The organism is Rummeliibacillus sp. NPDC094406 (assembly GCF_044763875.1).
In the GTDB taxonomy this organism is placed as follows: Bacteria; Bacillota; Bacilli; order Bacillales_A; family Planococcaceae; genus Rummeliibacillus.
In genome coordinates, this window is record NZ_JBIWGZ010000003.1 from 271,534 (window position 1) to 329,204 (window position 57,671).

Annotated in this window: 57 protein-coding genes, 1 other RNA gene and 1 other annotated feature (1 of these 59 running past the window's edge); of the genes, 5 read left to right on the forward strand and 53 right to left on the reverse strand. The window is 36.0% G+C overall.

The window, feature by feature from the left end; all coding sequences use genetic code 11:
• Positions 1–712 precede the first annotated feature (712 nt).
• The 5 genes from ACIQ4I_RS09725 to gpr form a co-directional block, all read right to left on the reverse strand.
• Positions 713–943: a hypothetical protein gene (locus ACIQ4I_RS09725; protein ID WP_403095727.1), complete on the reverse strand. Its 231-nt coding sequence runs from the start codon at positions 941–943 to the stop codon at positions 713–715.
• Between the two features lie 142 nt (positions 944–1,085).
• On the reverse strand, positions 1,086–1,226 hold the full coding sequence (locus ACIQ4I_RS09730) for a hypothetical protein (protein ID WP_403095728.1): 141 nt from the start codon (positions 1,224–1,226) through the stop codon (positions 1,086–1,088).
• Between the two features lie 166 nt (positions 1,227–1,392).
• Positions 1,393–3,228: a translation elongation factor 4 gene (lepA, locus tag ACIQ4I_RS09735; protein WP_403095730.1), complete on the reverse strand. Its 1,836-nt coding sequence runs from the start codon at positions 3,226–3,228 to the stop codon at positions 1,393–1,395.
• 60 nt (positions 3,229–3,288) lie between these two features.
• The gene (gene spoIIP / locus ACIQ4I_RS09740) at positions 3,289–4,122 is read right to left on the reverse strand and encodes a stage II sporulation protein P (protein ID WP_403095732.1); all 834 of its coding nucleotides are present in this window, start codon (positions 4,120–4,122) and stop codon (positions 3,289–3,291) included.
• A gap of 52 nt (positions 4,123–4,174) precedes the next feature.
• Positions 4,175–5,182, reverse strand: a complete 1,008-nt coding sequence (gpr, locus tag ACIQ4I_RS09745; RefSeq protein ID WP_403095734.1) for a GPR endopeptidase — start codon at positions 5,180–5,182, stop codon at positions 4,175–4,177.
• Positions 5,183–5,345: 163 nt separating this feature from the next.
• Here gpr and rpsT point away from each other — a divergent pair, with 163 nt between their 5' ends.
• On the forward strand, positions 5,346–5,594 hold the full coding sequence (rpsT, locus tag ACIQ4I_RS09750; RefSeq protein WP_403095736.1) for a 30S ribosomal protein S20: 249 nt from the start codon (positions 5,346–5,348) through the stop codon (positions 5,592–5,594).
• A gap of 215 nt (positions 5,595–5,809) precedes the next feature.
• On the opposite strand, the gene holA is transcribed toward rpsT, so the two are convergent.
• The gene (gene holA / locus ACIQ4I_RS09755; protein ID WP_403095738.1) at positions 5,810–6,820 is read right to left on the reverse strand and encodes a DNA polymerase III subunit delta; all 1,011 of its coding nucleotides are present in this window, start codon (positions 6,818–6,820) and stop codon (positions 5,810–5,812) included.
• 165 nt (positions 6,821–6,985) lie between these two features.
• Here holA and ACIQ4I_RS09760 point away from each other — a divergent pair, with 165 nt between their 5' ends.
• Entirely contained in the window at positions 6,986–7,120 is a 135-nt protein-coding gene (locus ACIQ4I_RS09760; protein WP_397539384.1) for a YqzM family protein, read from the forward strand.
• Between the two features lie 22 nt (positions 7,121–7,142).
• On the opposite strand, the gene ACIQ4I_RS09765 is transcribed toward ACIQ4I_RS09760, so the two are convergent.
• From ACIQ4I_RS09765 to ACIQ4I_RS09820, 12 genes are all read right to left on the reverse strand, one after another.
• Positions 7,143–9,323 carry a DNA internalization-related competence protein ComEC/Rec2 gene (locus ACIQ4I_RS09765; RefSeq protein WP_403095740.1) on the reverse strand — a complete coding sequence of 727 codons (2,181 nt, stop codon included), beginning with the start codon at positions 9,321–9,323 and terminating at the stop codon, positions 7,143–7,145.
• Positions 9,324–9,439: 116 nt separating this feature from the next.
• A complete protein-coding gene (locus tag ACIQ4I_RS09770) occupies positions 9,440–10,021 on the reverse strand; it encodes a ComE operon protein 2 (protein ID WP_403095742.1) in 582 nt (193 codons plus the stop codon).
• Between the two features lie 89 nt (positions 10,022–10,110).
• Complete coding sequence (locus ACIQ4I_RS09775; protein ID WP_403095744.1) at positions 10,111–10,815, reverse strand: helix-hairpin-helix domain-containing protein; 705 nt, start codon at positions 10,813–10,815, stop codon at positions 10,111–10,113.
• 70 nt (positions 10,816–10,885) lie between these two features.
• Positions 10,886–11,623 carry a class I SAM-dependent DNA methyltransferase gene (locus tag ACIQ4I_RS09780; protein WP_403095746.1) on the reverse strand — a complete coding sequence of 246 codons (738 nt, stop codon included), beginning with the start codon at positions 11,621–11,623 and terminating at the stop codon, positions 10,886–10,888.
• The gene (gene rsfS / locus ACIQ4I_RS09785; RefSeq protein WP_397539389.1) at positions 11,620–11,970 is read right to left on the reverse strand and encodes a ribosome silencing factor; all 351 of its coding nucleotides are present in this window, start codon (positions 11,968–11,970) and stop codon (positions 11,620–11,622) included. Before rsfS ends, ACIQ4I_RS09780 begins: the two co-directional genes overlap by 4 nt.
• On the reverse strand, positions 11,967–12,548 hold the full coding sequence (yqeK, locus tag ACIQ4I_RS09790; RefSeq protein WP_403095747.1) for a bis(5'-nucleosyl)-tetraphosphatase (symmetrical) YqeK: 582 nt from the start codon (positions 12,546–12,548) through the stop codon (positions 11,967–11,969). Before yqeK ends, rsfS begins: the two co-directional genes overlap by 4 nt.
• Positions 12,535–13,107 carry a nicotinate-nucleotide adenylyltransferase gene (locus tag ACIQ4I_RS09795; protein ID WP_403095749.1) on the reverse strand — a complete coding sequence of 191 codons (573 nt, stop codon included), beginning with the start codon at positions 13,105–13,107 and terminating at the stop codon, positions 12,535–12,537. Before ACIQ4I_RS09795 ends, yqeK begins: the two co-directional genes overlap by 14 nt.
• A 12-nt stretch (positions 13,108–13,119) precedes the next feature.
• Positions 13,120–13,425 (reverse strand): ribosome assembly RNA-binding protein YhbY, encoded by a 306-nt coding sequence (yhbY, locus tag ACIQ4I_RS09800; protein WP_403095751.1) that lies wholly within the window; start codon positions 13,423–13,425, stop codon positions 13,120–13,122.
• A 4-nt stretch (positions 13,426–13,429) separates the two neighbouring features.
• The gene (gene aroE / locus ACIQ4I_RS09805) at positions 13,430–14,263 is read right to left on the reverse strand and encodes a shikimate dehydrogenase (RefSeq protein ID WP_403095753.1); all 834 of its coding nucleotides are present in this window, start codon (positions 14,261–14,263) and stop codon (positions 13,430–13,432) included.
• 11 nt (positions 14,264–14,274) lie between these two features.
• Positions 14,275–15,378, reverse strand: a complete 1,104-nt coding sequence (gene yqeH / locus ACIQ4I_RS09810) for a ribosome biogenesis GTPase YqeH (protein WP_403095755.1) — start codon at positions 15,376–15,378, stop codon at positions 14,275–14,277.
• Complete coding sequence (locus ACIQ4I_RS09815; protein ID WP_403096127.1) at positions 15,378–15,881, reverse strand: YqeG family HAD IIIA-type phosphatase; 504 nt, start codon at positions 15,879–15,881, stop codon at positions 15,378–15,380. The genes yqeH and ACIQ4I_RS09815 overlap by 1 nt, the downstream gene beginning before the upstream one ends.
• A gap of 76 nt (positions 15,882–15,957) precedes the next feature.
• Complete coding sequence (locus tag ACIQ4I_RS09820; RefSeq protein WP_403096128.1) at positions 15,958–16,740, reverse strand: phosphatidylserine decarboxylase; 783 nt, start codon at positions 16,738–16,740, stop codon at positions 15,958–15,960.
• A 91-nt stretch (positions 16,741–16,831) separates the two neighbouring features.
• On the opposite strand from ACIQ4I_RS09820, the gene pssA reads away from it, so the two are divergent.
• Positions 16,832–17,371 carry a CDP-diacylglycerol--serine O-phosphatidyltransferase gene (pssA, locus tag ACIQ4I_RS09825; RefSeq protein ID WP_403095757.1) on the forward strand — a complete coding sequence of 180 codons (540 nt, stop codon included), beginning with the start codon at positions 16,832–16,834 and terminating at the stop codon, positions 17,369–17,371.
• 103 nt (positions 17,372–17,474) lie between these two features.
• A complete protein-coding gene (gene sigK / locus ACIQ4I_RS09830; protein WP_403096129.1) occupies positions 17,475–18,173 on the forward strand; it encodes an RNA polymerase sporulation sigma factor SigK in 699 nt (232 codons plus the stop codon).
• A 439-nt stretch (positions 18,174–18,612) separates the two neighbouring features.
• Here the strand turns inward: sigK and mtnN are convergent, their stop codons facing one another.
• The 19 genes from mtnN to cymR form a co-directional block, all read right to left on the reverse strand.
• Positions 18,613–19,305: a 5'-methylthioadenosine/S-adenosylhomocysteine nucleosidase gene (gene mtnN, locus ACIQ4I_RS09835; protein ID WP_403095759.1), complete on the reverse strand. Its 693-nt coding sequence runs from the start codon at positions 19,303–19,305 to the stop codon at positions 18,613–18,615.
• 86 nt (positions 19,306–19,391) lie between these two features.
• Positions 19,392–20,216: a YrrS family protein gene (locus tag ACIQ4I_RS09840; protein WP_403095761.1), complete on the reverse strand. Its 825-nt coding sequence runs from the start codon at positions 20,214–20,216 to the stop codon at positions 19,392–19,394.
• 204 nt (positions 20,217–20,420) lie between these two features.
• On the reverse strand, positions 20,421–20,897 hold the full coding sequence (greA, locus tag ACIQ4I_RS09845; RefSeq protein ID WP_403095763.1) for a transcription elongation factor GreA: 477 nt from the start codon (positions 20,895–20,897) through the stop codon (positions 20,421–20,423).
• Positions 20,898–20,922: 25 nt separating this feature from the next.
• On the reverse strand, positions 20,923–21,129 hold the full coding sequence (locus ACIQ4I_RS09850) for a hypothetical protein (RefSeq protein ID WP_403095765.1): 207 nt from the start codon (positions 21,127–21,129) through the stop codon (positions 20,923–20,925).
• A gap of 53 nt (positions 21,130–21,182) precedes the next feature.
• On the reverse strand, positions 21,183–21,821 hold the full coding sequence (gene udk / locus ACIQ4I_RS09855) for a uridine kinase (protein ID WP_397539399.1): 639 nt from the start codon (positions 21,819–21,821) through the stop codon (positions 21,183–21,185).
• On the reverse strand, positions 21,821–23,086 hold the full coding sequence (locus tag ACIQ4I_RS09860) for a peptidase U32 family protein (protein WP_403096130.1): 1,266 nt from the start codon (positions 23,084–23,086) through the stop codon (positions 21,821–21,823). The genes udk and ACIQ4I_RS09860 overlap by 1 nt, the downstream gene beginning before the upstream one ends.
• 24 nt (positions 23,087–23,110) lie before the next feature.
• On the reverse strand, positions 23,111–24,040 hold the full coding sequence (locus ACIQ4I_RS09865; protein ID WP_403095767.1) for a peptidase U32 family protein: 930 nt from the start codon (positions 24,038–24,040) through the stop codon (positions 23,111–23,113).
• Positions 24,041–24,046: 6 nt separating this feature from the next.
• Entirely contained in the window at positions 24,047–24,679 is a 633-nt protein-coding gene (locus tag ACIQ4I_RS09870; RefSeq protein WP_403095769.1) for an O-methyltransferase, read from the reverse strand.
• Positions 24,680–24,953: 274 nt separating this feature from the next.
• Positions 24,954–26,072: an endolytic transglycosylase MltG gene (gene mltG, locus ACIQ4I_RS09875; RefSeq protein WP_403095771.1), complete on the reverse strand. Its 1,119-nt coding sequence runs from the start codon at positions 26,070–26,072 to the stop codon at positions 24,954–24,956.
• Between the two features lie 141 nt (positions 26,073–26,213).
• Complete coding sequence (locus ACIQ4I_RS09880) at positions 26,214–26,507, reverse strand: DUF1292 domain-containing protein (protein WP_403095773.1); 294 nt, start codon at positions 26,505–26,507, stop codon at positions 26,214–26,216.
• Positions 26,508–26,540: 33 nt separating this feature from the next.
• Positions 26,541–26,831, reverse strand: coding sequence for a DUF1292 domain-containing protein (locus tag ACIQ4I_RS09885; protein ID WP_403095775.1), 291 nt, complete (start codon positions 26,829–26,831; stop codon positions 26,541–26,543).
• Positions 26,832–26,840: 9 nt separating this feature from the next.
• Entirely contained in the window at positions 26,841–27,260 is a 420-nt protein-coding gene (ruvX, locus tag ACIQ4I_RS09890) for a Holliday junction resolvase RuvX (protein WP_403095777.1), read from the reverse strand.
• Positions 27,260–27,529 carry an IreB family regulatory phosphoprotein gene (locus tag ACIQ4I_RS09895; protein ID WP_102691244.1) on the reverse strand — a complete coding sequence of 90 codons (270 nt, stop codon included), beginning with the start codon at positions 27,527–27,529 and terminating at the stop codon, positions 27,260–27,262. The genes ruvX and ACIQ4I_RS09895 overlap by 1 nt, the downstream gene beginning before the upstream one ends.
• Positions 27,530–27,603: 74 nt before the next feature.
• Positions 27,604–30,267 carry an alanine--tRNA ligase gene (alaS, locus tag ACIQ4I_RS09900; RefSeq protein ID WP_403095779.1) on the reverse strand — a complete coding sequence of 888 codons (2,664 nt, stop codon included), beginning with the start codon at positions 30,265–30,267 and terminating at the stop codon, positions 27,604–27,606.
• A 239-nt stretch (positions 30,268–30,506) separates the two neighbouring features.
• Positions 30,507–30,712 (reverse strand) — a binding site (T-box leader).
• Positions 30,713–30,800: 88 nt separating this feature from the next.
• Positions 30,801–33,278, reverse strand: a complete 2,478-nt coding sequence (gene recD2, locus ACIQ4I_RS09905) for an SF1B family DNA helicase RecD2 (RefSeq protein WP_403095780.1) — start codon at positions 33,276–33,278, stop codon at positions 30,801–30,803.
• Positions 33,279–33,297: 19 nt separating this feature from the next.
• Complete coding sequence (locus ACIQ4I_RS09910) at positions 33,298–33,957, reverse strand: tetratricopeptide repeat protein (RefSeq protein WP_403095781.1); 660 nt, start codon at positions 33,955–33,957, stop codon at positions 33,298–33,300.
• A 14-nt stretch (positions 33,958–33,971) separates the two neighbouring features.
• Positions 33,972–35,093 (reverse strand): tRNA 2-thiouridine(34) synthase MnmA, encoded by a 1,122-nt coding sequence (gene mnmA, locus ACIQ4I_RS09915; protein WP_403095783.1) that lies wholly within the window; start codon positions 35,091–35,093, stop codon positions 33,972–33,974.
• Between the two features lie 19 nt (positions 35,094–35,112).
• The gene (locus tag ACIQ4I_RS09920; protein WP_403095785.1) at positions 35,113–36,255 is read right to left on the reverse strand and encodes a cysteine desulfurase family protein; all 1,143 of its coding nucleotides are present in this window, start codon (positions 36,253–36,255) and stop codon (positions 35,113–35,115) included.
• A 14-nt stretch (positions 36,256–36,269) separates the two neighbouring features.
• Positions 36,270–36,689: a cysteine metabolism transcriptional regulator CymR gene (gene cymR / locus ACIQ4I_RS09925; protein WP_403095787.1), complete on the reverse strand. Its 420-nt coding sequence runs from the start codon at positions 36,687–36,689 to the stop codon at positions 36,270–36,272.
• A 147-nt stretch (positions 36,690–36,836) separates the two neighbouring features.
• On the opposite strand from cymR, the gene ACIQ4I_RS09930 reads away from it, so the two are divergent.
• Positions 36,837–38,129 (forward strand): replication-associated recombination protein A, encoded by a 1,293-nt coding sequence (locus ACIQ4I_RS09930; protein ID WP_403095789.1) that lies wholly within the window; start codon positions 36,837–36,839, stop codon positions 38,127–38,129.
• A 312-nt stretch (positions 38,130–38,441) separates the two neighbouring features.
• Here ACIQ4I_RS09930 and ACIQ4I_RS09935 read toward each other — a convergent pair whose 3' ends face one another.
• From ACIQ4I_RS09935 to aspS, 16 genes are all read right to left on the reverse strand, one after another.
• Positions 38,442–39,680, reverse strand: coding sequence for an ABC transporter permease (locus ACIQ4I_RS09935; RefSeq protein WP_403095793.1), 1,239 nt, complete (start codon positions 39,678–39,680; stop codon positions 38,442–38,444).
• Complete coding sequence (locus ACIQ4I_RS09940) at positions 39,673–40,572, reverse strand: ABC transporter ATP-binding protein (protein WP_403095802.1); 900 nt, start codon at positions 40,570–40,572, stop codon at positions 39,673–39,675. The genes ACIQ4I_RS09935 and ACIQ4I_RS09940 overlap by 8 nt, the downstream gene beginning before the upstream one ends.
• Positions 40,573–40,729: 157 nt before the next feature.
• A complete protein-coding gene (locus ACIQ4I_RS09945; RefSeq protein ID WP_403095808.1) occupies positions 40,730–41,491 on the reverse strand; it encodes a tRNA threonylcarbamoyladenosine dehydratase in 762 nt (253 codons plus the stop codon).
• A gap of 262 nt (positions 41,492–41,753) precedes the next feature.
• Positions 41,754–42,599 carry a MurR/RpiR family transcriptional regulator gene (locus ACIQ4I_RS09950; protein WP_403095811.1) on the reverse strand — a complete coding sequence of 282 codons (846 nt, stop codon included), beginning with the start codon at positions 42,597–42,599 and terminating at the stop codon, positions 41,754–41,756.
• A gap of 154 nt (positions 42,600–42,753) precedes the next feature.
• Positions 42,754–44,223, reverse strand: coding sequence for a PTS transporter subunit EIIC (locus tag ACIQ4I_RS09955; RefSeq protein WP_403095813.1), 1,470 nt, complete (start codon positions 44,221–44,223; stop codon positions 42,754–42,756).
• A gap of 13 nt (positions 44,224–44,236) precedes the next feature.
• On the reverse strand, positions 44,237–45,124 hold the full coding sequence (gene murQ / locus ACIQ4I_RS09960) for an N-acetylmuramic acid 6-phosphate etherase (RefSeq protein ID WP_403095815.1): 888 nt from the start codon (positions 45,122–45,124) through the stop codon (positions 44,237–44,239).
• Positions 45,121–46,179, reverse strand: a complete 1,059-nt coding sequence (locus ACIQ4I_RS09965) for a MupG family TIM beta-alpha barrel fold protein (protein WP_403095817.1) — start codon at positions 46,177–46,179, stop codon at positions 45,121–45,123. Before ACIQ4I_RS09965 ends, murQ begins: the two co-directional genes overlap by 4 nt.
• 768 nt (positions 46,180–46,947) lie before the next feature.
• Entirely contained in the window at positions 46,948–48,741 is a 1,794-nt protein-coding gene (locus ACIQ4I_RS09970) for a S9 family peptidase (RefSeq protein ID WP_403095819.1), read from the reverse strand.
• A 275-nt stretch (positions 48,742–49,016) separates the two neighbouring features.
• A complete protein-coding gene (locus ACIQ4I_RS09975; RefSeq protein ID WP_403095821.1) occupies positions 49,017–49,712 on the reverse strand; it encodes a glucosamine-6-phosphate deaminase in 696 nt (231 codons plus the stop codon).
• 234 nt (positions 49,713–49,946) lie between these two features.
• Positions 49,947–51,674: a phosphoenolpyruvate--protein phosphotransferase gene (gene ptsP / locus ACIQ4I_RS09980; RefSeq protein WP_403095823.1), complete on the reverse strand. Its 1,728-nt coding sequence runs from the start codon at positions 51,672–51,674 to the stop codon at positions 49,947–49,949.
• On the reverse strand, positions 51,668–51,937 hold the full coding sequence (locus ACIQ4I_RS09985) for an HPr family phosphocarrier protein (RefSeq protein ID WP_403095825.1): 270 nt from the start codon (positions 51,935–51,937) through the stop codon (positions 51,668–51,670). Before ACIQ4I_RS09985 ends, ptsP begins: the two co-directional genes overlap by 7 nt.
• A 294-nt stretch (positions 51,938–52,231) precedes the next feature.
• Complete coding sequence (locus ACIQ4I_RS09990) at positions 52,232–52,954, reverse strand: GntR family transcriptional regulator (RefSeq protein ID WP_403095827.1); 723 nt, start codon at positions 52,952–52,954, stop codon at positions 52,232–52,234.
• Positions 52,955–52,986: 32 nt separating this feature from the next.
• Positions 52,987–54,144, reverse strand: a complete 1,158-nt coding sequence (nagA, locus tag ACIQ4I_RS09995; RefSeq protein WP_403095829.1) for an N-acetylglucosamine-6-phosphate deacetylase — start codon at positions 54,142–54,144, stop codon at positions 52,987–52,989.
• A gap of 88 nt (positions 54,145–54,232) precedes the next feature.
• The gene (gene nagE, locus ACIQ4I_RS10000) at positions 54,233–56,170 is read right to left on the reverse strand and encodes an N-acetylglucosamine-specific PTS transporter subunit IIBC (protein ID WP_403095831.1); all 1,938 of its coding nucleotides are present in this window, start codon (positions 56,168–56,170) and stop codon (positions 54,233–54,235) included.
• A 280-nt stretch (positions 56,171–56,450) separates the two neighbouring features.
• Positions 56,451–56,636, reverse strand: a non-coding RNA gene (ssrS, locus tag ACIQ4I_RS10005) — 6S RNA.
• Positions 56,637–57,030: 394 nt separating this feature from the next.
• Positions 57,031–57,671 carry the final stretch of an aspartate--tRNA ligase gene (aspS, locus tag ACIQ4I_RS10010; RefSeq protein ID WP_403095833.1) on the reverse strand. It continues 1,138 nt past the right edge of the window, so only the last 641 of its 1,779 coding nucleotides appear in the window; its start codon lies beyond the right edge, outside the window; the stop codon is at positions 57,031–57,033.

The window sequence follows — 57,671 nt, forward strand, 5'->3', positions numbered from 1 at the left end:
CGATCTTACTGCCCGTTAATGCGGGATAAAGTGAAACTCCATCAGTGGGGTTTTCTTTTTCCCCACTGATGGTTAGTTGAACCAATCGGGCTTTTACGGGCAGTTATCTCCTCCTTCCTTCTTCGCTTCTCTCTCAATTTTGAAGTAGGAATCTTACTGCCCGTTAATGCGGGATAAAGTGAAACTCCATCAGTGGGGTTTTCTTTTTCCCCACTGATGGTTAGTTGAACCAATCGGGCTTTTACGGGCAGTTATCTCCTCCTTCCTTCTTCGCTTCTCTCTCAATTTTGAAGTAGGAATCTTACTGCCCGTTAATGCGGGATAAAGTGAAACTCCATCAGTGGGGTTTTCTTTTTCCCCACTGATGGTTAGTTGAACCAATCGGGCTTTTACGGGCAGTTATCTCCTCCTTCCTTCTTCGCTTCTCTCTCAATTTTGAAGTAGGAATCTTACTGCCCGTTAATGCGGGATAATTTCATACAAATTAACATTAGTAACATTAGATATAGTTTAATGTATTTCTCTCTATTATCAAAATGTCATGAATTATTCTATATGATAAAGAACTATCAAGCCCTTAAAAGTATGGAATGTATCCAATTGAAAACGACTCATAAGTTCTTTTCAAAGCTACTAAAATAACGTTTAGGTCCGGATTCCTTAGTTGGATTAAAAAAACCGTATGCTTTATTACATACGGCTTTGGACATTACTATTTTGAATATGTAAATCGATTTAAGTTAAAGCACTCATCACAAGCTACTTCAATTTCCATTACATCTTTTGATGTAAATATAAGTTTTGCAATATTACCTTCCATTTCACGTGCCGCATTTACTGTATGTGGTGTGATTGGTGGATTGAAATAAACAGCTTTCCATTCAAATTCATGACCACAATTAAAACATTGATGCGTGTTTTTTATCTTTTCAAGATTTTTCATGGGTATCGCCTCCATATCTATTATTTCATATTCAAAATTGAGATAACAGTAGATAAAGTGTCTATTTATGGAAACTTTTTGTCATCGGGGTTGTTCTGCTTTTAAATAAAAAAGGAAACGTAATAATACGCTTCCTTTCCCTCTATTTATATAAAAGTTTTTGCTGTTTTAGTTCTTCTATTTTATTTTGCATATGAGTGATGTGGCATTCAAAAGCCCAAAGCTTAACTTCGATTGATTTCATCAATCGTTCTAGACATTCAATATCTTCTTTAATAACCACAATATCACTCCTTCCTAAATGTCAATAATCACTATTCTAATAAAGAATAACTACCATGGTAAATAAAATATACTTTATATTCAATGTAACTATAAAATTCGACAAAGTTAGAATTACCCAAAAGAAAAAGAAGAGCCAATTCAGCTCTTCTTTCGATTAGAATATTTTATTTTTTAGGTTGATCGTCATCCATTTTCAATACTGCCATAAAGGCTTCTTGTGGAACTTCAACGGAACCTACTTGTTTCATACGTTTTTTACCTTCTTTTTGTTTTTCAAGAAGTTTTCGTTTACGAGAGATATCCCCACCATAACATTTTGCAAGTACGTTTTTACGCATTGCTTTAATGGTTGATCTTGCAACAATTTTCTGACCGATTGCAGCTTGTACTGGTACTTCGAACTGTTGACGTGGGATTAACTCTTTTAGTTTCTCTACAATTACTTTACCGCGTTCATATGCAAAGTCTTTGTGTACGATAAAGCTCAATGCATCCACTTGTTCGGCGTTTAGTAAAATATCCATTTTCACTAATTTTGATGGTTTATAACCAATCAATTCATAGTCAAATGATGCGTAGCCTTTGGTGCTAGATTTAAGTTGGTCAAAGAAATCATAGACGATTTCTGATAATGGAATTTCATAGAAAATATTCACACGTATTGTATCAATATAGTCCATTGTTAAGAAATTACCACGTTTTCGTTGACAGATTTCCATTACCGCTCCAACATAATCATTTGGCACCATAATGTTCGCTTTTACATAAGGCTCTTCAATACGATCGATTTTTTGAGGATCCGGCATCATAGATGGGTTGTCCACTTTTATTTCTTCACCATCTGTCATGTGCACATGGTAAATAACGCTTGGCGCTGTGGTGATTAAATCGATATTAAATTCACGTTCTATACGTTCTTGAATAATTTCCATATGAAGTAGACCTAAGAATCCACAGCGGAAACCAAATCCAAGTGCTTGTGAAGTCTCTGGTTCATATTGTAATGCAGAGTCATTTAACTCTAACTTTTCCAATGCTTCACGCAAATCATTATATCTAGCAGTATCGATTGGATATAAACCGCAATATACCATCGGATTCAATTTGCGATAACCAGGCAATGCTTCTGACGCTGGGTTATTTGCAAATGTAATGGTATCCCCTACACGAGTATCACCTACATTTTTGATGGAAGCAGTTAAATACCCAACATCTCCAACTGTTAAAAACTTAGTAGGTGTAATTTTCGGTGTATGTACACCGACTTCGATTACTTCGAATTCAGCACCTGTTGCCATCATACGAATCTTATCCCCAGGCTTAACAGTACCTTCTACAATTCGAATAGAAGTAATGACACCACGATATGCATCATAAACAGAGTCAAAAATAAGTGCTTGTAGAGGTGCTCCTGGATCTCCAAGTGGTGCTGGTACTTTTTCTACGATTTGTTCTAGAATATCTTCAATACCAATACCAGCTTTTGCTGAAGCTAAGACCGCTTCTGAAGCATCTAAACCAATTACATCTTCTATTTCTCCTCGAACACGTTCTGGATCAGCTGAAGGAAGGTCAATTTTATTGATGACTGGTAATATTTCAAGGTCATTATCTAAAGCAAGGTAAACGTTTGCTAAGGTCTGTGCCTCAATCCCTTGCGCAGCGTCAACAACTAAAATTGCCCCTTCACAAGCAGCTAAGCTTCTTGAAACTTCATATGTGAAATCGACATGTCCTGGAGTATCAATTAGATGTAAGATATAAGTTTCTCCATTTTTTGCTGTGTATTGTAATTGTACAGCATTTAATTTAATCGTAATTCCACGTTCTCTTTCTAGATCCATTGAATCTAGAAGCTGTTCTTTCATTTCACGTGCAGTTAATGCGTTTGTTTTCTCTAATATACGGTCTGCTAATGTTGATTTTCCGTGGTCAATATGAGCGATAATAGAGAAATTTCGTATATGTTCTTGACGTTTGATTAATTCTTCTCGATTCATGCGTTCCACTCCTAATTAAACTACTAGAATTATAGCAGTGATTCGCATTATATTGCAATGTTAGGATGATGTAGGTTCTACAAATGCTTCTTCAATAGCTCTTGCTAAAATCGCGATTGAACGGTTTAATTCTTCTTCGTTATTTTCAATACCACCAAGCTCAATCAAAATAACTTGTTTTGATAAGTCTTGGTTATAAATACCATTGACACCTGCGCCAGATTTCCTAATTACACCTCTTGATATCCCTGGAACTAGACTATTTAACTTTTTGGATAACTGTTCAGCATATGCTTCGTTTGCTTGGTATTGCTTGTTTTTGGCTCCGATGACAAATGCCATTCGAGCATACGCCATTCCTTTATAAGTAGTTGTAGTCGTTTTTCTTCCTGCAGAATCTCTATGAATATCCATGATTAAATTATAATCTTCTTTTTCAATCTGTTTCTTTACATAGGGACGGACTGCATCATATGCCTGGTAAAATACCATTTGCTGTTGTTTCATCACTTTCATAGTATCGACATTTAGAATGTCCGCATCAATATTGTTTTGTTTGAAGTGATTAACAAATGTTTCACTTAGAGTTTGGACATTCGTCGAGTCATTATTTACTGTGATGGCTTGCTGTCGTTTTTTTAGCATAGGATAATATGCTTCATGTGAGTGTGTAAAATAAATCAAGGTTTTAAAAGAAGTAGTTGGTTTTTGCTCCGAAACTTTTGTGGCGATTGTTTTGTTTGCTGCATATGCAATTTTGGTATCCTGCTTTGACGTTTCAATAACTGGTTTCTCTTCTGCCCAAAGCGGGATTTTCGCTGCAATGATAGGTAGTGAAAAAAAGATTGCTAAGAATAAAATACTAAATTTCCATCGTCGTTGCCGTCTTTGCATCCTATATCCCTCCTCCTGTTACTCTATGGAGAAGGGATCTTATTTAGAACCTCTAAGCGGCACTCAACCATCTTGTACAAACTTTTGCAAGCATGTTAACGTAGGCAGAAACCCAGTCATCAATATTTTTTGGAGTAACAAAAAGACGTTGTTGTCCAGTTAAAACTTCTTGGAAAAGTTGAAGGCGTTCATCTTTCTCCCACTTCACCCATTCGCCAAAAATCGGCAATAATGCATCTGTTGATATTGGTGTATTTTCATCTACCGAATAGGATGAAACGGATAAAGCAGATGAAGGTCTCTTTCCTTCTGATATTTTTGCTGAAATATATTTAAATAAAGATTCTACCGCATCTGTTATTAACACTGGACCATCTACTACTGTTGGTAATCCAATTGCTATTACAGGACATCCCATTGTTTCTTCAGAAATCTCTTTTCTTGCATTTCCTACTCCAGCGCCTGGTTGAATTCCGGTATTCGTAATTTGTACTGTCTTGCACAATCTATCACTAGAATTCGTCGCTAGCGCATCAATGACCACGATTAGGGATGGTTTAATATTTTCAGCAAGAGCCCTTACAAATTCACTTGTTTCGTATCCTGTTTGTGCTGTGACACCGGGAGCATAAATAATGCAATTCTCTTGAATCATAATATCTTGGTTATGCAATTGTTCAATGGTCAAGGGTCCTATAGCATCTGGTGTAATCGTACGATTTCCAAGGCCGATAATAAGCACTTTTTTTAGTTGCTCCTTGGTATGCAATTTTTGAAGCACTTTAATAATATTTTCTTCAAAAATTTCAAGTCCCTCTTGATCGTATGCTTCTAATGATGGAACTGATAATGTGACATAAGTTCCTTCTTTTTTTCCTATATGCTCTTCTCCTTCTTTTGAAACGGTCACTTGTGTTATTTTTACGATTTCCTCCCAATTTTCTTGTATGTCTATACCATTAGATTCCCTTAATGTTGCACGTTCTTCTTCTGTTTTATGTTTAATATATGCTTCAGTTTCATCTACTAGGTCTGTTGTTGACCATTGGAAATTTTCCATAATCTCACCTCATTCCTAGTGTGTACATTGTGTCAAGTAAATATTCTTTGCATTTCTCTCTTGATTTTTCTACTCGGATTTTGCTATAATGATGCTTGTTGTATAGACACATGAAACAGTTGAGAATTTACTCATCTCGATCCTTTTTAGGAGGTGAACATTAATGCCAAACATTAAATCTGCAATCAAACGCGTTAAAACTAACGCTACTGCTAACACACAAAACGCACAAGTAAAATCTGCTATGCGTACTGCTGTGAAAAAAGCGGATGCTGCATTAGTTGCAAAAGATGAAAACGCAAAAGAACTTTTAAGTGTTGCTGTTAAATCATTAGATAAAGCAGCTTCTAAAGGCTTAATCCACAAAAACGCAGCTTCTCGTCAAAAAGCTCGTTTAATGAAAAAAGCTTAATCCAATATGGATTCAAAAAGACTAGAGAATTTCTCTAGTCTTTTTTTGTGTACAAGCGTCAGCTATATAGATTTCTTTGATATGAGCTATGTTAAAATTTTATTTTATGAGCCCGCATGCTAAGTATTCCTTTCTAATAGCAACATTCAAATTTATAGTTCTTAGATATAAAAAAGAGCTAGCTCATCACTAGCTCTCACCATTATATGTAACTTCTATAATGGCTTCATCAAGAATAATTCTAAAAATCTTTCCCGTTTACCTCCCATAGATTTCAATTGTAAATCAACTTCACTTAGCCCGTATAATGCTTTTAACAACGATTCATCTGATACGCTGCGTCGATCCTCCACAATTCTTTTCACACGGTAAGGGTTTACTTTTAGCTGTTTTGAAATTTGTTGGGGATGATATCCTTTTGTTAGTAAATAATAGACATTAGACATTAAACGAACTTGAGAGGCTAACAGTGCAACAAGCATAATAGGCTCTTGCTTTTGACGTATCAAATCATGATAGATTGATAATGCTTCCGACACATCATGGCGCATATAAGCATTAAGCATTTTAAAAGCATCTTGTTCTAATGTTTTGGCCACTAATTCCTCTACCAAAGAGTAGGAGATATTTGCATCTTCACCAAGATATAAACAAATTTTCTCAATTTCAGATCGCAAATGTAACATATCCATCCCAACCATTTCTATTAGTTTGGATGTAGCTTCATCATTAATGGCCTTTCCTTGAGCTGATACCTCATTTTGCACCCAAACGCTTAAATCCTGCTCTTTTGGCGTTTCTGCCAGCATATACACAGCATGTTCTTTCATTTGTTTAGTAACCTTTTTGCGCTCATCAAGCTTTTCATATGGGGCAACGAAAATAGTAACAGATGTATCTGAAGGAAATTCAAGCCACTTTGCAAGTCTTGTTAAATCATGATTTATCTTTTCTTTTGTCTTGTCTGTTGCCTTCAAAAATGAGGCATTCTTTGCAATAATTAATTTCTTACTAGAGAAAAAAGGAATTGTATCCGACTCATCAATCACAAAATCTACAGGCTTTTCATCAAGATCAATGGTAATCGTTTCGATTTCTCCTTCTTCCTCAAGTTTTATTTTAATACGTCGAATGGTCTCATCTATAAAATAGGATTCAAGTCCAGCTAATAAATAAACTGGTGCTATTCTCCCCTTTTGAATATCATTCCATAATTTTGAAAACATTTTTGTCCTCCTAGCACTTCACTAGTTCTAGTATACATTCATTTTTTATAATCTGCGAGTATGGACAAATTGTGTCAAATTCTGCCTAATGTCTTAAAATTTCCATTCAATATAGCTTTTTTGTAGGCGTTACCGTATAATAAAAACGAATTAGGAGGGATATCAATGAATCCATTTGAAAAAGATGTACAATGCAAAAGAAACGATGCTCTTGATTCAGGCGTAGGCTTTGGCGTATCATTCGTATTCTTCGCACTTATGTTCATTATTGCAACTGTAATTGACTACGTGAATTTGTAAGAGTCTACCCGAAAAAGCTTTGTCACTTGGACAAAGCTTTTTTCTTTTCTATTAATTGAGCTGTCGTCATAATATCCCACCTATTTTTGGTCACATTCATCTCTATAGTCCCGACTTCTGCTGTATTTAGTGTGGGTAATTCCAGACGATTGTACCGCTCAACTACTTCTTTACTAGGATGTCCGTATCGATTGTTTAATCCAGTAGAAAAAATAGTCAGTATTGGTTTCGTTGCTTCCAAAAATGGTTCTGCACTCGATGTTTTACTACCATGATGCCCTGCTTTTAAAATCGTCAGATGCTCTAAAGATTGTGTTTTATTTTTGACAAGCTGTAATTCCCCTTCCTCTTCTAAATCACCAGTGAGAAGCAATTTAAAAGCTCCATAACGTAACAAGAGGACAAGTGAATCATTATTTCCTTCATAATGAGTGTCTGTTGGTGTTAGATATTCAAAATAGACATCTCCCTCTCGCCATTTCTCACCTACCATTTTCTCTTTCAATGGAATCCTTTTCTTTTTCACCAGTTCTATCACATCACGCATTACGGGCTTCTCCCATGAACTTGGCGTAATATGAATCTCTTTTACACGGATTTCTTCCATCACTTCTTCAGCACCCTCTACATGATCAGCATCCGCATGAGTCATTATCAATGTATTAACCAATCGAATTCCACGCCCTTTTAGATAAGGCACAACAATTTTCCGCCCCACCTCAAATTCAATTTTCGATTGTTTCCACTTATCCTGATCAAATCGCAGAAGCCCCCCTGTATCGATAACATAAACCTTTTTACGATAAGGTAGCTCAATTATGGCACTATCCCCTTGTCCTACATTTAAAAATGTTATGCGAACATCCTTATGCATACTGGGTGCGATATGAATCACGAACACAGGGATTATGATACATAATGTTGCCATAAAATAATTCCTTTTCTCGAAATATACAAATGCCGCTAATATACCTATAAATGCCATACAACATACAATCACGCTCGGCCTTCCAGTAACCCACATTTGATATGGAATTGCTTGCAGCCACATAATACACTTCGTAACAAGCTCCCTTAAAGGTTCATATACGAAAAATAGTAATTGTGCGAGTGGTTGGAATATTGAAGTTAAACCCAATAAAATAATATTAATCGGCAAAATGATAAATGAAAAAAGCGGAACAAAAATAATATTAGCTAAAAAAGATGACAAACTTAATTCAAAAAAGTGATAGATGAGTAGTGGATATACTAACAATTGACATACTATTGTCATATAGAAGGATTGTAATATAGCGTTTTGTGTTGATTGTAAGATAGCGCTCGAAAATATAAGAGCCACTGTTGCTAGATAAGAAAGTTGAAATCCAATTTGAAAAATAATACTAGGTTGATATAAAACTAATAGGATAAAGCTTAATGACAATGCATCATCTATTGATAATTTTGAAGAGAAAACTTTACTGATCATCAACATTTCCACCACTATTACAGAACGCCATACAGAAGGCGCTCCTCCAGCGATACATGCATAGATAGGTAATGCAATCATAATAACCAAACTAGCATGCTCTCGCCTTATATGAAGCCTTAGTAGCAGTTCGTAGACTAATAGTGATACAAGTGCCACATGAAGTCCTGAAATGGCAAACAAATGGGTAATACCGAGTTTTTGATAGGCTCTATTTAAGTCTTGGTCAACATTTTCTTGGTCACCAATTAATAATGATTGTGCTTCTGCTACAAGACTTTCTGGGAAAGTTTTCTCAATATGTTTTTTAACATAAAATCGTTGTTTCGCTAAAATAGCTGCAAGTGAATTTTCTCTTTTTATATAAGTTGCTTGATCGATTTCATAGATTCCTTGAGCAGCATGACTTTTAATATAATTTTCCATAGAAAATGCATATTGATGAGCTGGCAAGGTAGGAGGTACTAATTCACCTTTCACTTGAAATGTATATCCACTTAAAGATATCTGTTCATACTTCTCTTTTTCCTGCTGTGATCGAAATGTTTGAACTGCATATACTTTTGCACCGTTTTCAAGCTTTGCAAATCCCCTTAATTTTGATCCATTGATTGTATAAGCATCTGTCCATGTTAAAGTTGTATTTTTAGGAATGGGTTGGTTTCTATGTTGTAGTGTTTGTGAGGTATAGAAGTAAGTAGAAAAAGAGATGATTACAAGAGCTGTAATCATCCAAGCGCGTTCTTTTTTCCACCATAAAAATAGACTAAAAGGGATTATTAGGCCAAGTAGCCACAAATTTAGATGTGCAGCCACAGAAGCCAGTAATATTACGAGAGCAATGTAAATTATTTTATGTCTAATGTTGATAGACCGAATAATTCTTCCACCTTCTGTTCATAAGGTTCCAATTCCTCAAGTGTTGCACCATGTTCGCGAAGTTTTGCCAATAAATCTACATAAAGTGCAATTTTCTCATTACTTAAAAAGTCAATTTTTCGTTCATCGAATGGAACATGCACGATATTTACCCCTGCTTGTTCTAACAATTCAACAGCATATGGATTATTCTTGTAGTCAGTTGCATAGTATAAGTTTTTGATTCCTGCTTGAATAATTGATTTTGTGCAAGGTAAGCATGGGAAATGGCTTACATATAAATCTGCTCCATTTGTGGGTGTACCATATTTTGCGCATTGTAATAATGCATTTACTTCTGCATGTACTGTACGAACACAATGGTTATCGACAACATAGCATCCTTTATCAATGCAATGATCATCGCCAGAAATCGAGCCATTGTATCCTCCAGCTATAATCCGTTTATCACGAACAATTGTTGCACCTACTGATAGTCTTGTACAAGTACTTCTTAAAGCTAGCAAATGGCTTTGTGCCATGAAAAATTGGTTCCATGTAATACGCTCCATATAAATGCCTCCTGAATAGATCTTCTTCTATCAGTTTAGATATAGATTGCATCTTTTTCAACAGTCAATATTGCTAATTATCTATTGAATTACTGTATTGTTAGATAATCTTTTAAAGATTCAAACGTTTTTTCACCAATTCCTGTTACATTTTTTAAGTCTTCAATGGTTTTAAATGGTCCATTTTCTGTTCGATAGGCAATAATTGCTTTAGCCTTAGCTGGTCCTATTCCATTAAGTGTTGTAAGGCCCGATTCGTCTGCAGTATTAATATTAACTAAATCTGATTTCGCTGTATTCATAGTTCCATCTTGCGTTGATGGTACGGACGTCGTTGTTTCAGCTGAAGAGACTGCTAAAACTTCTTCTACTTTTTCACCTTTTTGTGGAACATAGATAACCATTTCATCTTGCAGTTTTTGAGCATGATTAATCTGCCTGGATTGAGCATTCTTGGCATATCCTCCTGCAAGCAGAATCGCATCAATCACACGGCTATCTGCATCTAGTTTGTAGACACCAGGGTTTTTGACCGCTCCCTTTACATCTACCATAATTGAGGTTGTTGCAACGACACCTTGTTCCTTTATGCCCTTTTGCTCAGATTCAGTTTTTGTTTCGGGTTCTTCCATATTAAGTTGTTTTTCTTTTTCGATTGTAGAGAAAAGCTCGTCCTGTGGGGGTGTGGACGATTGATTGGAGATATAAAACACGATAATACATAAAAGTATCACAATGGGGATGCCATACTTTTTGCCATTTTTCTTCAAAAAAGAAGGAATTAGCTCGCACATCCTTTCTGATCAGAAGGCGATTTATACGAAGCTAATTCCAATATAAATGATTTTCCAATATTTGAAAAGACTATTTTATGGCACGGAAGAAAATTCTTTCAGATTTTTCGGTCGGTGTTTTTGAAGAAAAGTCTGCTGTAATCGTAATATCAGTAAAACCTGCTTGTTGTAACATGTTCACATATGTTTGTATTTCATAAGTTCTTTGGTAATGATATTCTTCGAATCGTTCAAACAAACGATTGTCTTGTTGTACATAGAACACCATATCATGATGTACGGAATGAGGTGCATCGCCAGCTTCAGTTACCCATAAATAAGTAATTTCACCATCATCATAAGTAAATGGAGAATTCATGAAGATTTCGTTCATTTTAAATAATGAATGCACATCAAAGAACAATTGTCCACCTACTCTAAGTGATTGATAAACATGAGATAAGGTTTGTTGTACCTCTTCTTGTTCTTGTACATAATTGATCGAATCAATTGGAATTGTTATAACATCAAGATTTTCAAACCCTTCTAGTTCGTCCATTGACATACAAAATAAAGGTACATCGATCCCTTGTAACATAAATCGTTCAGCTGCTATCGTAAGCATCTCTTCGGATAAGTCAACACCGCATACTTCGTATCCTAATGCAGCAAATTTAGCAGCCATGGTACCTGTTCCACAACCGATATCTAATAGCTTTTTATATTCCGTAGCTGGCGCATATTTTGCAATCCAATGAATATAGTCATCATATGGAATATCAGTCATTAATGTGTCATATACTTCTGCAAATCTACCGTAGCTACTCATTCAGCATCCACTGCTAAGAATTTTTCAGGTGCATCGCCCCATAAACGTTCTAAATTATAGTATTGTCGTTCATCTTTATGGAAAACGTGACATACTACATCACCTAAATCCACTAGAATCCAGCGAGCTGAATCGAATCCTTCAATACGTTTTACTTCATAGCCGGCTTTGTGAGCTGCATCAGCAATTTCACGTGCGATTGCTTGTGATTGACGATCTGAATTACCGTGGCAAATTAAAAAGTAATCTGCTAGTAATGAGATTCCTTGCATATTTAATACAACAATATCTTCTGCACGTTTGTCATCTGCTGCTTTAAAAGCGATATCTAATAATGTATTTGTCATTCTTTCACTTGTCCTTTCTTTTGCAACAATAAATCGTTATAGCATTCAAACGAATCAGGGAATACCGGTTGATGTTTACTTATTAAAAATGAAATAGAGTGTGCTATACATTTAATCATCAAATCGTGTAAATCTAACTCTTCAGATGCTTTTCGAAGTTCATCGACACCTGGAAATTTCCGATTAGGCTCGATCATATCTGCAATATAGACTATTTTTTCTAAATTACTTTGCCCTACTCGCCCAGTTGTATGGTAACGAATCGCATTTAACATATCTTCATCAGTTACATTAAATTCTGTTTTAGCTACATAAGCACCTACAGGACCATGCCATAATTCATGATGATATTGAAGCAAAGTTGGATCCATTTGTCGTTCAACAATGGTTTGCCTCATCCATTCACGGTCTGCATATTTACATGAATCATGCAAAATAGCTGCTACTTCTGCTTTTTTAGAATCCTCTCCAAAACGCATTGCAAGCTTTATGGCTGTATCCGTCACACCAATTGTATGGATATAACGCTTTTCAGGCATACGGTCTTTCATCGCTAATAATAATTCATCGCGTTCCATATAAACCTTCCTCTCGTATATACTGTTCAACGGCTGTCGGCACTAGAAATGTCACAGTTCGTCCTTCTTTTAAGCGATTGCGAATCATCGTAGAAGATAAATCCATAAGCGGTGCTTCTATTAGCTGCACTGGAAGTTTTGTTATGCCTACAGTACCTGGTCGATGCACACCAACAAATTGGACTAACTCAGTTAGTTCTTGAATATGGTACCACTCATCGAGCATATCAATCATATCGCCACCAATGATAAAATAGAATTCTGTATCGGGTTCAAGGGAAGTTAATCCTCTTAAAGTATCATATGAATAAGATACTCCACCACGCTCAATTTCATACGGTTCTATTTTAAAATAAGGTATAGACTGAATGGCTAGTTCTGTCATATGCAATCTGTCTTTTGCTGTGGCATCCTCAGGTTTTACTTTATGTGGAGGTACTGCATTCGGCATAAAACGTACTTCATCTAATCCTAAAACATCATATGCTTCATTTGCCATTAAGAGATGTGCCATATGAGGAGGATTAAATGTACCGCCAAGAAGACCTACTTTTTTCATTTCATCAAATCCTTATTTCGCTTTTGGTAATTCAATTTTGCGATGTTCACGTTTTGATGCTTGTTTATATAAAACAACTGTTAACCCAATAAGTTGAACAAGTTCAGCATTTGTTCCCTCAGCTAATTGTTCAGCTACTTCGTGTTTGTCTACTTCACAGTTGTCTAAAATACGTACTTTCAATAATTCACGTACTTCTAATGCTTGTTTAATCTGAACAAGCATTGCTTCATTTACCCCACCCTTCCCAACTTGGAAAATTGGTTGTAAATGATGTGCCTCAGCACGTAAAAAACGTTTTTGTTTACCTGTTAACATGTAATTAATTTCCTCCTAATTGCTCAAGCAATAAGTCGCTTACGACTTCTGCTTTCGGATACGTCCCTGTCCAGTAACTATAAGCAAGTGCACCCTGATGGATAAACATGCCAAGTCCTGTGACAACAGTCGCTCCTTTTTTCTTTGCTTCTTTTAAAAATGGTGTCATTAAAGGATTATACACAATATCTGCAACAATTGCAGTGGTCGATAATTGTTTCATTGAAAACGGTAATGTAAATTCACTATGATTCAAACCCGCTGACGTCGTTTGCACGAGAATTTCAAATTGTTCTAGTTGCTCTGCAGCTTCATTCAATGAAATAGCTTTAGCTTCAATGCCTAGCTCATCACAAATAACTTTTGCCTTTGAGACAGTTCGATTTGCAATCGTAATATGTGTATAGCCTGTAGCAACAAGTGCAAACGCAATTCCTCGAGCAGCTCCACCTGCGCCAATAACTAACACACGTTTGTTTCGATGACCATTGCCAACTTCTTTTTCTAAAGAACGAACGAAGCCTAAGCCGTCTGTATTATAACCTTTATATGTGCCATCTGGTTGTTTTACCACAGTATTCACTGCGCCCATTTTTTGAGCTGATTCATCGAGCTCATCTAAGTACGGAATGATTTTCTCTTTATGTGGGATCGTAATATTCCAACCACTACAACCCAGTGTTTTTAGAGCTACTACTGATTGTTCTAAGTTCTCTGGTAAAACATGAACCGGAATATAACTAGCATCTCGATTTTCTTCTGCCATCCAAGCATTATGCATTAGTGGTGACATCGAATGCTCGATTGGATCTCCAATAACTGCGTACCAATTTCTCAAAACAATTCCCCCTATATTAATGAAGGGCGAACCTGAACTTCTACGCCTTCTGGGGCATATGCTGCAACTACGACATTCGGATCTTGAATAGTAATCCAACCAAGACCTGAGAATATAATATCTGTTTTTGCTTCTTTAATCGAAAACTCATGACGTACTAATTTTGGTAGTTGATCAATATACTTTTCAGATGGTGGAGCAAGTAATTCGCCTTTATGATTTGCGTATAATTCATCTGCATTTTCTAATTTTGTGCGGTGAATATTCAAATCATTTGCAATATGCACTGTAAACGCTGATCTCTTTCCTTGTATGAAATCAAAACGAGCTAAAGCACCGACAAATAATGTTTGTTCTGGATTCAGCTGGAATACTTTTGGCTTGATTTCTTTTTTAGGCATAATAAATTTCAATTCAGATGGATCCAAATAATGTGCCATTTGATGGTGATTAATGATCCCTGGCGTATCATAAATTGCATGTCCATCATCTAAAGGAATCTCAATCATATCAAGCGTTGTACCTGGGAAGTAGGAGGTTGTAATAATATCACCAGCACCTGTAGCTTGTTTGATGATGCGGTTGATAAATGTTGACTTCCCTACATTTGTACATCCAACAACATAGACATCCTGCCCTCTACGGTATTCATTGATTGCTTCCATCGCTTCTTGCATGCCTTTGCCTTTATGGGCACTTACAAGTAATACATCAATTGGTTTAAGTCCAAGTGCTTTTGCTTCACGTTTTAACCAATTGATCACTTTTTGTTTCTTTACAGATTTAGGAAGCAAATCCGCCTTATTTGCAATTAGTAGAACTGGATTGTTACCCACGAAACGATGTAACCCCGGCAACCAGCTACCATTAAAGTCGAAAATATCTACAATTTTCACAATCAAACCTTTATGTTTGCCTAGACCGTTTAAGATTCGCAGGAAATCGTCATCTGTTAATGACACAGGTTGAAGTTCATTGTAGTTTTTCAAACGGAAGCAACGTTGGCATACGATATCTTCCTTTTCTAAAGAAGATACAGGTGCATATCCTGGTGCGTTTTTGTCTTCTGTTTGGATTTGTGTACCACAGCCGATACAATGTGGCATTTCGTTCATTATTTTTCCTCCCAAGTTTTAATACCTTTTTTACTTAAATATTTATAAACACGTCGTTCGATAAAACGATTAAATCGTGTTACAAAACCATCTGATTGAGCAACCGGCTTCACTAAAATGGTGTGTAGTTTACTTCGATTTGCACCCATCACATCTGTCAGCATTTGATCACCTAACATCAAGACTTCTTCTGGTTTCATATTGAGCAGTTCAAGCGCTCTTCTAAAACCTCTCGCAAGCGGTTTTTGAGCTTTGAAAATATAAGGAATCCCTAATGGATCAGCAAATTTTTTGACACGTGGTTCTTTATTGTTAGACAAAATAACAATTTGAATTCCATTATCATGCAATTTTTTGAACCATTCAATCAGCTCTTCTGTTGCATCTGGTCGGTCCCATTCAATTAAAGTGTTATCAAGATCTGTTATAATCCCTTTAATGCCCATTTGCTTCAGCTTTTCCGGCGTTATTTCGAAAATTGAATGAGCAAATTCCTTTGGCATAATCAATTTATACAAATTTTTTCCCCTATTCTTAATGTACTTCTTTTTTCAAACGTGCTACAGCTAACTTTATAAATTATAACATATGTGCGAATGCTTGACCCACCTGGATATGCGTACCTTGCACAACATTATCTAAAAATTGTACGCTGTTTTCGTTAAACAACATAACAATGGTTGAACCAAAGCTAAAATATCCAACTTCTTCACCTTTGTTCCAATTATCTGACGTATTCGTTATATGAATCGAATTAACAAACATCGCACCTACTTTAATAAATGCACAGCGTGAACCATTTTCAGTAACCAATTCTGAAATTTGTCGGTAATTTTTTGAGATTGGTTGGTTACCATAAGTTAAGCCTAGGCCATTGACTGGATAAGATTTTCGACCAAGAGTAAATTGTCTGACTACCTTAGCATCAATTGGACTATGGAACCTATGATAATCTGCAGGGCTTAAATAAAAAACTATATATTTTCCATTAATATAGTTATTTACAATTTCTTCTTTACCTAGCAAATCTTTTAAATCGTATGTTTTCCCTTTCACGTAAAAAATTGTATTTTTTTCAACATCTCCAAATGATTCGATTTTTGCATCAACAGGGCTAGTGTATACATTTTTCCCTTCCGCAATAAGACGTGTATCTTCACTTAATTGGCGGATAAAGAAATCATGAAGATTTTGAAAGGTTTCTTGTTTTTCTGAAACCTCATCCAGTTTAATACCGTATATATTAATGTAAGAAGAAATTATTTTTTTACTAATTCGTGATGTAGTAAAATGTTGTAACAGGAAGGATGACCATCTACCGTTTGTTAATTCGACTATTGATCGATAAAGTTTTTCTCTAATCAATTTTATACCTCATTCTTAAAAAGTTTTACAGCTACACCCAAAAAGCAGTATAATGTAATAATACTGAACAAAAAAGGAGTGCTGTCCATTGTTTCTTATTCAAAAAGTGGATACCACAATTAAAAAAATGAAATCACACTTAGCTAACTTAATTACAATCGGAAATATCTCATTCGGTGGTGCATCTATTATGGCTACCATAAATGAATCATATAACAATGCTGTCTTGTTTATTTTCATTGCCGCATTTTTAGATCGTTATGATGGTAAAATTGCACGGAAATTTAATCAAGAATCAGAGTTAGGAAAGCAATTAGATTCCATGAGTGATATTATATCATTTGGTGTGGCTCCTGCGTTACTGATGTATGAAATGACATTAAAGGATTATGGTACAATCGGCATGATTGTTGCTGTGTTATACATCGCTTGTGGAGCATTCAGACTTGCTAGATTTAATATTACAGAATCTAATGGATACTTCTGTGGTTTACCGATTACTGCCGCAGGTGCAATTTTAACTGTATCCTTTTTCTTTATCCCGATTATTTCAACAGTATTTTATATGTTTTTGTTCCCGCTATTATCGATTCTTATGATTAGTACATTTTCATTAAAAAAAGTTTGAGAAATATTTTCAAATGACCTGCCTTTGCAGGTCATTTTTTTGTTGTAAAAAGGTAGTTCTTGTCATATGTTGTATTATTAACAATCACGAAAGGATGACGACAATCAGTACCCTTTTAACAGCCATCCTACAGCTTTGGGTTGAACTCCCTGTCATTCTTGGCTATTTAAAAGGGCAATCATTTCCACAGCCCTTTACAAAGGAAGAAGAAGCAGACTGTCTTGAGCGTTTTTTAAATGGCGATGAATCGGCAAAACTGGAGCTTATAGAAAGAAATATGCGGTTAGTAGCTCACGTCGTAAAGAAATTCCATCCAAAACATGAGCAATTAGATGATTATATCTCTATCGGGACAATTGGTTTAATGAAAGCAGTAGCAAGTTTTACACCACAGAAAAAAACGAGGTTAGCCACTTATGCTGCTCGTTGTATCGAAAATGAAATATTAATGCATTTGAGAAGCCAGAAAAAAGTACAAAAAGATGTTTCACTTTATGAAACAATTGGATCTGATAAGGATGGCAATCCCCTTGAAATTGCAGATTTCCTACAAAGTGATGATCCATCAACTGAGCAACAAATTGAACGACGTGAAGAGGAACAAAGATTATATGAACACTTAGATCTACTGGATGAAAGAGAATTGTCCATTATTCAACAACGCTATGGTCTTGGTCAGCAAGACGCAAAAACGCAAAAAGAGATTGCACAAGAAATGAAAATCTCTAGAAGTTATGTAAGTCGGATCGAGAAAAGAGCTCTTATTAAATTGTATCAACATTTCAAACGAAAAAAAACATGAAGGAAGAGAAAAGAAAAAAACTGGATTAAAAAAGGAGTTACCCAATGTCGCTGTGGGTAACTCTTTTTTATATTTCTAAAACGGCAGAAAAGCCGTCTCCGTTTTTACTACCTATCTAGCTTTACACGTCAGCTTTTCAGTCCAAATAACGTTCCTCTTGGAGTGTAATTCCTGCTGGTCGAGAAGAATATTTGACCGACTAAAAGGGCAACTTCCGTTTTTTATTTAGTTTGTTGAAACTTCAGATACCATAACCAGACTTAAGACTGCTGTAATAGCTACAGCAGATACCATAATGAATGTCATATTAGACCCTCCCAACATCCCTAGAATGAAGTACCTTAACTACCTTTATCATATCACTCTAAAGATGTATTGAAGCGGGACCTTTTTGAACATCTGCTGTCAAATCTATGACGAAATTATGACAGCCACATAATTATAATTTAGAAATTACTTTTAATACGATTTGTGTTGAATGTTTAGCTGCAACTGGTAAAAACTCATCAAAGCTAACATTCGATTCTTTTCCAGCAATATCAGATAATGCACGGATAACTACAAATGGTGTACCAAATTGATAACATACTTGTGCTACAGCTGCTGCTTCCATTTCTACAGCTTTCATTGTTGGAAAGTAGCCGCGTACCATTTCAACTCGTTCAGGATCATTCATAAAGGAATCTCCTGTTGTAATTAAACCAACTGCATATTGGTGTTCACCAATTTCTGTTACCGCTTCTTCAGCAAGTTTCATAAGTTTTTCAAATGATTTGAAAGCTGCTGGCATTTGTGGCACTTGTCCTATTTCATAGCCAAAAATGGTTACATCTACGTCATGATGACGTACTTCATCTGAAATAACGATCGCACCAACTTCTAAATTTTCATCATAGCCACCCGCAGATCCAGTATTAATCACAACATCTGGTTTGTATTCATTCAGTAAAATGGTCGTAGACATTGCGGCATTCACTTTACCAATCCCACTTTTCAACAAAATGATATCATGACCTGCATATGTACCTTCTGTATATTCACTATTTGCAATTGTTTTAGTTGAAGTATTTTCAAGTGTATTTCTTAATAATTCTACTTCTTCTTCCATTGCACCAATGACAGCAATTTTCATCTAATTCTTCCTCTCTTTTGTGACACTATTCTCAAGATAAACAAAAGACGGCTATCCGTCAAGAAATGGATAACCGTCTTAGCATATTAATATGCACCTTTATACGATTTTAGTACTTCTAATTTTGTTGGTTGCCATCCTTCATTTGTTACCCATTTCAAAGAAACACGGTAACTTTTCTTTTTATCTTTTGATGAAACAATCCCTATTGAAGTATCAGGGCTACCGCCATTTTTTACATACCAAACAATCATATCATTTTCATCTAAACCTGTAGTTGTTGCAATTGTTTTAATTTTTTCTTTCCAGTCTACAGAACCTTTATCATAACTTGATGTATGTGTACTGCCATCATCTTTTTGGGCAGTTTTTGTAGGTTTCCAATTTGAATCCGTAATTACTTTTTGTACATTTTGGTCATTAGATGACTCCGTAGTTGCGGTTTTACTTACCTCATAGTTGTAATTAGAATTTGTAGAAGTGTCAGATGATGAAGTATTACTGTTACTTCCAGTCGCTACTTCTGTATTATTTTGTTCGGTAGAATTAGAATTAGTAGAATCTTGATTTGTTTCGGTAGAAGTCACACCTTGATTTTCATCTTGCTGATTAGTAGATTCTTCTTTTGCTTTTTCAGCCTGTTTTGCTTTCTCTTTTTCTAGCTCTTTTGAATCTTTCTCTACTATATTTTCATCTTTTTCATCAGTGTCTTGTTTTACGTTTTTTTCGACTTTGTTATTGTTTGCAGATTCTTTGTCTTTTGAGCCCCCAATAACGATGACACCAGCAACAATTAGTATTAGTACGACCACAATACCAATTAGCACATTTAAAATTTTATCCATCTTTCGTTTTCCTGTGTTCTTTGGCTTTTTTTCTCCTGGGTTATATCGACGTCTAATTTCAGCCATATGTATCCCCCCTAAACATCTCTTTATATAGTGACGAGTTCAAGGTTACCCTACTCGTCTTTAAGATTATCATAACATACAATTAGAAACTCCTTCTAGCCCTAGTCAAAAACACGACTAATGTCATCTATATGAAAGCTTAATAGAAAATATTCTAAACAAAAAAGCCCACCCATAACAGGTGAGCTTCTAACCAATTAAAAGTTATTTTATTGAAACGATTTCAACATCCATATCTCCACCAGGAGTTGAGATTTTCACTCTATTTCCTACTTTATTGCCCATTAAGGCTTTGGCAATTGGTGAATCATTTGAAATACGACCTTCAAATGGATCTGCTTCTGCAGAACCTACAATTGTGTAAGTTTCTTCATCTTCATCAGGAAGTTCTTTAAAAGTTACTGTACGACCGATTGTAACGATATCAGAAGCACTTGTACCCTCTTCAATAATCATTGCATTACGAATCATAGTTTGAAGAAGTGAAATACGACCTTCTACGAAACCTTGTTCGTCTTTTGCTGCATCGTATTCAGAGTTTTCGGAAAGGTCACCGAAACCACGTGCAATTTTAATGCGTTCTACAACTTCTTTACGTTTTGTAGTAATTAAGTAATCTAATTCTTCTTCCAATTTTTGCTTACCAGCAGCAGTCATTGGATATTGTTTTTCAGTTGACAATAGTGTTCACTCCTTAAGTTACATCTTAACTTAATGGCTCTGTTAATCTATACTGTTGTTTTTGTGAAGAATCCGCTCCCATTCCGCCGAATTGTTCATGTGCCACCGCCTCGTGCAAGCACGACTCTGTAGTCTCGTTTGACCAATCATCCGACAGGTGTGTCACTACTTCTTCACAACAAAGACTTTTAACATAGCCTAACTTAATAAAAATACTATGCCACAACTTCATAAAGAATGCGACATAGTTTCAAAAAGTATATTTGCTAATCAATTACCATGATATTACACAATACTATCAGTTTCAAGGATTGTTTTTATTTTTGTTACCATTAAATCAATCGCCACTTCATTTTGTCCGCCTTCAGGAATAATTATATCTGCATAGCGTTTTGTTGGCTCGATAAATTGATTATGCATAGGACGAACAACTGATAGATATTGTTCAATAACTGAGTCCATTGAACGTCCTCGTTCATTAATATCCCTTAAAATACGTCGAATAATACGTAAATCTGCATCAGTATCAACAAATAATTTTATATCCATTAAATCACGAAGACGTGAATCACTCAATACAAGAATACCTTCTAGAATAATAACATCTTGTGGATCAATGTGAATTGTTTCTGTTGAACGTGTATGAAGTGCGTAGTCGTATACTGGCTTTTCAATCGCTTGACGATCAAGTAAACGTTTGACATCTTCAACTAATAATTCTGTATCGAAAGCATTTGGATGATCATAGTTTGTTTCTAAACGTTGTTCAAATTCCAAATGGCTTTGGTCTTTATAATAGTAATCTTGTTCAATTACAACTACTGAATGTTCTTTAAATACATCATGAATGGCATGGGTTACACTTGTTTTACCTGAACCAGAACCTCCAGCAATACCGATCACAACTGGACGTTTACTTCCCATTATCGCATCTCCTTGCGCATCATATTATGCGGATATAGTTTTTGTTCACATTTAAAGCGAACAATTTGTAATGGGTGTCGTGCAGCATCTAGTGAAACTCCATCTTCATCCCAAACTTCGTCTATTACAACTGTAAAGTTTTCAATTTCAGGGCCAAAGAATTCCACTTCATCACCTGGTTTGAAGTAATTACGTTGTTGTAATGTAACCATTTTTGTATCTTCATCGTACTCTAAAACCATACCTACGAAGTCGAATTTTGTTTGCTTTCCGTGCTCTCCAAACATTTGTTGTTCATAGCCAGGTGCACCTTCAAAGAATGATGATGCTGTTTCACGGTTCGCACATTTATCTAATTCTTCTAACCATTCTCTTTTAATCTTAAAGTTATCAGGATCAGCACAATAAGCATCGATTACTTTACGATAAACACTAACTACTGTTGCGATATAGTGAATGGATTTCATACGTCCTTCAACTTTTAATGAATCAATGCCTAATTCAATAATTTTCGGTATTGATTCGATTAATTTTAAGTCTTTTGGACTCATTGCAAAGGCTTCATCCCCTGCATCGTATAATGGCTTTTCCTCACCATCTTCCACAGCATACAAATCATAATCCCAACGACATGATTGGCAGCAACCACCACGATTAGAGTCACGAGCTGTCATGTGGTTAGATAGTACACAACGTCCGGAATAAGCGATACACATTGCACCATGAACGAATGATTCAATTTCGATATCGACTTTTTCTTTCATCAATTTGATTTCTTCTGCACCTGTTTCACGTGCAAGTACAACACGTTCTAAACCTTCTTCTTTCCAATATTGGACAGCTTTCCAGTTAGTAAGCGATTGTTGTGTACTTAGGTGTATTTCAAGTTTTGGTGCAACTTGTTTACATGTTTCAATAATTAATGGGTCAGCTACGATAATACCTGCTGCACCTGCATTTTCAAGAGCACGTAAATAATCCTCAAGTCCATCCATGTTTTCGTTATGAGCAAAGATATTTGTTGTTATATATATTCTTGCTCCGTATTTTTTGGCAAATTCTACACCTTCATGAATTTCTTCAATTGAGAAGTTACCCGCATTGGAACGAAGACCGAACTCTTGTCCACCAATAAACACAGCATCAGCTCCGTAGTGGACAGCAATTTTCAATTTTTCCAAATTACCTGCAGGAGCTAATAGCTCAGGCTTTTTGACGATGACTCTCTTGCCATCACGAATTTCACTAATATGATCATTTTGCATTAATGTCATGTGGTCTCCTCCTTCCTAATAAACGGTTTCTTTAAAGAAGAAGCCAGTATCAAGTGGTCGAAGCTCTGGTTGAATCTCTTCAATTTTCGCTAATAATTCTTCTTTAATATCAAAATAAGTATCTTGTGAATCAGCATATGCATCAATTGCTTTACGATAACATTCTGTAACTGTTACAGCATAATCTTCAGTTTGCAATACACCTTCGATTTTAAATGTGTCAATGTCTGCTTCAAATAGTTCATCTAATTCATCGATAATGCACATATCATTTGGACTATAGATATGTGTACCATTTAAATCTTCATAGATTGGGTATTTGCTATTACGTTCTTTGTCATGCAAGAACATATTACGCGCTTCTTTACGGTTTTCAACTTCCATCGCTTTTCCTTCATACAGGAAATAATGGCCGAGTAGTGGACGTTTTGATTGGAACATACAAGTCATACCATGTACTTGTACTTCGATTTCAACTTCAGCATTCTCTTTAATCTCTACGATTTCATCTATACCAAGTTCACGTGCAAGTATAGCGCGAGTTGCTCCACGTTTTCCCCAATAATTTGCTTGGAACCAGTTTGTTGCAATTGTTTCTGGATTCCAATGTAATGGAATTTCAATGCCAGCTTCACGTTTCGCAATAATAACAGCGGGGTCGCCAAAGACGATTGCATCGACACCAATTTCCGCTAATTTTTGCATATATGGTGCAAGGCCGTCTACACGGTCGTTATGGTAAATCGCATTCATGGCTACATATACTTTTTTACCTGCATCATGTATCAATTTTGTAGCTTCTTTAACTTGTTCAATAGTGAATTCTCCTGCTAAACGTAAACCAAATTGTTGTTCACCTATTAAAAAAGCATCTGCTCCCGCTTGGATAAGTGCTTTAATGTGTTCAACAGATTGTGGTGTCACGAGTAATTCAGGTTTCTTCATAAGTGGTCACCTCTTAATACAAATCAATAAACCATCACCAACAGGGAAGAATGTAGATTGATATTCTGGATTCGCAATAATCCATTCCGCAAATTGGTGTAAGTTTCTAATCATTGTTCTTTTTCTTCTCGGTACATCTTTCATATCTAAGTTGGAAAGACCGTGCATATACATATTATCGATGTATAAAATACCGCCTTTTTTAACTAGTGGGCTATATTTTTCAAAAAACTTTTTATACTGTCCCTTCGCCGCATCAATAAAAACAGCATCAAAAGATGGATAGATACTTCTGACATCCACTTCTAACGCGTCTCCTTCAAGTAACACAATATTATCTTTCACTGTGGATCTAGAAAGAAATTGCTTTGCTTGTTCAATCCGTGTTTCATCACGTTCGATTGTTACAATTTTAGATTGTGGCAATGTTTCTGCCATTCGAATTGCTGAATAACCAATTGCGCTACCGATTTCTAAGATTGTGGCGGGATTTTGTATACGAAGCATTTGAAGTAAGATTTCAATCGCTGGTAATTGCATAATAGGAACATAATTTTCTTCTGCAAATTGTTCCATCTCCATTAGCAATACAGATCGTGGTTGAATGAAGGATTTTGTATATGCATCCGAAATAGCCATACATCGCTCACTCCTAAATTTCTTCCAGCTTCGGTGACTATACCCTCCTGGCATTTCAGTTCTTCGGTCGAAAGCTTAAAAATACACTTTCGATTCGGACTTTCCAATGAGCTTCGGAGGACCACAGAATACGGTTCAGATAGCCGTTACGACACGACATTGCTCACATAGGCTATCGTCCTTGAATGGAGCCACCACCGCTTTTTTATAAAAATACACTTTATCTTATCATGAAAATAGAAGAAAAGCGAGAGTCGCCCTTCTTCTATCACAGTTACTTAATACTTTTTTCCACTTTATTTAAGTGTTCATCATATGTTTTTGAGAAATGGTTGATTCCTTTTTTGTCCGCTACAAAGTATAAATAATCCGTTTCAGCAGGATTAATGGTTGCTTCTAATGATTCTTTGCCGGCATTGGAAATCGGACCAGGTGGTAATCCGGTATTTTTATAAGTGTTGTATGGATTATTCACTTCTAAATCTTTATATAAAACACGAGATTTATGTTCACCAAGTGCATATAAAACAGTTGGGTCAGTTTGTAATGGCATTTTCTTGTCAAGTCGGTTAAAGAATACACTCGCAATAGTTTCACGGTCGGTTTTTGCTGTTGCCTCACGTTCTAGTAAAGAGGCAAAAGTTAAGAATTTATGCACAGACATGTGTTTTTGTTTCAATTGTGCTGAGTATGAAGTAACGACTTCGTCTGTTTGAGCCACCATTTGTTCAGCTATTTCTTCAAGCTTTGGATTTTGTTCAAAGAATGGATAAGTTGAAGGGTATAAATATCCTTCAAGTGCATAGCGGATCTTCTTATTATCTACAGCTTTTGTAACTGTATTGGGATATTTCTTTTTCATATCATTTATAAATGCTTTACTTGTCACTAAATCCATAAATTCTTTTTTTGAGTAATTCGTACTTTTTGCTACACGATCAGCAATTTGGTCAATTGTTAATCCTTCAGGTATTGTAATTGTAAAAACTGGTTGGCGATATACTTTACCAGTTTTCAAACTTTGGATAATTTCATCAATCGTCATAGCTTGGGTCAATTTATATGTACCCGCTTGAAACTCTGACTCGTTTTTGAATTTAGTGTAATATTTAAAAACCTTTGCATTTTTGATAATGCCACTATTTTCTAATGTTTGAGCAATCGTATCAATTGAAGAACCGATAGGCAATTCTACTTTTATCGATTTAGTAGCACTTTCATTTACCGGCTTTAAAGCACTAGAAACGTAAAAATACATACTTATCCCCAGAATAAGTGCAAGAGCTACTATAATCCCCGATATTGTTAATGTTATTTTTCGAACGATTCTCTTTTCTGCCTGTCGTTCTTTTAATTTATTTATTTTATCTTGTTTAGTCGAGTTCGTACCCACTACATGTCCTCCTTTTAGAAGAGTATACTTCGCTTAATTTTTTTTATCCAACTACGGACTCTAGCTTTTAAAGCATACTCCGCTATCAAATAAAAAAAGCGGAATGCTAAGAACTCATTCCGCTTTGGCGACTTGTATCAATTACTCTTCGCCGAATTCAGCATCAAGAGTGTTTAATACTTCTTCAACCATATCCCATTCTTCATCTGTTTCGATTGGAACAAGTTCTCCGCCTTCACCATCTTCAGCTGGGACAACAGCAGATGCGAAAATTTCTACTTCTTCTCCTGCTTCTGCGCCTTCTTTATAATATAGAACATATGATTTTCCGAAGTCTTCAGAATCGAAAGTATAAAGTACTGCGTATACTTGTTCGTTTCCATTTTCGTCTACTGCAATAATATGTTCGTGATCGTGTTCGTGTTCATGTGCCATTATTAGGTCACCTCTTCAAATTATTTATGTTACTTATTCTGCTTCGATATCTTCATCAAGTTCTTCAATGACTGATTCGATAAAATCCCATTCTTCTTCCGTTTCGATTGGTGACAATTCACCATCTGTGCCGTCTTCTGAAGGGACGAATGCTGAAGCAAAGATTTCTACTACTCCATCTTCGTCTTCAGAACCAATTACAGAATAAAGTACATATGATTTTCCGAACTCTTCAGAGTCAAATGTATGAAGCACTTCACAAAGCTGTTCGTTTCCTTCATCATCAACGATTGTGATGTGACGTTGTTCAAATTCTTCTTCCATTTTTTCACCTCATAATTGTTTTCGGTCCAAAAAACCTTGAAGGATCATGACCGCAGCCATTTTATCAATGACTTTTTTTCGATTTTTGCGTCGAACATCTGCTTCTATTAGCAGACGTTCCGCAGCCATCGTTGTTAATCGTTCATCCCAGAGTGTGACAGGCATAACAAATGTGTCTTCTAACAGCTTTGCATATGCCTTTGAAGCTTCACCTCTAGGACCAATTGTATTATTCATGTTTTTCGGGAATCCGACAACGAATTCCGTCACTCCATATTGTTGGACGAGTTCTCGAATTCGTTCAATACCAAATTCTTCGTTCTCTTCATCGATTTTCACAGTTTCAATACCTTGGGCAGTCCAACCAAGTGCGTCACTAACTGCTACTCCAACTGTTTTGGAGCCAACATCTAAACCCATTATTCTCATCATTTTGCCTCGTTATTCTTCTTGATATAGAACTTTACAAGTTCCTCTAAAATTTCGTCACGTTCAAGCTTACGAATTTTGTTACGAGCCTCCTGATGACGCGGGATATAAGCAGGATCCCCTGATAATAGGTAACCAACGATTTGGTTAATTGGATTATACCCTTTTTCTTCTAGTGCTGCATGAACATGAAGCATGGTTTCTCTTACTTCTTGTTCCATAGATTCTTCCGGGAAATTAAATTTCATCGTTTGATCAAACTTACTCATGCTCAGCACCTCACTTTAAAGTTGTTGAAATTATAAATCTGTTCTTTGATAGTATACCTGATTCTTACTACCTTTTAAATAGATTTTACATAATTATACACAGAATCCAAAGCTTCTACCAATTTAGAGCCATCTTTTGCTCCGGCCATAGCCATATCAGGTCGACCGCCACCTTTACCGTCGCAAAGTTCAGCTACATGTTTAACGATATTACCTGCATGATAGTTCCCACCAACAATATCTTTTGTCACACCTGCACAAAGCATTACTTTATCACCCGCAGTTGCACCAAGAACGATAATACTATTATCCATTTTCCCTTTCAAATCGTCCATTAATTGGCGTAATTGGTTGTTATCTTTTGCCTCTACTTTTGTAGCAAGAACAGTCACTTCACCAATTTGTTGTGCTGCTGAAAGAATATTAGATGCTTGAGCACCAGCTATTTTAGCAGAAAGAGAAGTATTTTCACGTTGTTGTTCTCTTAAATCATGTTGTAAACCTTCAACACGAGCAACTAAATCTTTCGGATTTGATTTAAGTAGACTAGCTGTTTGTTCAAGAATATGTTGTTCTTCTTTTGCTGCAAGGTATGCTGCTTGACCCGTAACGGCTTCGATACGACGAGTACCAGCACCAATACCACCTTCAGAAACAATTTTAAAGAAACCTATTTCAGAAGAACTTTTAACGTGAATACCACCGCAAAGTTCAATTGAGTAATCAGATACTTGAACAACTCGTACTTCATCACCATATTTTTCACCGAATAAGGCCATAGCACCCATTGCTTTTGCATCTGATATTGACATTTCTTCGATTACTACAGGAATGTCTTCCCATACTTTTTCATTGACACTACGTTCAATTGTTTCTAGCTCTTCTTTTGTTACAGCTCCGAAGTGCGAGAAGTCAAAACGCAAACGATCCGGACCTACATAAGAACCAGCTTGGTTAACATGATCACCTAGTGTATCTTTTAATGCACGTTGTAAAAGGTGAGTTGCTGTATGGTTTTTGACTGTTAAATTACGTTCAGCGCGATCCACTTTTGCCAATACCTCGTCTTCAACATTCATTTCACCAGATTCGATAGTGACTGTATGCAAAGCTTGACCATTTGGTGCTTTTTTAACATCTTTCACAAATGCTGTAAATGAATCATTTGAAATGGTACCGTGATCAGCAACTTGTCCACCCATTTCAGCATAGAATGGCGTTTCGGCTAAAATAACTAATACTTCTTCACCTTCTGAAGCTGTTTTTGCCTCTTGACCACTTACAACCATTGCAGCAACTGTTGTATGGGCTTCTAACGATTCATAGCCGACGAATGTGCTTTGCTGAGTTAAGTTAGCTAATACTTCTGATTGTACATGCATAGAATCAACATCTTGACGTGCATTACGAGCACGTTCACGTTGTGCTTCCATTTCAGCATTGAATCCTTCTTCGTCTACTGTCATACCAACTTCTTCAGCATATTCTTCAGTAAGCTCGACTGGGAAGCCATAAGTATCGTATAAACGGAAGGCATCTCTTCCTGGAATCTCTGTTTCACCTTTTGCTTTCTGTGCTTCTACCACTTCGTTAAAAATAGCTAATCCATCATGAAGTGTTTCATGGAAACGTACTTCTTCGTTTTTAATTACACGTGCGATAAATTCTGCTTTTTCTTTCACTTCTGGGTAGAAGTCTACCATAATGTCGCCAACTGTTGGTACTAGTTCGAACATAAATGGTTTTTCGATACCAATTTGTTTTGCATAGCGTACTGCACGACGCAATAAACGACGTAATACATAACCACGACCTTCATTTGAAGGAAGCGCACCATCACCGATAGCAAAAGCTACTGTTCGAATATGGTCTGCGATTACTTTAAACGGAGTGTTAATATCTTCATCACTACCGAAGATTTCACTTAATTCAATTTCGCCAGGGCGTTTGTAAGTACGATTAGCAAACTCTTCGATTTTTCCGATGATCGGCATGAATAAATCTGTATCAAAGTTAGTAGGTACATCCTGTACTACTGAAGCCATACGTTCTAGCCCCATACCTGTATCAATGTTCTGTTTTGGCAGTGGAGTATAGGTACCATCTGGATTATGGTTAAATTGAGAGAACACAAGGTTCCAAATTTCAAGATAGCGTTCGTTTTCTCCACCCGGATATAGTTCAGGATCTTTTGGATCATTGCCGTATTTTTCGCCACGGTCATAGAAAATTTCAGAGTTTGGACCACTTGGACCTTCACCGATATCCCAGAAGTTACCTTCAAGACGGATTAAGCGTTCTTCAGGAATACCAATTTCGTTCTTCCAAATATCGTATGCTTCTTGGTCTTCAGGATGGATTGTAATAGATAATTTCTTTCCATCAAAGCCCATCCATTTAGAATCAGTTAAAAATTCCCAAGCATAGTGGATTGCTTCTTTTTTGAAGTAATCTCCGATAGAGAAGTTCCCAAGCATTTCAAAGAATGTATGGTGGCGTGCCGTTTTCCCTACGTTTTCAATATCATTTGTGCGAATTGCTTTTTGAGCATTTGTAATACGTGGATTTTCAGGAATAACTGAACCATCAAAGTATTTTTTTAAAGTTGCCACACCAGAGTTAATCCAAAGTAATGACGCATCATTAATTGGAACAAGTGGCATACTTGGTTCTTGTTTATGATTTTTTTCTTCGAAGAATTCAATGAATTTACGACGAATTTCTGCAGATGTTTGCATGAATAGTTCCTCCTTTAATATAATGCCTTTGTTTAATAATACTGTTGATACTTTATCCGTTTCGCTACAGGCGGACGCTTTCCGCGGGCGAACCGACGAGCCTCCTCGCTTCGCTGCGGGGTCTCTCTGGCCCGCTTTCCCGCAGGAGTCGCCGCCTTTCGCTTAAGTAAGATGCATAGAAAAAATCAACAATATCATTTAACAGCACCAATACAATAAAAAAAACCCTCATCCACTGTAACAGGGACGAAGATTAATTTCGCGGTACCACCCTAATTATAATAGTTTACACTATTATCTCTCGATTGACCTTAACGCGGTAAACGGCAGTTTTTGACTGCACTCAGGACGAGCTTTTCCAAAATGGTAAGTGAAGGTTCTCACAGCCTAGGAACCTCTTTCTGTACACTTTCCAAAAAGTACTTTTTTCCATCAACGATTTAATTATAGGGTTTCTTGATATAGTACATTTGCCGAAAACGATTTATCTCCGACTTTACTCATACTTATTTTAAAAAATGCTAGTCATTATGTCAATTCTCATTCACCATAAAGTCATATGGGCTAATCCCTTTCATACCAATCATAGGATGAATAAAATTGACATTTTCTACAGTTAGTTTTACTGGCTCACCATCGTTAACTTCTACTGTAGTTTCTCGCATTAATTGTTCTTCTTCTGATTTTGAAGAAATTTCATCACTATTTTCTTCGCAAACTTTTGTTGTTTCAGCATCCGGTTGATCATTATTTAAACGATCTGAAAGACTTGTATGTCTCTGTAAATCATCTGTTCGTTGAAATCCATAAATAAAAGTATCCGGTTCTCCGCAAAGTATAAGAAAATTCTTTGCTCTCGTAATGCCTGTATAAAGTAAATTCTTTCGAAGCATTTTTGAATAACTGCGAACAATTGGCATTATAACCATAGGGAACTCACTACCTTGTGATTTGTGAATTGAACAACAGTAAGCAAGAGTTAGCTGATTTAAGTCAGCTTTTTGGTAAGTCACTTCAATACCGTCAAAAGAAACGACTAGTAAATCTGTTTTTTCAACTGTTTCCTTCGCCTTAATAATAGAAATAACTTCCCCCATATCTCCGTTAAAGACATTATTATTCGGCTGATTGACAAGTTGTAAAACTTTATCTCCTATACGATATGTTGTGTCACCAAATGCAATCTCTTTTGTTTTTGCACTTGCTTTTGGGTTAATAAGCTCCTGCAACATTTTGTTCATTGCATCAATACCAGCATTTCCTCGGTACATTGGTGCTAATACTTGCACATCATGAATCGAGTAGCCTTTTTTAATCGCACTTTTAACAACTTGACCAACAACATCTGCAATTTGTTCTTGCCCTGCACGGATAAAAGAACGGTCGGTAGTTTTAGCAGTTAGATCTTGAGGTATTTCTCCTTGCTTCATCTGATGGGCCAATTCAATAATAGAAGATCCTTCAGATTGACGATATACATCTTTCAACTCTACTGTTGGAATCGCTTTTGATGCGAGTAAATCTTTAAGCACCTGTCCTGGACCTACTGGCGGCAATTGATCTTGGTCTCCTACAAATATCACTTGGCAATCATCGTTTAATGCCTTCAATAATTGATTGGCAAGCCAAGTATCTACCATTGACATTTCATCGACGATAATCAGACGACCCGCTACTTCACGTTCTGAATCTTCTTCTTTTTCTTGACCAGTAAAGCCCAGCAAACGATGTATTGTCATTGCAGGTAATTCCGTAGATTCACTTAGTCGTTTTGCTGCACGACCTGTTGGTGCTACTAAAACAATTGGGAAGTCTTCGTCTTTAGCAGCATATTCTTTTGGATTAAGAGATAGCCCATGTAATTCTGCGTATACATCAACAATTCCTCGAACAACTGTTGTTTTACCAGTACCAGGACCACCTGTTAAAATCATAACAGCTGAATTAATCGCTGTTTCAATTGCTTCAATTTGCGTTTCAGCATAGGAAACACCAAAACGTTCCTCAGCATCCCCTATTCTTTTACGGATTTCGGATGACGGGAACGCAGAATGTTCTTTGTTTTTTTGTGCGAGTTCAGTGATTTTAGTTGCAATACCTATTTCTGAATAGTAGAGAGAAGGCATATAAATTCTTGTCTCTTCTCCACACACTTTGCCGTCTTCACCTAGCTCAATAATACATCTGGAAATATCATCATAATCAATAGTGCATAGTTGACTGGATTCTAAAAGTTTTTTCGCTTGCGGGATAATTTCTTTTGCATCTAGAAATACATGCCCTTCTGATAAAGCGGCAACATTTAAAAGATGCAAGATAGATGCCTTTATACGATCTGAGTGATTACCTGTAATATGTAATCTTGCCCCTAACTCATCTGCACGTTGGAAGCCAATACCTTCAATATCTTCAATTAAACGGTACGGGTTCTTCTGTAATACTTGGAGTGTTTCGCCTTCATATGTTTGATAGATTCGAACTGCAATTTGAGCACCAAATCCCCACTCATTTAGTTGAATCATAATGCGATCAAGTCCGAGGTTTTGTTCGAGCACAGAGCGAAGGGTTTGCTTTTTGTCTTCTGTTAATCGTGGAATTTCATCTAAAGCATCAGGATTTTCGATAATCACTTTAATCGCATTAGGCCCTAGCTTTTTCACAATGGTCTCGGCAGTTCGATGGCCGATACCTGGAAATAAATCACTAGCTAAATATTGAACGACCCCAGTTTCAGTTGCTGGGATCTCTTTTTCAAAAGTATCAGCTTGAAACTGTAGGCCGTATTTTGGATGTTGCTTTAATTGACCTGTATAGCGATATAAGGCCTCTTCAGCAACTGTTGGAAAATAACCTGTAACGATGATCTCTTTTTCTTTGTAATCTGTATTCGTCTCTTGAATTTTCAATTTGATAATTGAAAATAAATTTTGAGCGTTATGAAAAATAGTGACGACAGGTCGACCGACGATAAAAAGCTGTTCGTCTGTAAATAATGATAAATTTTCAGTCAACACTGTCCCCTTCTTTCAATTAATTATTTTTCATCGTAAGCATGTCATGGATATAACGCGCTTGTTCAAATTCAGGTTGTAAAGTAAATGCTTGTTTTAAATGATACATCGCATCATCAATTCGTTCAGATGAAACTGCATAAAGTACCCCTAGATTATAATGGGCATCTGCATTGTTCCAATCCGTATCGATTACATATTGTAATTCTTTTTCTGCTGGTTCAAATAATTCTAATGTGCAAAGCATAATACCGTAAGCTAATCGAATTTGTAAATCTTCTGGAGCAAGTTCTGCTGCACGTTGCATGTAAGGTAAGCCTAATTTTGGTTTATCTTCATGTTCAAAGCTTTTGCCAAGCATATAATAAGCATCTGCTCCTTCAATACCATTGCGGATTGAACGTTCGTATAGCTTTGCTGCTTCAATATAGCGCTCAGAATTATAATATAGATTTGCCAAACCGTAATATGCTGTTGCTGCATTTTCATCTAATGTCAATGCTTTTTGGAAAAAGCGTTCTGCACGTTCACTATCATCCATCGAAGCTAGTAGATTACCAAAATTAATGTAACCTACAGGATCTTCAGGGTTTTCTTCAATAGCTTGTGTAAATGCTTTTGCAGCATCTTCGTATCTTTTTTCTTGAATTGCTTTTACGCCTTCTTCGTTATAATCCACTTTGTTCACCTCTGTTACCCAACATATGTTAATTTATCGCTATTTTTAAATACTTCATCAATGGTTGCTCCACCTAGACATTCGTCTCCGTTATATAAAACAACAGATTGTCCTGGTGTAATTGCACGAGTTGGTTCACTAAAGGTTACTAGCCATTTATCTTCACCGACAAGTTCAACTTCTACCGGTACATCCTTTTGGCGATAGCGGAATTTTGCCGTTGCATTAAATTTCTTCGGCATTTCGCGATGTGTTGTAAAACTTGTTTTCACTGCAGTTAAACTTGTAGAGAAAAGTTTATCATTGTTGAAGTTTTGTCCAACTAATAGCACGTTTCTTTCTAAGTCTTTTCCTAATACAAACCAAGGATCACCGTCTCCACCAATACCAAGGCCATGACGTTGACCGATTGTGTAATACATAAGTCCATCATGTTTGCCCATTACTTTACCATCAAAGGTTTCCATATTACCTGGTTGAGCAGGTAAGTATTGGCTTAGGAATTCTTTAAAATTACGTTCACCGATAAAGCAAATTCCAGTGGAGTCCTTTTTCTTAGCAGTTGCTAGGCCAGCTTCCTCTGCAATTTCACGAACTCGTGGTTTTTCTAATTCACCGATTGGGAACATTACTTTAGATAGTTGTTCTTGTGATAGTTGGTTTAAGAAATACGTTTGGTCTTTATTTTGATCGACACCACGTAACATTCTCGTTTCACCATCACGTACCTCGACTCGTGCATAGTGACCTGTTGCAACGTAATCAGCACCAAGTTTTAAGGCATGTTCTAGAAATGCTTTGAATTTGATTTCCTTATTACACATAACATCGGGGTTTGGTGTACGACCTGCTTTATATTCTTCTAAAAAGTAAGAAAATACTTTATCCCAATATTGTTTTTCAAAGTTTACCGCATAGTACGGGATACCGATTTGGTTACAAACTTTGATAACATCTTCATAATCCTCTGTAGCTGTACAAACACCAAATTCATCTGTATCATCCCAGTTTTTCATGAAGATACCGATCACGTCGTAGCCTTGTTTTTTCAATAAATAAGCCGTTACAGAAGAATCGACTCCTCCAGACATTCCGACAACAACACGTGTTTGTGAGGGGTCTTTCGTTGCGTTCATATTGTTCACCTTTTTTCTCTTATTTCACTAAGCGTTTTACGATTTCAATTATTTTATCTGCAGTTGTTTGGATATCCTCTAATGTTAAGCCATAGCCAAAGCTAAAGCGGATAGAGTTGCGTAGCTCATCTGCGTCTTTTCCATACATTGCAACTAGTACATGTGAAGGATCGATAGTACCAGCTGTACAAGCAGAACCACTAGAAGCAGCGATTCCATCGATATCTAAATTGACTAAGAAAGATTCAACTTCTATTCCTGTAAAACTAATATTTAAAACATGTGGCAAATAATGTTCTTCATCACCATTTACATGATAAGAAATTTCTGCTTGATCTAATTTCTTCAAGAACATATTGCGGAAATCAATGAATTGTTGTTGTTTTTCTGTAAAACTTGCTTGAGCAATTTTAGTAGCTTCTGCAAAACCAACAACTGCTGGTACATTTTCAGTACCTGCACGACGTTTTCGTTCTTGTTCACCACCCAAGATAATTGGTTGGATTTTCGCACTATCGCGTTGATAAAGGAATCCTAAACCTTTTGGTCCATTCAATTTATGAGATGACACAGAAAGTAAATCCACTTGAAGTTCATCTACATTAATTTTTTGTATGCCAAACGCTTGAACAGCATCTGTATGGAAACTTGCTTGATGGTCTTTTAATAATTCACCAATTTCTTTAATCGGTTGTAAAGTACCAACTTCATTGTTACCAAACATAACTGTTACTAAAATAGTATCATCACGAAGTGCATTTTTTAAATCATCCAGTAAAATCAACCCTTTGTCATTAACAGGAAGATAAGTCACTTCAAAACCTTCTTTTTCTAGTTGCTGACAAGTATGAAGTACTGCATGATGCTCGATTTGTGTTGTAATAATATGTCGACCTTCTGCACGTCTAGCATGTGCTGTACCTATGATTGCTAAGTTATCCGCTTCACTACCACCACTTGTAAAAATGATTTCGTGGTCTTTTGCGCCAATAGCACTTGCTAAAACGAATCTTGCTTCGTCCAAATATTTTCGAGCATAACGACCAATGCTATGAATACTTGATGGATTACCAAATACGTCACCCATCACTTCTGCCATTTTCTCAATTACAGCTGGATGCATGGGAGAAGTTGCTGCATGGTCAAGATATATTTCTTTCATGGTAAAATCTCCTTTTAAATATAAAACATATAACCTTTATCATTTTGTTCTTCTGTGTAGCTTGCTAAATCATCAAGGGTTGTTGTTTCAAGGACATCTTTTACTGCATCACGAACGCGAAGCCAAAGCTCTCGTTGTGGTGGTGCCTCTTCTTCAATACCTTCTACAGGCTGAATTGGTCCTTCTAGCACTTTTATAACGTCTGCTGAAGATATTAAATGTGGTGGTTTTGATAACATATAGCCACCATAAGCACCTCGAACACTTTTGACAAGTCCTGAGTTTCGTAATGGTGAAACAAGTTGTTCTAAGTATGCTTCTGATAAATTATTTTCTGATGCAATTTGTCTAAGTGGAATCGGTCCCTGACCATATTCTTTGGCCAATTCAATCATAATTGTTAAGCCATAACGCCCTTTTGTTGAAATTTTCATATATACACCTCTAAAATTAGCTATTTGTCTAGCTTAAAGTATAGCATATTTCCTTTCATTCTACTCGGGAATGATTTAGTATTATTGTTACGAGTTATCGAACTTCTAGTTATTAAGCTCTGTATCAATAAGAAAGAGGTGCCCAATTTGCCAAATGAACCACTCGCATTTCGAATGCGACCACGTAATCTTGATGAAGTTGTCGGTCACCAAGAAATAATCGGACAAAATACTACTTTATATAAAATGATAAAAAACGAACATGTACCATCTATGTTACTTTATGGGGAACCCGGTATCGGTAAAACATCGATTGCGTTCGCTATAGCTGGTTCGTCAAAATTACCTTTTTTTGCATTAAATGCAACGCGAGCAGGTAAAAAAGACGTAGAAGATGTTGTCAACGAAGCAAAACTTTCTGGACAAGTAATCTTATTTTTAGATGAAATTCATCGTTTCAATAAATTACAACAAGATACTTTACTTCCCCATGTTGAAAACGGCTCTATTATCTTAATAGGTGCTACAACTGAAAATCCATTTCATGATGTAAACCCTGCGATTCGCTCACGCTGTGGAGAGATTAAACAACTCAAAAGATTGACAGATGAAGATATTAACACTCTCATCCTTCGTGCATTAGAAGACAAAGTACGCGGACTTGGTCGATACAAAATCCGTATGACAGATGACCAACGTGCATTAATCGTTCAAGCTGCACATGGTGATGCAAGAAAAGCACTGACACTTTTAGAATCTGTCTACTATTCATCTGATGAAGAGAATGATGAAACGATTGTACAAGATTCTATTGTCAAAAATCTAGCAGAACGTATCGGTGTCTATGGAGATAAAAAAGGAAGTCATTTTTATAATCTACTGTCAGCTTTGCAAAAATCCGTTCGTGGTAGTGATGTCAATGCTGCGATTTACTATTTAGCAAACTGCTTAGAAAATGGGGACTTAGTTGCAGTTAGTCGCCGTTTATTAGTGATGAGCTTTGAGGATGTAGGATTAGCTGCTCCTGAAGTTGGTTCTCATGTTCTTGCGGCCATTCAATCAGCAGAACGACTAGGGATGCCAGAAGCTCGCATCCCACTGGCTCATGCAGTAATTGAAATGTGCCTTGCCGAAAAATCAAACTCTGCTATTTCTGCAATCGATGCTGCCACTGCTACCATTCATGCGGGCAAAACCGGAGATATTCCGATGCATTTACGCGATGCACATTACTCGGGAGCTAAAGTTCTTGGTGTAGAAGGATATCAATATCCACATAACACACCAATCGGTACATTTGGTGGCTGGGTTGATCAACAGTATTTACCTGATGAACTGGTAGGAACCGAATTCTATCATCCTGTAATTGCAGGGCAGGAAAAACGAATGGCAGGAATATACGATCATTTAAATAGTTTAAAAAATAATAGAAAAGAATAGAATATTACTAGTAAGAAAAGACTATGGACAAGCTCGAAAACAGTGAGTTTGCCTACAGTCTTTTTTTAAATTACTTAAGGTAAATTAGGTAATTACTTTGTATAAAAGAACGGTTCGTTTCGGTTACTAGGTATAAGCAACTCTCGATAATATAAGTACTAAACCTTTTGGAACTCTGTCTCCTATTTTCACTTAGATTATTGTTAAACAAAACCAAAGGAAAAAGACAAGTAGAACAATTTCTACTTGCCTTTACTTTTTGATTAAATCGTTAATTTTTTGGATTAATTCTAAGAAATCAGTAAACTCCTATTACGTAGTAACCTTAAGTACTGTTTTAATTTTCTGGATGACTCCACCTGTAGTATATGTTAGTACACTTCGTTTATAGAATGACAATGTAACAAAGAATGCTAACACAACAGTAATGATTAATACAATAAGTGCAATTAGAGGTTCGAATGATGATAAATCTGTTGCACCCATTCTAAGCGGCATTACCATAACAGTTGTAAATGGGATGAATGAGAATACTTTGATTAATAATGTATCAGGACTATATAAACCTGACATTAAGACATAGAAACCAGTCACTCCTATTAGCATGACTGGCATCATCGCTTGCCCTGCTTCCTCTACTTTTGATACTAATGAACCGAATAATGCGCCCATCACCAAGAATAAGAAAATAGATAACAATAAGTAGGATAGTGTATAAAGGACATAGCTCATGGATAAATGATCGACGACATCAGTTACGCTTCTCCATTTTGAGCCACCATCTATTGTTAAAAATAATACAATTTGTACCACCAATAATATACCAATCTGTGTTAATGCCAATAAATAGGTCCCAGTTAATTTCGCTAAAAAGTGTGTTGAAGGTTTTACACTTGCCAATAACACCTCTAACACGCGAGAGCCCTTCTCAGAAGCTACATCAGTCGTAATCATAGACAAAAAAGAAATAACAATCGAATAAACCAATGATCCTACTAAAATAGAAGCGCCAATTCCCGCTGCTTTTTCATCTTCACTCTTCCCGTCTTTTGTTTGCTCGTTTAAATTTTTCATATTAATTGGAGTTTGAGATTCAACAATTTGAGCTGCCTGTTCTGCAGATAAATTTAATTGTTGAACTGCATAGATTTTCCCAGCATATTGGATTAAGGATGATAGTTTTGTCTGATCATTAAATTCAAGAGGTTTATATGTAGCAATCTCCGCTCCAAATTTGCCATTCGTTTCTTTTAGGACAACTACTGCATCTAGTTTTTCATCTTTTACTTTTTGCTCTATTTTTTTCTGATTATCTGTAGAAAATGAAAACTTCATATCGCTATCTGATTGGAATACCTCTTTAAAATCTTGTTTAGTGTCATTAATCAAAGCAACCTTTAGTGGCTCTTCAGAGAATAATGCCGCTTTAATATCTGACCAAAACATCACTACACTAATAATTACTACATAAAGAACAATTGAAAATATAAATGATTTTGTTTTAATCTTCTGCCTATAAAGTTGTGTTGCTAATATCCAGAATTTAGACATGCTCGCCACCTACCAAATCTTTGAAGATTTCATCAAGTGATAAATAATCCATACTGAATTTTTCCATATACTTTCCTTTTCCAAGTATCTCATGAAGCTGTTCGCCATAAGATTCATTTTCTAATAATAAGGTGTAGCCATCCTTCGTTATCTTAACGCTTTTTACACCAGGTAATTCGCTTAATTGTGATTCGTTTAATTCAGTCCGGATGCTTAATTTTATTTTTCCGTATTGTTCCTTCAAATCTATCAAACTACCTGTAAACAGAGAGACACCTCTTTTTAATATACAAAGATGATCACATAGTTCTTCTACATTATCCATTTGATGACTTGAAAATAAAATCGTTGTTCCTTTTTCTCGTAAATACAAAATTGCTTGCATTAATAATTCTCGATTGACAGGATCAAGACCACTGAATGGTTCATCTAATATTAGAAATTCTGGTTGATGAATAAAACTTGCAATTAATTGAACTTTTTGCTGATTCCCTTTTGATAGTGTCTCTGCCTTGGATTTCCGCTTATCTTCCAATTCAAATCGCTTAATCCAATAGTCAACCTCATTTTTTAAATCTTTTTTCGTCCATCCTCGAAGAACTCCAAAGAAATACAATTGATCTTCAACTGTCATGGTAGGAAAAATCCCTCTCTCCTCAGGTAAATAACCAAGCACATCTCTATTTACATTATGCATGGACTCACCATTCCAAGAAATATCCCCTTCTGTTGATTCCTGCAAATCAAGAATCATTCGGAATGTTGTTGTTTTACCAGCTCCGTTTTGACCGATAAGACCAAATATTTCTCCTTTTTCAATCGTAAAAGAAAGCTGATTGACTGCTGTGAAATCATGATACCTTTTTGTTACTTGATCAATCACTAATGCCATAACTCTACTCCTTTTATGCAAAAATTTCTGAACATAATACATATACGTTCCAAACTTCCAAATGTATTCATTTTTATTAAAATTTATTAATTTAAATAATGAAAAAAGCCGTATTCACACATTTTCGTGTAAATACGACTTTTTATTGATATTAACATTAACCTTGAACTCGGTTAATCTTAATATCCTTCAAAATTTCACGTACAACCCAGCTTGCAGCGATTAAGCCTGCTGTAGATGGCGCAAAAGCATTTGAGGATGGTGGCATTTTTGCTTTTCGGATAGCAGCATCTGGTTTGCCGACTGTTTCTGCAACATCTGGACGAATAACGATTGGGCTTTCATCAGAGAAGATAACTGGAATTCCTTTTTTAATGCCTTGCTTGCGCAGTTTCAAGCGAATGACTTTTGCAAGTGGATCTGTATGCGTTTTAGAGATATCTGCAATTTGGAAACGTGTTGGATCCATTTTATTGGCAGCACCCATACTAGAAATAATTTTAATATTACGTTTTAAACATTCTTTCATAATGTGAATTTTATATATCACTGTATCGGATGCATCGATTACATAGTCTGGTTCATAGCTGAAGAATTTTTCGTAGGTTTCTTCTGTATAGAACATATGCAAATCAATGACTTCGCATTCTGGGTTAATATCTGCAATACGTTCTTTCATTACAGCTGATTTAGACTTGCCAATTGTAGATAGATAAGCGACTAGTTGGCGATTAATATTGGTAATATCTACATCATCTTTATCAACTAAAATAATTCGACCAACGCCACTTCTTGCACAAGCTTCTGCTGCAAAAGATCCAACGCCACCGACACCTAAAATAGCGACTGTAGTATTTTTAAGTTTATCTAAACCTTCTTGTCCTATTGCAAGTTCATTTCTTGAAAATTGATGTAACATGAAAACCCTCTCCATCTATAAAAATTTCATTTCTTTAGTAAACCAAGTCAATTACTTTGATAATTATCTAAAACAATTATTAATTATAGCATGAATTACTTTCTGTGAGAATTATATCGAAAAAATTGAGGATGCTTTTTTGAATCAAGCTTTAATAACTTAAAAAGCCGATACAACCTATTTAATAGGATTGCATCGACAATATATTCTATTCACTTTTTGAACACTTCTCAAAGAATTAATGTATAAAGTGTTACATTCGTCAAAAATATTCCCTTACCACACGGTGCGAAGTGGCAAGTTTATCAATATTTTCGTCAAAATCTAACGCTACGTAAGTGTAATATAAAATATTTAAAGCATAGAGTTGTGCAATTAGAGATGTCGTAGCTGCACTACGAATTGTCTTATTTTCTTCGTTAGCATCATGAATTAGTGTAATAGTACTTAATTTTACTAATGTGCTATTAGCATTATGTGTCATGACAATTCTTGAGACATTTAACTCTTTTGCAATCTTCGCTAGCTTAATACTCTCTTGCTTCTCTCCTGAGTTTGATATCAATACTAAAACAGAATTTTCATGTTGTGCTGACAGCGAAGCAGTAATTAGATGATGATCTAGAGTATGGATAACCGATTTTCCCACTCGCATAAACTTTTGAGCCATATCCTCTGCAACTACATTTGAAGCACCCATACCATAAATAAATATTCGATCAGATTGTTTTAACATTTGCGCTGCTTTCTGAATGCTGTTATCTAAAAGCTTTTGATTTGTTTGTTCAATCGTATGTTGAATACGAAGAGACAGCTTATCTTTTACTTGTTTTGTCGAATCACTTGGATTAATCTCTTGGTACAATTTTTTATCAATCATTGATTCCGCTGATAATTTTAACTTAAACGAAGTAAAACCCTTATTGCTTACTGATTGGCAAAATCGAATGACTGTAGCTGGACTAACGCCTGCTTTTGTAGCTACTTCTTCTGTACTCATAGTAATTACATGAGTTGCATGCTCTAAAATAAATGCCCCTACTTTTCTTTCAGCAGATGATAAGGACGCTAATTTATTTTGAATGGAAAATAATAGATGATTTTTCATAATACATTCCCTGCTTTATAGGATAAAGTGAAATATGTGGCTTGTGTTATCACTTATTGTAAATTGAAACAGCTCGACTTCTACTTAGAATTCAACTTTATCAACCAAATATTTTTCTAGAAAAGATCCTTTTTTTGTTAAAGAGTGATAAATTTTATTGTTCCTCATTTTCATTTTGATGGATAGCATCTTTTGGAACGCCGAAGAAATAGGTAGCAACAAAACCACCCGCATACGCTGAAAGTAATCCCAAAATATAACCAAGAATATGACCATTCGCAATTAGTGGAATTAATGAGATACCACTTGGACCGATTGCAATTGAACCAATACCCCCTATCCCTGCTATTACTGCACCACCAATTCCTCCACCAATACAAGCAGTAATGAATGGACGACCTAATGGAAGTGTTACCCCGTAAATAAGCGGTTCACCAATTCCTAGAATCCCTACAGGAAGTGCACCCTTGATTAAGTTAGTAATTTTTTTGTTTTTACGGCATCTTACCCATAATGCGATTGCAGCACCTACTTGACCTGCACCTGCCATCGCTAATACTGGTAATAATAATGTCACACCTGAGCTATTTATCATTTCAATATGGAGTGGCGTTAATATTTGATGCAATCCAAACATGACCATTGGAAGGAAAGTGGCTCCAAGCACAAATCCTGAGAATGCACCGCCCACATCTAATATCCAGTTTACTGCTCCAACCAAACTTGCGGAGATTACACCTGCAACAGGCATGACGATAAAGATTGTGATTAATCCTACAATCAGTAATGTAATTGTAGGCGTTACTATAATATCCACTGCATCTGGTACAAATTTACGAACATTTTTTTCAACAATAGATAAGATCCATACAGCGAAAATAACCCCTAAAATACCACCTTGCCCAGCAGATAAAGCGCTTCCATTGAAGATATTGGTTAATGGAACTTCAGGATTCATTCCTGTTAATAAGGTTGTTGCCCCGACAACCCCGCCTAATCCAGGAGTTGCTCCGAATTCGTTGGCACTATTAATACCAACATAAATTACTAGATATGCAAATACGCCATTTTTGATAATATTTAAGATCGTAATAATTTGTGACCAGTTATCACCAATTTGCCCTGCCACGAGCATATTAGATAAAATAGCAGCTATACCGCCTAATAGACCCGCACCTACAAAAGCAGGAATTAATGGGACGAAGATATTAGAGATTGACTTTAATATTCTCTTAAATTTTGTATTTTTTTGTTTTGATTTATGAGCTGCCTTAACCTCTGCTGCCTTCGCTTCGACACGTTGGCGATCAGTCAAGTTTTCTATATTATTTGAAGTACTAAACATATCTGGAAATGGTTCTCCTAGCTTCACCCCTGCCATTGCTACCATCTCGTTTGCTACCTTATTAACTGTACCTGGGCCAACTACTACTTGTAGCGTTTCGTCTTCCACAATACCTAAAACACCTTGAACATTTTTTAAACTCGCTACATTTACTTTTGCTTCATCTTTAATCGTCATACGAACTCGAGTCATACAGTGAATAATTTTAGATACATTCCCCATACCACCGACTTGATCGTATATTTCTCTAGCCATCCGTTGCTCTTTTGATTCAGCCATGTCCAATCCCCCTTTAAAGTGTTTTTCTTACAAAACCTTTCGCTTGTTTCAAACGATCTTTTGCTTCATCCATCCCCAAATTCGTTAACAACATTACAATTGCCAGCTTGACATCCCGATTTGCATTTTCGAAACTTCCACTTGCCTCTTCATACGTACAATCCGTTGCTTGCATAATAATACGTTTTGAACGTTCTACTAATTTTTCGTTTGTTGGTTGTACATCTACCATTAAGTTTTTGTATATTTTCCCTATGCCTATCATGGATACTGTAGACAACATATTCAGTACCAATTTTTGTGCGGTTCCTGATTTTAATCGAGTTGAACCAGTTAATATTTCCGGTCCTACTTCTATTTCAATTGAAATTGTAGCGTATGTACTGATTATTGCATTCTTATTACAAGAAATACTTGCAGTTGTTGCTCCTATCTCTTTTGCATATTTCAAGCCACCAACAACATAGGGCGTACGCCCACTTGCTGTAATTCCAATGACTATATCCTTGTTTGTAAGTTTTAAATCTTTAAGATCACTATTTGCTAATTCTTCAGAATCCTCTGCCCCTTCTACAGCAGCCGTCATTGCAGACATACCTCCAGCGATTAGACCTACTACTTTTTCAGAGGATGTTCCAAAAGTTGGTACACATTCTGCAGCATCTAAAATACCAAGTCGACCACTCGTCCCTGCCCCTATATAAATGAGTCGTCCTCCATTTTGAAAGGCTGTAGTAATGGCATCGGCTACTTTTTTGATCTGTGGTATTTCTTTTTCAACACATTTGGGAACTGTTTGATCTTCATAGTTCATTAAAACGAGAATTTCTTCCATACTCATTTCATCCAGATGCATAGTTTTTTCATTTCTCTTCTCTGTCGTTAGCTTATCTAAATTCATCCATTCACCTCTTTAATCATTACTTTCTGCCCTGCACCAATCAATAGCAATAAATCCAAATCTTCTTTCCGAATATCTCCAATTACATTTACTCTGTTATCGCTAGGGAGGTCACTTCTTGTAATTTGAATTTCTCCCATATAGCGACCATAATTGAAATTATCAATGGTGATTGAACCTTTTCCACGCTCAACTGTATTTTGCGGTTTAATCATTCCCGTTACTAAAGATCTTGCTTCCTCAAAACGAACTACATCTCTTGCTCCATCAAATCGATTATGAAAAGATTTTGTGATGTAGTCGGGTGCATGATCAAACAAAGTACCATATAGTAAGAAAAATCTCCCCTTCAAAAAAGCTTTATACTGGTTCATGGTTTCTTTACCAATTCGTGGATCACCAATAAAAACTTTGTCAGTTGACGTGTCATTTAGTAATTCTATTGCCGAGCTTAAAGAATGACGTCCTCTATGCTTCTCAAGGGTAGGTAAACCGGTGAATATTGGGCCACGGAGTTGTTTATCTCCAGGAACAAACGCCATAGTGGTAAATCCCCACTTCTTTAGCGCACTGTTTTTTCCTTCCAAAAATTGCTTACTTAGACCTGTTTCATTTCTTGGATAATAATTATGCCACGCTTCAATTTTTTCAAAGTTTGCATCATATTGTTTTAATACTTCAACATTATCCGCAATGATTGTGCTTGCATTTAGCGCAACAAACATTTTTTTAGACAATGCGGCAATTTCCTCCATCGTAAAACCGTAATCAAAACGAATTCCTGTAATACCCATCTCCTGAATTTCTTCTGCATTTTCTAAAGTCAGACCGATTGCTTCAAGCGCTGATGGAGAAATATCCACCGTCAGCCTCAAATCAGTGTTCTTACACAAATTGCCCAAAGTACTTAAACGACCTTTATAAAGTGATGCATCGTATTCTGGTATATGCAATGAGGTAAACACTTCTTCAAATCCTATTTCCTTCATATCACGAATATAATAGTAATCACTTTCTGTTAAATCCTTGTTTAAATACATCGAAAACCCAAACAAATTACCACCCCATTTATAAGCAAAATCAATTTTCTAATTCTTTCACGCTGATATTACATTTAATATGAAATAGCATTTCAACATATGAATTTATATTTACATAATTAATGAAATGATATTCCGTATGAATCAATATGAAAATAGACTTCGAAATTCAGATAATACATATCTTGAAATCCTTTTCTTATTGGTCAATTTCAAAATACTTTTCTAATTAAAAATACGAATAGTTTCTAATAAACAAAACAATAATTCGGATAATATTTCATATCAGTATTTACTTAGTATTGCCGCTCCAGATGGCGCTTTCGTGCTAAGCGATTGTTGAGCCTCCTCGGAAGCCTTTGCTCCTGCATCGCTACGCTAGCTTCGTCGCAGAAAATTCTTTTTGCTTTTGCAGTGCAAAAAGAATTTTCACTGCGGGGTCTCACCTGTCTCGCTTTCCCGCAGGACTATGAATGGACCTCTCTGAATCAACATCGCACGAAGGAAATGCGAATGCATTTTCGAGGACTCGCCATCTTCCGCTTCATAGACAATATTCTAATAGATATGGCATATAACAATGGGCAATTTAATGTTCGTGTTTTTTATCAAATTTTTGAATTATGAATTTGACTTTATATAAAGAGAAATAATGATGTTTAATTTTAAATCTATAAATACAAACCTCCTACCAATTCAATTGATAGGAGGTTTGTAAAGCTACTTAATATTCATCTTTTTCTTCAGTACTTTCAATTTTGTAAATAGTAATAATGTTTAATCTTATAAAATTATGTACGCATTAAAGAACTCCAGTATTTTCTCATATACGTATATTTCATTTGCCTTTTTCGTGAATCCATGTCCCTCATCATCTAGTACAATATACTCAACTTCTCGCCCATTTCCCTTCAATGCAGCAACGATTTGATCTGATTCCTTTTGAACAACACGTGGATCGTTCGCTCCTTGTATAACTAGCATAGGCTTCGTCATACCATCTAAATAAGTAATTGGCGAATCTGCTGTTAATCTTTCCTTATCCGTTTCTGGATCCCCTATCCATTGCTTCATATATGATGACCAAAACTCCGGAACAGACTCAATAAATGAAAATAAATTACTTGGACCAAAAATATCAACAACTGCTCTAAAGTAATCTGCATGTCGACCGTGTAATAGCAATGCCATATAGCCACCATAGCTACCACCTAAAAGCAGCATTTTATCCCGGTCTGCATAGCCCTTTTTAATAAGCCACTCAACCCCAGTAATATTATCAAGACGTGGGCCATGACCCCAATCCCCCTCAACCATTTTCATAAAGTTTAAACCGTAATTCGATGAGCCTCTAAAGTTAGGAGCAAAAATAGAGTAACCCTGGTTAACAAGGAATTGGAACATTGCTCGAAATGATTTACGTTCAATTGATTGTGGACCACCATGTGGCCATAAAATAACATAACCATTCGAATTTTCTTCCTTCGCATTAAACAAAAGTGCTTCAATTTCTAAACCATCAAACGATGGATAACTTAGCACTTCAGGTTCTATCAAATCCTCATCTCGAACACCTGGTACTCTATAGTGTGTTATTTCAAACCAAGTACTTCCCATGTCCTTTGATATAAAAATATTATTAGGTTTCGTAGATGTTTTTCCAAGCAAATATAAATGTCCGCTTGGCATAATAACCATTTTCTCAATAATATCAACAGGTATTTCGATTTTTTCACATTTTCCATCTTCAACTGTATAACGATAAAGCCGGTCGGCTACACCATAGGAACCAACTATATATAGTGCTTGTTCTTTTTTCGAATAATAAATACTAGTAAAATCTTCTTTTTCTAATTGAAACAACTTTGTAAATTGTTTCGAATGAATATCAAATTTTGCTAAATAGCTAATATCGTCATCGTAGTTTGTTAAAAAATATATTTCGGCTTCAGAAGTATAAATAATATCTGATACTGTATGCTGCTTATCTGTTAGTGGCGTGAGCAATACGCTCTCATCATCACTTTGTACATATGCTAAGGTATATGTATTACCAAATTGTTTTATATAAACAAATGATTTTTCCTCTGGGCTAACTGTTGCAATAAAAGTAGGCGCAATACTTCCCTCTAATAGTAGCTTTTCCTTACCATTCTCAATGTCATAAACGAGACTATTTAAATACTTCGCATTTCCAGCTGTAGTTGAATAATAAAGACGTCGACCATCCTCAGACAAATGGGCGTAGAAATGACGTTCTCCCTCATTATTACGAATTGGTACTAAGTTTCCTCCCTCAGGTGCAATCGCATAAATTTGACTATTTTCATCTCCATCTTTATCAAATCCAACTAAAAGGAAATCACCTGTTTTCGAATAGCTAATAAAATCTGACGCTTGATTATTAAAAGTCATTGGATACGGAAATTTTTTCTCAACATCCATTCCCCATAGATTAAAATGCCCATTTAAATTCGTACTTAATACTAGCTGCTTTTCATCAGGACTAACTGAAAAATCACTAACAGTTAAAATTTGAAAAAACTGGGTAACTTTTGGCTTTTTAAACTGAATCATTCCTAATCCTCTTTTCTTATAAATTTTCTCTTATTAATATTTCTTATTGCTTTCCATTCCTTAAATTAATAGGTATGAGCTACTTCGCTTTATATGTGCCGTATTATATCAATAAAACATTTCTGAATTTTCTTTTAATTATACATGATAAAAAGGAATTTATGGAGTTATATTCCAATAAACGTCGTATTTTTTGAAAAAAAAAGATCCAAAATGTATTCTTACATCAAGGATCTTCTCATTAGCTTATGAATATTATTTTTCCTTCAATTTTTTTACAAATTCAAATTAGTTAGAATAATGACGTTATCATGTCCTTTTAATACGGTTACGGGTATCTCTTCAGTCATCTCACCATCTATTAAGGCTTGGATTGCGTCTCTTTTTTTCTCTCCCACTGCGATGAGTAGAATTTGATGTGCACGCATAATAGAAGCAATTCCCATTGTTATTGCGTGTTTTGGCACCTCATCAATTGATTCAAAGAAGCGAGCATTTGCTTGTCTTGTAGATTCTGTTAATGTTACAACATGTGTCTCACTTGAAAAAGATGATCCAGGTTCGTTAAAACCAATATGACCGTTTTCGCCGACGCCTAATAATTGAAAATCAAGATCTAATGATTTTAATATATTCTCATAGTTTACTGCTTCCATTTCTGGATTTTCAGCCTCACCATTTGGCAAATAGGATTCTTCAAATGATTTTGTATTGAATAGTTGCTTTTGCATAAAGGAAATGTAACTTTGTTGGTGTTTTTTTGGTAACCCTACATATTCATCCAAATTTACGCTCTTGCAGTTTGAAAAATCTAGAGAACTATTTCGAATACGCTCATACAGAGGTAGCATCGTCCCACCGGTTGCAAGACCAAAAGTTTTTGCACCATTATTTTTTTGTTCTTCTAAAATCGAAAAAGCTCTATCAAATAATTGATCTAAATTTTGAATAGATTCTAGTTGTATTGTCATATTACACCTCATATTTTCTTCAATCCGAATTTGAATAATAATGTTTACAATAGGGACATGAAGGTTTTATTTTCCTATTATCGAGCTGTTACTCAAAAAATTACCGACACCCTATTCTATATTGAGGTGTCGGCAAACAACCTATTGTTATTATAAACTGAAACTTCATGCAGTGGGGAGTTATCATGAACCCCACTTATCCACTTGAGATCGCTTGGATATTGAAATGAGATCTTACTGCTGCTCATTAGTGCTGGTTAAATGCATCTTCACATATCGTGAAACCTCATTAGCAGTTTTAAGCTTGAAAATTTCATCTAGATGTTGCGCTAGCTGCTCTTTAGATAATTGAGCAATCTGCGCTCGTGTATGTAATATAGACGAAGCGCTCATAGAAAATTCATCTAATCCTAGTGCTAGTAAAATAGGGATTGCCACTTCATCTCCTGCCATTTCTCCACACATCCCTACCCACTTACCTTCTTTATGTGCTCCTTCGATAACCATTTTTACTAACCGTAAAATAGCTGGATGATATGGTTGATATAGATAGGAAACTTTTTCATTCATACGGTCTGTAGCAAGTGTATACTGGATTAAATCATTTGTCCCAATTGATAAGAAGTCTGCTTCCTCAGCAAACTTGTCGGCAATAACGGCAGCTGAAGGAATTTCAACCATCATGCCGATTTCGATGGTATGACTAACTTTCACGCCGCTTGATAATAGATTTTGACGCTCTTCTTCTAATAATCCTTTTGCTTGTCTAAACTCTTCAAGTGTAGCAATCATAGGGAACATGATTTTCAAATTCCCATAAACACTTGCGCGAAGTAATGCACGAAGTTGGGTACGAAACAATTCGGTGTCATCCAGGCATAGACGAATGGCACGGTGACCTAAAAACGGATTCATCTCTTTGTCCATCTTCAAGTATGACAACTCTTTATCTCCGCCAATATCCAAAGTACGGACAACAGTAGGTTTTCCATTCATTTTTTCAAGAACTGTTTTGTATGCGATAAATTGTTCTTCTTCAGTTGGTAATTCCTCACGGTCCATATATAAAAACTCTGTACGGAAAAGACCTACTCCATCTCCACCATTTGAAAGTACGGCTTCAACATCAGCCGGTTTACCGATATTACCAGCAATTTCAACATGATACCCATCTGCACTTATACTTGGTGATTCTTTATAGTGTTCTAACAATTTACGTTCATCGTTATAAACTTGTTGCGCCAATCGATAGGTAGCAGTAATTTCATCTGATGCATCAACTATTACTACACCTTTTGATCCATCTAAAATAACAGACGTACCATGTAGAATATCATTTGTCGCTGTTTTCGTGCCAACGACAGCTGGGATCTCCATTGTTCTTGCTAAAATTGCAGAGTGGGATGTACGTCCACCTATATTTGTAACAAATCCTTTTACATGGGTTTTGTTCAACTGTGCAGTCATAGAAGGGGTTAAATCTTCTGCAATAATTATGACATCCTCATTTAAGTGGTTATAATCGGGAATTTCCACATTCAATAGCTTTGCTAATAATCGTTTGGATACATCTCTAATGTCTGCTGCTCTTTCCTTCATATAGTCGTTATCCATCGTTTCAAACATTCCGATAAACATTGTAGAAATTTCATCAAGAGCGGATTCTGCATTTATTCCTTCATCGATTTTACTTTCAATCATTCCTAACATTTCTGGATCTTCTAAAACTAAAAGATGCGCTTGGAAAATAGCTGCTTTTTCATCCCCAAACTTTGCTTTTGCTTGATCACGAATTTCTTCAAGTTCAACCTTTGCATTAACGATAGCATTTCTTAAACGCACCTTTTCTTTATCAGTATCTTGAATCGAAATCTTCTCAAAGGATAGATCTTGCTCAATTATGCAATATGCAGTTGCAATCGCAATTCCGTTTGAAACCGCAATTCCTTTTAGCTCTAGCATTCCTCTCCAATACCTTCTGTTGTGATCACCGATGCGACTTTAGCTAATAGTTTATCTGCATTTGCTCCTTCTGAAGAAATAGTAATCGTTGAGCCAGAAGGAATACCAAGAGACATAACGCCCATGATTGATTTCATATTCACCGATCTTCCTTTATAAGAAAGTTGTACTTCTGAAGAAAAAGGAGTTACCGCTTGAACTAGTAATGTACAAGGTCTTGCATGTAATCCTTCTGCTGCTGTTATGATAAATTGTTTTTCCATGAAAAACGCCTCCAATTTTAATTAAAATTTATGCGATGTTAATATCGCTCTATTAAAGAATCGTTATTTTTATCTGCATTTTTCACACCGACACTACAAAAAACAGGAAATATCTTATGATTTTGCGCCATGTTATCAACCACTTGGCTAATCAATTCATTTAATATAGTAGCCCTTATAATGGTAGAAATCGGACATATTGTACAACTTCGTTTGTTTCTTTTGGATCACCTGCATTTTTCAGGTACTTCTTGAATTTGTCTATGAACTTCCTGAAAATAAGTTTGCACGATCTCACCTCTTAATTTCACTTATAAATTTATAACGATCTGCTCGATATGCACTACGAACAACTTCAAATGGTTGCCCATTTGCTAAGTAACTCGTTCTCTTAATAATTAGAACAACTCCTGTAGCTTCCAACTTTAAATATTTCGCATCCTCTTTCGTGACAATTGTAGCTTCCATTTGTTGAATGGCGTTATTAATTTCAAATCCATATTTATTTTCTACAAGATTATATAATGATCCTTGAAGATCCTCTTCATTTAAGTCTGGTAAAAGTTTTACTGGTATATAAGTTCTTTCAATCGCCATTGGTTTATGATCTGCATTTCTAATTCGGGCGATGAAAAATACTTCTTCATTATCCATAAGCTTAAAGTCCTCTCTTATATCATAAGGAGGTAATTGTTTTTCAAACGTAACAATATTACTACTTGGTTCCATCCCTCTAGCCCGCATATCTTCTGTAAAACTCGTTAATCCATTTAATGGCTGTTCAAATTTAGGACTGGCCACGAACGTACCTCGTCCCTTCTCACGATAAAGAAAACCATCATTAACCAATTGTGTGATTGATTGTCTTACGGTCATTCTGCTCACAGTAAATGTCTCAGAAAGCTCTCTTTCTGAAGGAATTGCACAACCAACGGCATATTCGCCATGTGAAATTTTCTCTTTTAAAATTTCTTCTATCTGTACATAAATAGGTACATGTGAATTCTTGTCGACCAACTAATTCAACACCTTTTGCAATAATAATGATTCTATCCAAATATTACTTTACCGTTTTTTATCGTTTTTTGTATAGCGAGATCTTGATCAAGGAGTATTAAATCTGCATCATACTGCTCTTTAATCTTTCCTTTTCCTTTTAAATTCAATTGTTTTGCAGCATTTGAAGAGGACATTGCAACAAGTTCCTGTAGAGTACAATTTGTTGCTTTCTTCATATTACGTACAGCAGCATCCATCGTTAGTACACTACCTGCTAATGCTCCATTTGTAAGATGTGCCCCTTTTTCTGAGACGTGTACTAATTGACCACCTAAATCGTAATCTCCAAACGGTACTCCTTTAGCACGCATGGAATCTGTGATTAAGATGATATTTTCAGCACCTTTCATCTTATAGGCAAGATTTACAGCTTGTGGGTGAGCATGAACAAAATCGACTATAATTTCAGCTTTAATCTCTGGTAACAATAAGGTTCCCCCAACAACTCCGGGTTCACGGTGATGAAAAGGTCTCATTTGATTATATAAATGTGTTCCTTGTTTTGCACCGAGTGATACAGCTTTTTGCATATCATCAAATGTTGCATCAGAGTGTCCAATCGATACAACGATTCCTTGTTTTGCAAGTTCTTCAACTAATCCAAAACCACCTTCAACTTCAGGAGCTACCGTTACTTCTTTAATACGATTGCCACTTAATTGTTGCCAATGTTTAAATTGTTCAATCGTAGGAGGAACAATATTTTGAAGGGGCTGTGCACCAGCACGTTTTTTTGAAATGAATGGTCCTTCTACATGAACGCCAATAATTTCCGCCTCATTTTCAGCACTTTTGAATACTGCTAAATTCCTTAGTGCATCCTCAATTTCTCCTGATGACTGTGTCATAGTTGTAGCTAAATAACTTGTTGTTCCTTCTTTTACTAATGACTTAGCCATTGTATGAAGTGCTTCCGGCGTTGCATCCATAGTATCTTTTCCTGCAGAACCATGGATATGCATATCAATATAGCCTGGAAAAAGGTAATGATTTGAACCATCTATTTTTTCATCAGCTGTAAAATTTAATTGTATCCCTATCTTCTTAATTTTTCCATTTTCAATATAGATATCTAAATTTCCTTTAATTTCATCATTATTTACTATTGTTACATTTTGAATTAGTAATGATTGTGTCAATCGGAACATCTCCTAAGAATAAGCCAGGCGTTAACCTGGCTTAAAATACTAATGGCTTCCATTATAATCGAATAGTTTGTTTTATCGATTGAAGTTTTTATTTGATATTAACAATATTTGCAGTTCCACTTCTTTGATAACCTGTTTTTTCTAAAGTAACTGTTTTACCTTGAGAATTCGTGAAAATGACAGGCGTTACAATTGATGGAACGTTTGCTTTTACATAATTTAAATCGACTTTAATTAATGCATCTCCACGTTGGATCAACTGATCTTGCTCTACTAGTAATTCAAAACCCTCGCCATTTAATTTTACTGTATCAAGACCAATATGAATCAATACTTCAACACCTGTATCTGTAACTAAACCAATCGCATGTTTCGTAGGGAAAATCATCATAACTTTACCATCAACTGGTGAATTAAAAATATTCCCTTTAGGTATAATACCGAATCCAGGTCCCATCATTCCTGAGGAAAATGCTTGATCAGGAACTTCTGATAGAGGAATAATTTCTCCTGTTACAGGCATTTCAAAATCTTCTAACTTAAATGTTGTAATAGTATCCACAATTTTTTCTAAATCTTCTGCGGCAACGGTTGAATTTGGTACAGGATTTCCTTTTGCAAGACGTTTTTTCATCGCTACAGCTAAGAATTCAACAGATGTACCAATGATTACTTGGACATTTGTTTTACTAATACGCATTGTGCCACGTGCACCGTACTTTTTTAGTTCTTTTTCGTCTACTTGATCTGCGTCTTTTACAGTTAAGCGAAGACGTGTCGTACAATAATCAACTTGTTGAATATTTTCTATCCCACCTAATCCTTCAATTGTGTGATAAGCTTTCGCGTCAAGTACTTCATCTTCATTACCTTCTATTGCTTGAGCATCCTCATCTTCGTCTTCACGACCTGGTGTTTTCAAATCTAATTTGATAATTAGGAAATAGAACACTACAAAGTAAATTGCCGCAAAAGCTAAGCCAAGAGGTATTAATAATAATGGCTTTTGAGCAATACCAAGGTTTAGTAAGTAATCGATTAACCCAGCTGAGAAGCCAAATCCATCATGGATACCTAATGTCGAAGCAACAATTAATGAAACCCCAGTTAAGATAGCATGAATCACATATAATACTGGAGATAAGAACATAAAAGTAAATTCAATTGGTTCTGTTACACCTGTGATAAATGCAGTTAAGGCAATAGATATGAACATACCACCAACCACAGCACGTTTTTCTTTTTTAGCTGCAAAGTACATTGCAAGACATGCTGCTGGTAAACCAAACATCATGATTGGGAAGAAACCTGCTTGGAAGATCCCTGCAGTTGGGTCTCCAGCTAAGAAGCGTGGAATATCTCCTTTTACAACTTCACCTGCTGCATTTGTAAATTTACCGAAGTCAAACCAAATAATTGTATTTATGACATGGTGTAAACCAACTGGAATTAATAAACGGTTAAAGAAACCATAGGCACCTACTCCTAATGCACCAGCCCCTATCATCCAGTTACCACCTGCATCAATAACATTTTGTATTGGTCCCCATACAAATGCTAAAATCCCTGAAAGTACTGCCATTGTAATCGATGTAATAATGGGAACAAACCTTCTACCACCGAAGAATGACAACCATTCTGGGAATTTTACATTGTAAAATTTATTGTATAAAAGACCAGCAACTATACCTGCTATAATACCGCCAAAAACGCCCATATTTAAATTTTCGTTAATCTTTTCTAATACTCCTGTTAATATTAAATGGGCAATTGCACCAGCTAGTGCTGCACCACCACTGTTATCGAAAGCAAGCCCCATTGCAATACCAATCGCAAAAATAATTGGTAAATTACCCAAAATCGCGTCTCCGGATGCAGCCATAATGTGCGCAATAATTTGTACGAATTTCACATCGAAGCTACCAAGCATATCATCTGAACCTAAACGTAGAAGCAATGCTGCTGCAGGTAATGTGGCAATCGGAAACATTAAAGACTTACCGATTTTTTGTAAAAAACCTAACATGATCTACACTCTCCTTTGTTTTTTAATTCTATTGGTATAGTTGTCTATACCAATTTTAAAGCGCTTTCATAGATTTCCAATAAGTTTTTATGTAATGTATTCGATTCCCCCTTTTATTCAAAAGAATATTTTCTCTTCTGAGAAACTTTCTGTGTAACATCGCTATTTCATATATTCTATGTTTCTTTTCAATTCTTATTCTTTAAAATTTTTTTATAGAACGATATAAAATAAAACCTCTGATTCTATAAGAATCAGAGGTTATTAGTCTCTTAAAGGAACAAATCCCAATTGTGCCGTTGATTTTTTTTCAAATCGCTTTGAACCCGCTCTCTTGCAGGTGGGTGTCGTATTTGAAACTTTAAAGGTCCCATGACGGGCATGTTTGCCATTTCAAAATGCCAACTCCCAACGATACTATGTTCGGTCAAAACTGATTAAGTTTCATCGAACACATCAGGATTTGTTGTTGAGTTAATATTAACACGAATGTTCAGAAAAATCAAAAATTAATAAGAACATTTTAAGGATAAATTTATGAAAATAAATAGACCCTTTGCCATTTCTTGATTGGCAAAGGGTTTGTAATAGTTATCTAGAAACTCGTTCCGCTTTTAGTCTTATCCAGTTTTGGGCGCTAACTTTTCGGGGCAAATAACCTCCCCGCTGTGAGGCAAAAAGCGCCTCTTCGCGTGAAGAACATTTGACCGACAAAGCTGAACGAGCGTCCTTCGCTTTTAGTCTTATCTAGCTGCGGACGCTAGCTTTTCGGGGCAAATGACCTCCCCGCTGCGAGGCAAAAAGCGCCTCTTCGCGTGAAGAACATTTGACCGACAAAGCTGAACGAGCGTCCTTCGCTTTTAGTCTTCGTCAGCTAGTGTTTTTGTGCGGATGTGTAAGTCATCTAATTGAGCTGTTGCAACTGTGCTTGGAGCATCAGTAAGCAAGCAACTAGCCGATGCTGTTTTAGGGAACGCAATTGTATCACGTAGGTTGTCACGACCAGCTAGTAGCATAATGAAACGGTCAAGACCGAATGCTAAACCACCATGTGGCGGAACACCATATTCAAAGGCATCCATTAAGAAACCAAATTGTTCTTGTGCTTGTTCTTGAGTGAACCCTAGCACTTCGAACATTTTTTCTTGTAGGTCTTTTTCGTAAATACGAAGTGAACCACCACCAAGTTCGTAACCGTTAAGTACCATATCGTAAGCTTGTGCACGAACTTCACCAGGAGCTGTGTCCATTTTTTCAAGATCTTCATCGAATGGACGAGTGAATGGATGGTGAGCTGCTGTGTAGCGACCTTCTTCTTCTGCGTATTCAAGTAATGGCCAATCAGTAATCCATAAGAACGCGAATTGAGATTCATCGATTAAGCCTAGTTCTTTACCTAATTTTTTACGAAGAGCTCCAAGAGAATCAGCAACAACAGATTTTTTATCTGCTACGAATACTAATGTATCGCCCGGCTCTGCTTTCATACGTTCTACTAATT

What these genes read in the sequence shown, in the direction of transcription:
- spoIIP (WP_403095732.1), bottom strand. Translation starts at nt 4,122, where the DNA reads ATGCAAAGACGGCAACGACGATGGAAATTTAGTATTTTATTCTTAGCA.
- ACIQ4I_RS09815 (WP_403096127.1), bottom strand. Translation starts at nt 15,881, where the DNA reads ATGCCAAAGGAATTTGCTCATTCAATTTTCGAAATAACGCCGGAAAAG.
- ACIQ4I_RS09765 (WP_403095740.1), bottom strand. Translation starts at nt 9,323, where the DNA reads ATGATTACAGCTCTTGTAATCATCTCTTTTTCTACTTACTTCTATACC.
- nagA (WP_403095829.1), bottom strand. Translation starts at nt 54,144, where the DNA reads ATGTTCCGATTGACACAATCATTACTAATTCAAAATGTAACAATAGTA.
- yhbY (WP_403095751.1), bottom strand. Translation starts at nt 13,425, where the DNA reads ATGTTAACAGGTAAACAAAAACGTTTTTTACGTGCTGAGGCACATCAT.
- ACIQ4I_RS09880 (WP_403095773.1), bottom strand. Translation starts at nt 26,507, where the DNA reads ATGGCACATGAACACGAACACGATCACGAACATATTATTGCAGTAGAC.
- alaS (WP_403095779.1), bottom strand. Translation starts at nt 30,267, where the DNA reads ATGCAAACATCTGCAGAAATTCGTCGTAAATTCATTGAATTCTTCGAA.
- ACIQ4I_RS09775 (WP_403095744.1), bottom strand. Translation starts at nt 10,815, where the DNA reads ATGTGCGAGCTAATTCCTTCTTTTTTGAAGAAAAATGGCAAAAAGTAT.
- ruvX (WP_403095777.1), bottom strand. Translation starts at nt 27,260, where the DNA reads ATGAGAATAATGGGTTTAGATGTTGGCTCCAAAACAGTTGGAGTAGCA.
- ACIQ4I_RS09760 (WP_397539384.1), top strand. Translation starts at nt 6,986, where the DNA reads ATGAATCCATTTGAAAAAGATGTACAATGCAAAAGAAACGATGCTCTT.
- udk (WP_397539399.1), bottom strand. Translation starts at nt 21,821, where the DNA reads ATGGGAAGTAAACGTCCAGTTGTGATCGGTATTGCTGGAGGTTCTGGT.
- ACIQ4I_RS09850 (WP_403095765.1), bottom strand. Translation starts at nt 21,129, where the DNA reads ATGAAGTTGTGGCATAGTATTTTTATTAAGTTAGGCTATGTTAAAAGT.
- ACIQ4I_RS09780 (WP_403095746.1), bottom strand. Translation starts at nt 11,623, where the DNA reads ATGAGTAGCTACGGTAGATTTGCAGAAGTATATGACACATTAATGACT.
- ACIQ4I_RS09860 (WP_403096130.1), bottom strand. Translation starts at nt 23,086, where the DNA reads ATGCAAAATGATCATATTAGTGAAATTCGTGATGGCAAGAGAGTCATC.
- ACIQ4I_RS09870 (WP_403095769.1), bottom strand. Translation starts at nt 24,679, where the DNA reads ATGGCTATTTCGGATGCATATACAAAATCCTTCATTCAACCACGATCT.
- murQ (WP_403095815.1), bottom strand. Translation starts at nt 45,124, where the DNA reads ATGAATTTAGATAAGCTAACGACAGAGAAGAGAAATGAAAAAACTATG.
- ACIQ4I_RS09840 (WP_403095761.1), bottom strand. Translation starts at nt 20,216, where the DNA reads ATGGCTGAAATTAGACGTCGATATAACCCAGGAGAAAAAAAGCCAAAG.
- mnmA (WP_403095783.1), bottom strand. Translation starts at nt 35,093, where the DNA reads ATGAACGCAACGAAAGACCCCTCACAAACACGTGTTGTTGTCGGAATG.
- rsfS (WP_397539389.1), bottom strand. Translation starts at nt 11,970, where the DNA reads ATGACAAATACATTATTAGATATCGCTTTTAAAGCAGCAGATGACAAA.
- ACIQ4I_RS09725 (WP_403095727.1), bottom strand. Translation starts at nt 943, where the DNA reads ATGAAAAATCTTGAAAAGATAAAAAACACGCATCAATGTTTTAATTGT.
- yqeK (WP_403095747.1), bottom strand. Translation starts at nt 12,548, where the DNA reads ATGGAACGCGATGAATTATTATTAGCGATGAAAGACCGTATGCCTGAA.
- holA (WP_403095738.1), bottom strand. Translation starts at nt 6,820, where the DNA reads ATGTTTTCAAAATTATGGAATGATATTCAAAAGGGGAGAATAGCACCA.
- ACIQ4I_RS09955 (WP_403095813.1), bottom strand. Translation starts at nt 44,223, where the DNA reads ATGGCTGAATCAAAAGAGCAACGGATGGCTAGAGAAATATACGATCAA.
- ACIQ4I_RS09950 (WP_403095811.1), bottom strand. Translation starts at nt 42,599, where the DNA reads ATGAAAAATCATCTATTATTTTCCATTCAAAATAAATTAGCGTCCTTA.
- ACIQ4I_RS09945 (WP_403095808.1), bottom strand. Translation starts at nt 41,491, where the DNA reads ATGTTACATCAATTTTCAAGAAATGAACTTGCAATAGGACAAGAAGGT.
- cymR (WP_403095787.1), bottom strand. Translation starts at nt 36,689, where the DNA reads ATGAAAATTTCAACAAAAGGGCGTTATGGCTTAACAATTATGATTGAA.
- ACIQ4I_RS09970 (WP_403095819.1), bottom strand. Translation starts at nt 48,741, where the DNA reads ATGATTCAGTTTAAAAAGCCAAAAGTTACCCAGTTTTTTCAAATTTTA.
- ACIQ4I_RS09795 (WP_403095749.1), bottom strand. Translation starts at nt 13,107, where the DNA reads ATGAAAAAAGTAGGTCTTCTTGGCGGTACATTTAATCCTCCTCATATG.
- mtnN (WP_403095759.1), bottom strand. Translation starts at nt 19,305, where the DNA reads ATGAAAATTGCTGTCATTGGTGCAATGGAAGAAGAAGTAGAATTATTA.
- ACIQ4I_RS09770 (WP_403095742.1), bottom strand. Translation starts at nt 10,021, where the DNA reads ATGGAGCGTATTACATGGAACCAATTTTTCATGGCACAAAGCCATTTG.
- ACIQ4I_RS09885 (WP_403095775.1), bottom strand. Translation starts at nt 26,831, where the DNA reads ATGGAAGAAGAATTTGAACAACGTCACATCACAATCGTTGATGATGAA.
- ACIQ4I_RS09975 (WP_403095821.1), bottom strand. Translation starts at nt 49,712, where the DNA reads ATGACAATACAACTAGAATCTATTCAAAATTTAGATCAATTATTTGAT.
- nagE (WP_403095831.1), bottom strand. Translation starts at nt 56,170, where the DNA reads ATGTTAGGTTTTTTACAAAAAATCGGTAAGTCTTTAATGTTTCCGATT.
- lepA (WP_403095730.1), bottom strand. Translation starts at nt 3,228, where the DNA reads ATGAATCGAGAAGAATTAATCAAACGTCAAGAACATATACGAAATTTC.
- ACIQ4I_RS09895 (WP_102691244.1), bottom strand. Translation starts at nt 27,529, where the DNA reads ATGAGTAAGTTTGATCAAACGATGAAATTTAATTTCCCGGAAGAATCT.
- rpsT (WP_403095736.1), top strand. Translation starts at nt 5,346, where the DNA reads ATGCCAAACATTAAATCTGCAATCAAACGCGTTAAAACTAACGCTACT.
- gpr (WP_403095734.1), bottom strand. Translation starts at nt 5,182, where the DNA reads ATGGAAAATTTCCAATGGTCAACAACAGACCTAGTAGATGAAACTGAA.
- ACIQ4I_RS09940 (WP_403095802.1), bottom strand. Translation starts at nt 40,572, where the DNA reads ATGGCATTAGTGATTGATCAAGTAACAAAAAGGTATCATGATTTCACA.
- ACIQ4I_RS09985 (WP_403095825.1), bottom strand. Translation starts at nt 51,937, where the DNA reads ATGGAAAAACAATTTATCATAACAGCAGCAGAAGGATTACATGCAAGA.
- ACIQ4I_RS09935 (WP_403095793.1), bottom strand. Translation starts at nt 39,680, where the DNA reads ATGTCTAAATTCTGGATATTAGCAACACAACTTTATAGGCAGAAGATT.
- ACIQ4I_RS09920 (WP_403095785.1), bottom strand. Translation starts at nt 36,255, where the DNA reads ATGAAAGAAATATATCTTGACCATGCAGCAACTTCTCCCATGCATCCA.
- yqeH (WP_403095755.1), bottom strand. Translation starts at nt 15,378, where the DNA reads ATGAACGAAATGCCACATTGTATCGGCTGTGGTACACAAATCCAAACA.
- ptsP (WP_403095823.1), bottom strand. Translation starts at nt 51,674, where the DNA reads ATGCTAGAGCTAAAAGGAATTGCGGTTTCAAACGGAATTGCGATTGCA.
- ACIQ4I_RS09865 (WP_403095767.1), bottom strand. Translation starts at nt 24,040, where the DNA reads ATGAAGAAACCTGAATTACTCGTGACACCACAATCTGTTGAACACATT.